The organism is Thermocatellispora tengchongensis, assembly GCF_014202315.1.
Taxonomy (GTDB): Bacteria; Actinomycetota; Actinomycetes; order Streptosporangiales; family Streptosporangiaceae; genus Thermocatellispora; species Thermocatellispora tengchongensis.
Genome location: NZ_JACHGN010000017.1, coordinates 170,639 through 226,325, shown reverse-complemented (window position 1 = coordinate 226,325; position 55,687 = coordinate 170,639). Strand labels below are relative to the sequence as shown.

Below are 55,687 nucleotides of genomic sequence, written 5' to 3'. Positions count from 1 at the left end.
GTCGACACCAATCCGGCCTTGAACGCGGCGATCGAGGCGTACAACGCCAGGTCGGCGAACACCTACCATGTGCGGTCTCCCGAGCAGTTGGCGGGCTTCTTCGACGGGCTGGATCTGGTCGAACCCGGCGTGGTGGTGACGTCGAGGTGGCGGCCGGACCCGGTGAAGGTCGGCAGGGTGCCGGAGGACCAGGAGGCCGCCATGGGCGGGGTCGCCCGCAAGGCGTGATCCATCCTCCCCACGCCAGGCGCGACCTCATCCACGGCTCATCACCTACTCTCCCGCAGGCCGCAGGCGGATCGCGTTCCACGACACGCGGGGCAGCACGACGGTGAGCGTCTCACCGTCGAAGGACACCCGCTCGGTGGGGCGGAGCGTGACCCGGTCGGGGTGCTCGGCGGTGTTGGTCGCGCGCAGGTCGTCGTCGGTCAGTGTCCACGCCTCCGCGAGGCGCGGTTTCTCGACGAACAGGCGGAGGTCCACGGTCAGCTCCACGGGGTCGGTCTGGTCGCGGTTGACGGCGAAGATCACCACGTCGCCGGTCTCGGCGTCGTGGGTGGCGACGGCGTCGACGACGGGCACCTCACCGTGCCGAGCGGTGACGTACGTGGGTGAGGTGAGCCGGGTGCGCAGCACGCTGCCGCGGGCGAGGGCGGCGGTCTTGGCGAACGGGTGGAAGATGGTCTGCCGCCAGGCCGGCCCGCCGGGCTCGGTGCGGATCGGCGCGATCACGTTGACGAGCTGGGCCTGGCAGGCGGCGGTGACGCGATCGCTGTGGCGCAGCAGGGAGATGAGCAGGTTGCCGACCACGACCGCGTCGGCGACGTTGTACTCGTCCTCGATCACTCGCGGTGCGACGTCCCAGCCGGCGGGTGGTTCCTGCCCTTGGAAGCGGGACAGGTACCAGACGTTCCACTCGTCGAAGGAGAGGTTGATCTTCTTCTTGCTGCGCAGGCGGGCGCCCACGCTGTCGGCGGTGGCGACGATGCTGTCGACGAAGTGGTCCATGTCCACCGCGCTGGCCAGAAAGGAGCCGAGGTCGCCGTCCAGCTCCTCGTAGTAGGCGTGGCAGGAGACGTAGTCCACGAGGTCGTAGGCGTGTTCGAGCACGGTGGCCTCCCACGTGCCGAACGTGGGCATGCTGGAGCTGGAGCTGCCGCAGGCCACCAGTTCCAGGCCGGGCTCGGCGGAGCGCAGCGCGCGGGCGGTGGCGGCGGCGAGCAGCCCGTACTCGTGGGCCGTCTTGTGCCCGGTCTGCCAGGGACCGTCGAGTTCGTTGCCGAGGCACCACAGCGTGATGCCGTACGGCTTGGCGGCCCCGTTGGCCCGGCGCAGGTCGGAGAGTGTGGTGCCCTCGGGGTGGTTGACGTACTCGTGCACGTCCAGGGCCTCCTGCACGCCCCGGGTGCCGAGGTTCACCGCGTACATGATCTCGACCTCGGCCTTGCCTGCCCACCGGGCGAACTCGTCGATGCCGACCTCGTTGGTCTCGACGGAGTGCCAGGCCAGGTCGCGGCGGCGGGGCCGCTGCTCGCGCGGGCCGATGCCGTCCTCCCACCGGTATCCGGAGACGAAGTTGCCGCCCGGATAACGCACCAACGTGACGCCCAGCTCGCGGGTGAGCGCGAGGACGTCGGTGCGGAACCCGTCCTCGTCCGCCAGGGGGTGATCCGGCTCGTAGATTCCGGTGTAGACGCACCGTCCCATGTGCTCGACGAAGGAGCCGAACGTGCGGCGGTTGACCGGGGCCACGACCGAGGCCGGGTCGAGGACGACGGATGCGAGGAGCATGGTTTCCCTTCGGGGCCGGCCTGATGCCGTGGATGGATGAACGGCTGTCATTTGAGGGCGCCCATCGTCAGGCCACCGCGCCAGTACCGCTGCAGCATGAGGAACGCGATGATCAGCGGCACGATCGCGACCAGCGCGCCCACGACGATGACGTTGAACAGGGCCGGTCCGCCGTTGCCGATGGTGGCCGACATGTACCACGTGCGCAGGCCGACGGTGAGCGGGAACAGTTCGTGGTCGCTGAGCATCACCAGAGGCAGGAAGAAGTTGTTCCAGGTGGCCACCATGGTGAACAGCAGCACGGTGACCAGCGCCGGCCGCATCGTCGGCAGTGCCACCTTGGTGAAGACCCGGAGTTCGCCGGCGCCGTCGATCCGGGCCGCTTCCAGCATCTCGTCCGGCACGGAGTCGTGCGTGTAGACGCGCAGCAGGTAGACCCCGAAGGGGTTGAGCAGAGAGGGCAGGATGACCGCCCAGACCGTGTCGGCGAGCCCGGCTTCGCTCATCAGCAGGTACGTCGGCAGGACCAGCGCGGTCGCCGGCACCATGATGAGGCCGAGCAGGGTCGCGAACAGGGCGTTGCGGCCGGGGAAGCGCAGTTTGGCGAACGCGTACCCGGCCAGGGCCGCGATCGCCGTCGCGCCGACGCCGCTGACCACCGCGTACAGCGCCGAGTTGCGCAGCCACTTGAGGTACACGCCGCCATCCTGGCTGGACAGCAGCGACAGGTTGTCGAACAGGTTGAAGTCGCCGCTGAACCACAACGGCTGTGAAGCGAACAACCCGTCGTTGTCCTTGGTCGCCGCCACGAGCAGCCACCAGAACGGCAGCAGGAAGTACATTGCCATGACCGCCATCACCGCGTGCGAGGCGATCCGGCCACCGGCGAATCGGCGCGGCCGGTGCGGTGCCGCTGCGGCTGACGTGGCGTGCGTGCCGGCACTGCCGTGTGTCACCGTGCTCACCGCAGTGCGCTCCTTCGTCTCGTGGCGAACAGGAAGATGTAGGACCCGACGAAGACGACCGCGCCGAGCAGGAACGAGATCGCCGCCGAGTAGTTGTACTGCTGGTAGGAGAACGCCTGCTGGTAGGCGTACACGTTGGGTGTGTAGCTGTTGGTGATCGCGCCGGGGTTGAGCGGCTGGAGGATCAGCGGCTCGGTGAAGAACTGCAGCGTGCCGATGATCGTGAAGATCGTGACCAGGACGATCGCCGACGAGATCATCGGGGTCTTGATCCGCAAGGCGATCTGCACCGGTCCGGCGCCGTCGATCCGGGCCGACTCGTACACCTCACGCGGCACGCCTTGGAGGGCCGCGTACAGCACGATCATGTTGTAGCCGGCCCACTGCCAGGTCACGATGTTGCCCAGCGAGTACAGCACCGTGTCACTGGACAGGAAGTCCACATCCGTCAGGGAGCTCAGCGGGCCGGTGTTCGGGCTGTAGAGGAATCCCCACATCAGCGTTCCGATCACCACCGGCACCGCGTACGGCACGAACGCCGCGAGCCTGAAGAACCGCGACAGCCGGGACGTCGCCCCGTCGATGAGGAGGGCGGCGAGCAGAGCAATGCCGATCATCACCGGCGTCTGCACCAGCCCGAAGACGATCACCCGCACCACGCCCCGGCGGAACTCGGGGTCGGCCAGCGCCTGCCCGTAGTTGTCGAGCCAGGCGAAGACCTCCCCCTCCACCAGCGTCGAGCGGTAGAGGCTCAGCTTGGCGGCGTATCCCATCGGCAGCAGCAGGAACGCGACCAGCAGGACGGCGAACGGCGCGACGAACAGCCAGCCGGCCACCGCCTGCCGCCCCGACGTACGGCGACGGCGGCGGCGGGCCCCTTTCCGGCCGTCCGGGCCGGTCGCCCGGGGCCCGCCGGCGGGACCGGGCGACTTCACCCGGGTCGAGGTCGACCCGTTCGCTGCGGTCATGGCGCGACCTTGAAGCCCTGCTGGGAGGCGTACGTGGACAGGTTCTGCTGTACGGTGTCCAACGCCGCGGGCCAGGATGACTTCTTCTCCACCGCTTGGTTCAGCGCCGTGGTCAGCTGACTGAAGTAGTAGCTGTTGAACGGGCTCCATTCGAACTCGCCGATGCCGTTGTACGCCGGCACGAACACCTCGTTGACCTTCTGGCCGCCGAAGAAGTCGTACTTCTTTTCGCGGAAGGCGTCCCACTCCAGGATCGGCGTGGCGGTCGGGAACAGGAACGCCTGATCGATGCCGATCTTCCAGGCGTCCTTGTTCACCCCGAAGATCTCCATGGCGACCTTGGTCGCCTCCCTCGGGTGCTTGGTCTGGTCGGTCACCGCGAACGCCGAGCCGCCCCAGTCCCCTTGCGCGTTCTCGCCGGGATTCCACTGCGGCAGGGGCGCAGCCCGCCACTTGCCCGACGTCTCCTTGGCCACGCTCGACAGATAGCCCGGTCCCCAGCCCGCGGCCAGGTACGTCGCGTACTTGCCCGTGCTCAGCCCGTTGTAGAAGTCGGTGGTGGCGAACGCGGCCGTGTCGGCCAGGCCGCTGTCGACCATGTCCTCCCAGTACGCCATCACCTTCTTGGCCGGCTCGCTGTTGACGTCCACGCCGATGTTGGGCGCCTGGGCGGCCTTGTAGGTGAACGGGCGCGCCCCTGCCTGCCACAGCAGGCCGGTCATGAAGCCGCCGTCGTTGGCCCCGAAGTCGGTCATGAAGCTGGTCGGCGAGGCGGCCTTCAGCTTCTGCGCCTGCTCCTTGAACTCCGCCCAGGTCTTCGGCACGGTGAGCCCATACTTGTCGAAGATGTCCTTGCGGTAGAGCATCGCCATCGGCCCCGCGTCCACCGGGATCGCGTACACCTCGTCGCCGTTGCTGACCTGCTTCCAAGCCCAGTCGACGTAGTTGCCCTTGATGTCGTTGGCACCGTACTTGCCCATGTCGACCAGGTGCTTGGTCAGCTGGAAGGTGGGGATCTCCTGGAACTCCAGCATCACCACGTCCGGCGCGCCCTTGCCCGCCTTGAGCGCGGTCTGCAGCTTGGTGTACTGGTCCTGCCCGGTGCCGGCGTTCGTCCACTCGATCTGCACGTCGGTATGGGTCTTGTTGAACAGGTCGACCACCGGCTGGAACGCGGGATACCACGCCCACACCTTGATCTTGACCGGCCCGTCGGGCTTGCCGCCCGGGTCAGAGCCGCCGCAGCCGGCCAGCACCATGGCGGCAGCGGTGACCAAGGCCATCGCCGCAGCCCGGGCCGCTCGGCGCCGTCTGCGTTCTACACTGAAGTACCTGACACTCATGGGGTCTCTCCGTGGGGATTCCATCGGCTCGAATCACGTGTGAGGTAGGTCGGCCCTCGGTGCTGGCACACCGTGGGCCGGCCGTCACGTCCCCGCCGCACACCCAAGGCCCCCGGGCGGTGTGAGGTGTGGCCGCTGTCACATACCCTGCGGGATGGGCAGGAAGGAGATCCTGTTCTACCATCTTTTGCAGCGCTGCAAGAAGCATGCACGCAGACCCGGTGGACGGCAAGAGGTAACCTGTCGGAAACTTCGCCGAGGGACGTCACGAGGTCTGAGAGCGACAGGCCGGCGGGGGGATCAGGTGCGACGAGGACGAGACGTAACGCTGCGCGACGTGGCGAAGCTCGCCGGCGTGTCCAGCCGTACCGTGTCCAACGTGGTCAACGGGTACGCGAACGTCACCGAGCGGACCAGGGCGCGCGTGCAGCAAGCCGTGGACCAGCTCGGCTACCGCCCCAACGTGCTGGCCAGGAATCTGGCCAGCGGCCGCTCCGGGCAGATCGCCGTCGTGGTGCCGTACCTGGACACGCCGTACTTTTCCGAGCTGCTGCAGGGCATCATCAGGGCCGCCCGCGTGCAGGGCTACAACGTGCTGATCGACCAGACCGACGGCGACCCCGAGCACGAGCGCATGCTCATCAACCACGGCTCCAGCAGGCTGCTCTTCGACGGCGTCATCTTCAGCCCGCTGGGCCTGTCCCAGGAGGCGCTCGCCGACCGCGACCCCGACCTGCCGCTGGTCATCCTCGGCGAACGGGTCAGCGACGGCAGGTTCGACCATGTCGGCATCGACGACGTCACGGCCTCCCGGCAGGCCACCGAACACCTGCTCGACCTCGGCCGCACCCGGCTGGCCGCGATCGGCGACCAGCCGTACGCGACGGGCGAGTGCGCGCAGCTGCGCACCCGCGGCTTCCGCGAGGCGCACGAGCGGCGCGGCCTGCCGGTGCACGAGGACCTCATCGTCCACACCCCCCGCTTCACCCGGCCGGACGGCGCCCAGGCGATGGCCCACCTGCTCGACCGGGACGACCCGCCGGACGCCGTCTTCTGCTACAGCGACCTGGTCGCGCTGGGCGCGATCCACACGCTGATCGCCCGCGGCCTGCGGGTGCCCGAGGACGTGGCGGTGATCGGCTACGACGACATCGAGGACGGCCGCTACTCCAACCCGTCCGTCACCACGATCTCGCCGGACAAGGAGATGATCGCGACCACCGCGGTCGAACGCCTGCTGCTGCGCATCGGCAGCACCACGCCCCCACCCGGCCTGGAGGTGCGCGCCCCGCACCGGCTCATCGTCCGGGAGAGCACCGCCGGGTCCCGCGCGTCGGTGTCGGCTCAGCACGGGTGACCGGAGGCCCCGAAAAGTTTCCGGCTTGTTTCACTTGCATCCTCATGGCGGTCGATGCATGCTGTTTGCAGCGCTGCAAACGGCGAGCGCAAGTCAAGATCCGGCGTCTGGCCGCCGGCGGGCCATGAGGGATCCGCGGGCGTGGGCGACCGGACACCCTGAGGCGGAGCGAACCCGCTTCGCGCCGGATAGTGATGTTAGCGATAACACTATCCACCGCCAGGGAACATCGATCATGAAGCTTGGCGCGCATCTCCCCTGTGCTCGTTAAGCGCTGAACCGCGAAATGTTAGCGATAACAATCAGGAGCCGCGCCACTCGACCCCTCAAGGAGAGACACCACCGTGAACACTCCCGCAAGCCCTCCCCGCCCACGACGCGTCCACCGCCGGATCGTCGTCGCGCTCGCGTCGTCCATCGTGGCGCTGCTCGCCTTATGCCAATCGATCGCGGGCGCCGGCGCGGCCGCCGCGGCCGCCGAAACCAGCGGCTCCGCACTCGCCTACCCCCTTCCCGGCTACGTCACCGGCGACATCGATGTGCACGACCCCGAGGTGACCAAACGGCCCGACGGGACATACCTGCTGGCGTACACCGGGAACAACATCTCGCTGAAGACCTCCACCGACCGCACCACCTGGCGGAACGCCGGCTCGGCGTTCCCCGGCGGAGTACCGTGGGCCCACCCCTACACCAACGGCAGCAACCACGTGTGGGCCCCTGACATCACCTACGTCAACGGCCGGTACTACATGTACTACTCGGCCTCCAGCTTCGGCTCCAACCGCTCGGCGATCTTCCTGGCCACCAGCACCACCGGCGCCTCAGGATCATGGACCCACCAGGGCCTGGTCATCGAGTCACGCACCAGCGACAACTTCAATGCCATCGACCCCAGCCTGACCATCGACGCCCAGGGCCGCTGGTGGCTGACCTTCGGCTCGTTCTGGTCGGGCATCAAGCAGATCCGACTCGACCCGGCGACCGGCAGGCGCAGCGGCACCACCCTCACCAGCGTCGCCGGCCGAGGCGGCGGCGCCATCGAGGCGCCCACCCTCATCCGCCGCGGCGCCTACTACTACCTGTTCGTCTCCTTCGACTACTGCTGCCGGGGCGCCTCCAGCACCTACCGGATCATGGTGGGCCGCTCCACCTCGGTCAACGGCCCCTTCACCGACCGCAACGGGGTGGCGATGAACTCCGGCGGCGGCACCGAGATCCTGGCGGGCCATGGCAATATCCACGGCCCCGGCCACCAGACCTACCTGGACGACAACGACGGATCAGTCCTCTTCTACCACTACTACGCCAACAACGGCGCACCCCTGCTCGGCATCAACAGACTCGGCTGGGACTCGGCAGGCTGGCCCTACGTCTTCTAGATCGCCAGGGGCCCCGGAGAAGGCTCACCTCCGGGGCCCCCACAGGCCCTTCCTCGACGACGCCGACCGGCCATGGCTCACCGCGGCGGTGTCAGCCTGTGCGCTCAGCCGGAGTTCGCCCGGCACGACGGCGCCGGGATGTCTCTGGCCGATCTACAGGACGCGGTGCGCGGAGACGAGGACGGTTCTCTGGTCGAGCACGCGGTCAGCCTGGTGACCGAGGTGGGCCGGGTGTGTGCGCGCGCCCGCGCGAACCATGCCCCCCATCTGGGCGACGGCTTGGCCAAGGTGCTGCTGCTCCTGCTCGCGCGCACCGGCTCTTTGACCACCCAAATCCCGGCCACCGCCGACACCCCCCGGGCCGTACAGCACGGGGTCCTCGCTACGAGGAGTGACGGAGGTGGGAAGAGACAGGGCCCGCCTCGCCCCTTGAAGGGACGAGGCGGGCCCTGGGGGATGTGGTCGGCGGCGGTCGCCCGTCACGGCCGCCGCTCAGGGGCGGGGGATGGCGACGGCGTTGTACGAGATGTGGGGGGTCGGCTCCGTGGTGAAGAACTGGATGTTGGGGAGGTACAGCCGGGAGCCGAAGGCGGCGATGGTCGTCGGCAGGGCGAACCGGCTGTCCTTCACCCGCCGTACGACGCGGCCCTCGGTCCCCGCCGCGTTCAGCCGCAGGACGGCCACGGTGTTGGACCGGTTCTGCACCGCGTACAGTGTCCGGCCGTGCAGCAACAGGCCGTCGCCTTCCGGCAGGGTCTCGCCGTGCAGGTTCACCTGGCGGGTCGTGCCGGTCGCCGGGTCGACGCGGAACAGTCCGCCGGTGTTGGACTGCACGACGATCAGACCCCGGCCGTCCGGGGTCGGCGTGATGCCGTTGGCGTTGAAGGCGGCGCTGCCGGGGCCGTCGTGGTACACGAGGTCACCGGTGAGCGGGACCCGGACCACGGCGTCGGGTAGCCGTTCGCCGCGCAGTGGCAGCTTGTAGAGCACCGGGTTGGTGGAGTCGGTGAACCACGCGGCGCCCTGGGTGAGGATGACGTCGTTGACGAATGCCGGGCCGGTGGCCAGCCGGTAGGAGGCCAGTACCCGGCCGGTGCGGGCGTCGAGGACTCGGGCGTCACCGCCCGTGCCGCCCGCCACGAACAGCCGTCCGTGCGGGTCGGTTTTCATCCCGAGGGCCGGGGTGCCGGGCCCGCGGCTGATGATCGCGCCGCGTCCGGTGCGTAAGTCGGCGCGGTAGATGGAGCCATCGGCCATGGAGCCGAAGTAGGCGTACGGGCCGGGTCCGGTTGCGATGCCCTCGGGTTGGAACCCGTTCGGCAGCCGGATCGTGGTCGGGTACACCGCCGGATCGGGACGGTGGACGGCATGGTGGACGGCATGGTGGACGACATGGTGGCCGGCGGCATGGTGGTGGCCGACGGCCGCCTGGGCCGGCGCGCTCATCGTGGCGGCCAGCCCGAGCACGAGCAGGGCAGACATTGTCCGACGGTGCACGGGTAAACCTCTCAACACTGAAATGTTCAACGCTGGAGACGGTAAGCCGAGTGATACGTTGATGTCAAACAGTTCAACGCTGAGGAGTGCCGTGGAGCGTGATGCCGTCGACCTCATCGTGGAGCAGTGGGCTCGCGCCCGCCCCGACCTCGACGCGTCCCCCATGCGGGTGCTCGGCCGTCTCTCCCGGGTGACCCGGATCGTCGAGCGCGAGCTCAAAGCGCTCTTCAACGAGTTCGGGCTGGAGCGGGGCGAGTTCGACGTCCTGGCCACCCTCCGCCGCGCCGGCTCGCCCGACGGCATGACCGCGGGCATGCTGGCCCGCTCCTCGATGGTGACCTCGGGCGCCGTCACCAACCGGCTCGACCGACTCGTCGCCAAGGGCTACGTCACGCGCGACGTGGACCCCGCCAACCGCCGTACCGTCGTCGTCGCCCTCACGCCCGCCGGCCGCGAGCTCATCGACCGCGCCGTCGCCGCCCACCTCGACAACGAACGACGCATCCTCGCCGCGCTCGACCGGCACCGGCAGGACGACCTCGCCGCGATCCTGCGCACCCTGCTGCTCAGCCTCGGCGACGAGGCGGATGACCCCCGCGCACTTGGCGACCCCTGAGCCTCAGTCCTCCGGGCCCGCGCGCACGCGCGTGTGAGGCGCCGGACGATACCGCAGGGTGCATGGCCTACTCGGTGGCCGGGATCATCCGCCGGTCGCCTGCGGCGTGATCAGACGAGGCCGGCGGCCGGGGATTCACAAGCCGCGGGAACCGGGAACGGCCGCGCGACGACTACTCGGACAGGCCGCAGTGCGGCCGTCGCCGTGGCGTGAATCCGGCGCATGTTGGCCTCGTGGCCGCTTCCCGCCGCGGTGACGCCCGGTGAACATGGGTGCTCCAAGCGGTACCGACGGTGAGGAGAGCTGGATGCGCGTCGACATCGTCGTCTTCGACGGCGTGGACGACCTGGACGTGGTGGGTCCGTACGAGGTGCTGCACATGGCGGGCCGGGCCGGGCTCGGCGTCACGGTGCGGCTGGTCTGCGTCGATGGTGAGCGGTCGGTGACCAGCGGGGGCGGGCTGGTCCTGCCCGCCGAGGGCTGGGCGCCGGGCGACGCCGACGTGCTGATCGTGCCGGGAGGCGGGTTCGCCCAGGTGAAGACCTCCGGGGTGGGCGCGGAGCTGGCGGCCGGACGGATTCCGGCCGCGCTCGCCGCGGCGGCCCGGCCCGGGCTGGTGCTCGCGTCGGTGTGCACCGGCGCCCTGCTGCTGGGCGCGGCGGGGCTGCTGGACGGCCGTCCCTGCGTCACGCACCATCGCGCGGTCGCCGACCTGGTGGCGGCCGGCGGCCGGCACGTGGCGGCCCGGGTGGTGGACGACGGCGACGTGGTGACGGCGGGCGGGATCACCTCCGGCCTGGACCTGGCGCTGTGGCTGGTCGAACGCCACCTCGGGGCCGACGCGTCCGCGCTGCTGGAACGCGTCCTGGAGTACGAGCGCCGCGAACCGCTGTGGCGCACCGGCCAGGAGCTGCCCGCGACGGCGTCCATCTGAGGGGGACGCCGATGGCGAACAGACGGGCGAGGCTGTGCCTGGCCGCCTTGTTGCCGCTGGTCGCGGGCGCCTGCGGCGGTGGCGGCGAGACGCCCACGGCCGCGGCCGGCGCCGGCCCGGTGACGGTCAAGGACTGCGCCGGCAAGGACGTCACCTTCGCGCAGGTGCCCGAACGGGTGGTGACCCTGGACGGGTACGCCGCGCAGACGCTGGTCCGGCTCGGCGTGGCCGACAAGATCATCGGTACCGGCTATCCGGCGCCGTTCGCGGTGGACCGCTCGCCCTACAAGGAGCGCCTGGCCGGAATCCCGGTGCTGGCCGAGCGGGTTCCGGTCACCGAGGTCGTCGCCGCCCAGCGGCCCGACCTGGTGCTGACCGCCTTCTCCGCGTTCGGCGGCCCGCCCGGCAGCCCCAAGGACGCCGACCTGGCCACGATGAGCGCCAAAGGGCTGGCCGCGTGCCTGCCCTCCGGTCCCATGCTGACCGACCTCGCCCCCACCTATGACTACGTGCGCAAGCTCGGCGCCGTCTTCCGGGTGCCCGACAGGGCCGAGAGGCTGATCGGCGAGTTGCGCGCCCGCGAGCGGGCCGTGGCGGCGAAGGCGAGGCCGGGGGACGCGCCGCGGGTGCTGGTGCTGCAGGACGACCCGGTGGCCGGGCAGCCGATCAAGACCTCTGGCAGCGGCACGATCGCGCACGCCCTGATCGTCATGGCGGGCGGGCGGAGCGTGTTCACCGACGTCTCCTCGATGCACGCCGACATCTCCCCCGAACAGGTCGTCCAGCGCGACCCGCAGGTCCTGTGGCTGATCAGCGACTACCCGTTCGCCAAGGCGAAGGGGCAGGAGCTGGCCGACCGGGTCAGGAAGAACCCGCTGCTGGCCGGCACCTCCGCCGTCGAGCACGGCAGGGTCGTCTCGACGTCGCAGTACCTGGTCTCCTTCCCCAGCCCGCTCAACCTCGACGGCCTGGAGCAGCTCGCCACGGACATGCACGCGGGCGGCACATGACCGCCACCGTGCCCAAGCCGCTCGCGCTGCGAGCCGCGGCGGCGCCGTATCCCGCTCTGCTCGCCGCGCTGGCCGGGGTGCTGACCGTGTCGGCGGTGGTCGCCACGGGGATCGGCCCGGTCGGGGTTCCCGCCGGTGAGGTCGCCGGCATCCTCGCCCACCACCTGACCGGTGGCGGCGACACCGCCGCCACCGCCGACCTGATCGTCTGGCGGATCCGCTTTCCCCGCGTCCTGCTGGGCGTGGTGGCCGGGGCGGGCCTCGCCCTCGCCGGCGCGGTCGTCCAGGGCGTGGTGCGCAACCCCGTCGCCGACCCGTACCTGCTCGGGCTGTCCCACGGCGCCTCCGTCGGCGCCGTCCTCGTGCTGACGACCGGCGTCGCCGTGCTCGGGGCGCTGACCCTGCCGGCGGCGGCCTTCTGCGGCGCCGCCACCGCGATGGCGCTCGTGCTGGCGATGGCCCGGCAGGGCGGACGGCTGCTGCCGGTGCGGCTGATCCTGGTCGGCGTCGCCTTCGGGCACCTGTTCGCCGGGATCACCTCGTTCGTGCTGGCCCGCACGGACAGCTCCGCCGCCCAGCAGCAGATCATCTTCTGGCTTCTCGGCGGCCTGTCCGGCACGAACTGGGCCACCCTGCCCGTCCCGGCCGCCGTGGTCGCGGGTGCCACCGTGCTGCTGCTGGCGCGGGCGCGCCGGCTCAACGCGCTCGTCCTGGGCGAGGAGGCGGGGGCGGCCCTCGGCCTCAACGCCAGCCGGCTGCGATGGCAGTTGCTGGTCCTCACCACGCTGCTCACCGGTACGGTCGTCGCGGTCTCGGGCGGCATCGGGTTCGTCGGCCTGATCGTGCCGCACCTGGCCCGGATGCTGGTCGGCGCCGACCACCGGCGCATGCTCCCGGTCGCCGTCCTGCTGGGCGGCGTCTTCCTGCTGTGGGCCGACGTCGCCGCCCGCATGCTCATCTCGCCCGCCGAACTGCCCATCGGGGTGCTCACCGCGTTCCTCGGCGTCCCGTTCTTCCTCCTCGTCATGAGGGCCCGCGGGCTGGCCGGTCAGGAGAGCGCATGAGGCTCGACATCGAGGCGGTGTCGGTGACGCTGGGCGGGCGCGGCGTGCTGGACGAGGTGTCGCTGAGCGTGCCCTCCGGCGGGTTCACCGCGCTGGTGGGCCCGAACGGCAGCGGCAAGTCCACCCTGCTGCGCGCGGTGTACCGGGCCCGCCGCCCGGACGCCGGTGTCGTGCGGATCGACGGCCGTGACCTGTGGGCGATGCCCGCCGCACGGGCCGCGAGGGATGTCGGGGTGCTGATGCAGGAACAGCACACCGGCTTCGAGTTCACCGTCGCGGAGAGCGTGGCGCTGGGCCGTACCGCGCATCTGGGGATGTTCGACCGGTTCACCCGCGCCGATCAGGACGCGGTCGCGGAGGCGCTCGACCGCACCGGGCTGTCGGCCTTCGCCGGCCGCCGCGTCGGGGAGCTGTCCGGCGGCGAACGGCAGCGGGTGCTGCTCGCCCGCGCCCTCGCCGGACGGCCGCGCCTGCTCGTGCTCGACGAGCCCACCAACCACCTGGACATCCGCCACCAGCTCGACATCCTCGAACTCGTCCGCGACCTCGGCGTCACCGTCCTGGCCGCACTGCACGGCCTCGACCTGGCCGCCGCGTACGCCGACGCCGTCGCCGTCCTGCGCGCCGGCCGCCTGGTCGCGCACGGCCCGCCCGCGCGGGTGCTCACCCCGGCCGTGATCGGCGAGGTGTACGGCGTGGACGCCTCCGTGCACGACGACGCCGGGCGGATACGGTTCGGCCTGCGTCCCCGCTGCGTGTGCCCTGACCGGCGCTGCCACTGGAGCTGCCGGCAGCGCCGCGACCGGTCGGTGGCCGATGCCCGCTGAGCCGCGCGTCGTCGCCGTCCTCGCCCTCGACGGCGTGGTCGGCTTCGACCTGGCCATCCCCTGCCAGGTCTTCGGCACCACCCGGCTGCCCGACGGCACCTACCCCTACCAGGTGCGCGTCTGCGGCACCGCGCCGTCGGTCACCGCCACGGCCGGCGGCACCGCCTACTACCGGATCTCCGCCCCGAACGGCTTGGACGCCGCCGCGGACGCCCACACGATCGTGGTGCCCGGCGTCACCACCACCAGGCCCACCCCGGAGCCGGTCCTCGCCCTGCTGCGCGACGCCGCGAGCGGCGGGGCACGGATCGTGTCCATCTGCACCGGCGCGTTCGTCCTGGCCGAGGCGGGCCTGCTGGCCGGCCGCCGCGTCACCACGCACTGGGCCGCCGCGACGGCGCTGGCCCGCCGCCACCCCGACGTCCAGGTCGACGCCGCGTCCCTCTACCTCGGCGACGGCAAGGTGTTCACCTCCGCCGGCGTGGCGGCCGGCCTGGACCTGTGCCTGCACCTGGTACGCCGCGACTTCGGCGCCGCCGCGGCGGCGGGGGTGGCCCGTGCCGTGGTCATGCCACCCACCCGCGACGGCGACCAGGCCCAGTTCATCCCCCAACCGCCTCCCGCCACGGCGGACGGCTCCCTGACGGCCACCCTCTCCTGGATGCGGGACCACGCGGCCGAGCCCATCACCCTCGCCGACATCGCCCGGCATGCCGGCGTCAGCGTCCGCACCCTGTCGCGCCGCTTCCGCGAGCAGACCGGCACCACCCCGCTCGCGTGGCTCGCCCGCCAGCGGCTCATGCTCGCCCGCGAACTCCTGGAAACCACCGATCTGCCCATCCCCACCGTGGCGCACCGCAGCGGGCACGGCTCCGCCACCGCCCTTCGCGCGCACTTCGACCGGGAACTGCGCACCAGCCCGCATCGCTACCGGCAGACCTTCCGCCCGCCGCCCGAACGCGACTGAACCTCACGGCCCTGCCCGTACGCACGCCCGGGAAAGCGCCACGCGGCGCCGAACCGCCCGCCGTGCGGGTGCGTACCTGTCAGCGTGCGCGCGCTCTGAAGACCGGCCGGACGAAACGAAGGGCCGATCTTCTGCGCGGGCCATCGGGCTGGAAGGATGGGACCGTGTCCGCGGTGGAGCAGGCCATGCGCCTGGCACGAGCAGCCGTCTTCGCGACGGTGTGCGTCGTGGCGTCCGCCGGCGGTCACAGCTTCGCCGGTGGCATGCCGGTGGCCATGCCGGCGCTGCTCGCCGGCGCGGCCGTTACCTTCGCCCTGGCCCTCCTGCTCGCCCGGCGCGAACGCGGCCCGGAGGCCGTGCTCGCGGCCACGACGGCCGCCCAGTTCGCGCTGCACGAGTTGTTCACCCGATCCGCCCCGATGCCCGTGGCGGCTACCGGCCACGAGCACGGCGGCACGCCCGGCCTCGGCATGACGATCGCCCACCTGACGGTCGCGCTGGTGACCGGATGGTGGCTGTACCGGGGCGAGAGCACCGTCTGGCTGATGCTCCGCCTGTGGGGCATGCCTCCGCTCGCGGTCGCATGGCTGCTGCTCGCGGCGCCGGTCCGGGTCCGCGTGCCCGCGCGGATCGTCACTCCGGCCGAAGCGCGGCCGTACCGGCCGCCGGTGCTCGCCGCCGCCGTCTACCGGCGAGGCCCTCCCCCGCCCGTGCCCGCCCGCTGAGGCCCGCCGCGACGGGCCGCGGCGGCATGGTGTCCGCACGCCGGCGCGATCCGCCGTCACGCGCACGGAACCTCGGCCGAGGGACGCCGTGCCGTGATGCGGCGCGCCGTGCGTGGACCTGACCTGCGGCCGGAAGAACACCTGGTGATCACCGCCACGAGCGGCGTGATCGAGGCCGCTCGTGGCCGGCGGCGTTGCCCGGCGGGCGGCTCCGGCGTTCGCACCTGCCGCAAGGCCGCTGCCGGCCGATGGGTGCACGGCCGCGCTGGACTTCGCCGGCCGGGAGCGGGTCGTCGCATGCGCGGCCCGGTTCCCGGCCCGTCGCTTGAGGAGTGATCGACTTGAGTACCGGCCCCGGCCATGAGCGGGCCGTCGCCGACCGGCATCTGACCTCGCTCGCCATGGCCGCGCGCACCGGCGCGCCCGAAGAGGTGGAGGCGTTCACCCGTGCCGTGTACGCGGACGTGCACCGCTTCCTGGCCCACCTGACCGACGCGCAGTCGGCGGACGACCTCACGCAGGAGACCTTCGTCCGGGTGTTGAGCAGTCTGCCGAGGTTCGCGAGCAGGTCGTCCGCACGTACCTGGGTGCTGTCCATCGCACGGCGGGTGGTGATCGACCGGTTCCGGGCCGCGTCGGCGCGGCCGGTCGTGGCGGACCTCGCCGACTGGCAGGCGGCCGCCGAGCGCCACCAGCCGCGCGACCTGCCGAGCTGGCAGGACGGCGTGCACCTGGCCGAGCTGCTGACCGGCGTGCCCCCCGAACGACGAGCGGCCTTCGTGCTGACCCAGATGGTCGGCCTGTCCTACGCCGAGGCCGCCGACTCTCTCGGCTGCCCCGTCGGCACCGTCCGGTCGAGGGTCGCACGTGCCCGGCGGCAACTGTCGGCGTCGTTGCTGGAGGCCGAGCGGCCCGCCTGAGCCTCCCCGGCGGGGTCGCGCCGGTCCCCCAGCCTGATCGGCTCAGACTTCCGGGGCGATGCTCGGCCCGTACGGCTCCAGGCCGGCCTGGAGGCGAACCCCGCCGAGGACGATGTGTCGCGTCACCGCCGGACGGGCGGGGGCGGCAGGTATTCGGCGCCGCACGATTCGGCGAGGGTGGGGCCGAAGAGGGCGGCCGGGGTGTACGCGCCAGGCCGGCCCTCACCGGCCAGCAGCCGCCGGGCGATCTCTGCGGGCACTGCTCCGGTGTACTCCTGTGCGTCGCCCAGCCGCGGCCAGCCCTCCCGGGTCTCGCCGTCCGCCCAGGTCACGACGGCGTGCCCCCAGGAGTGATCGCGCGGCCGTTCCTTCGCCCTGACACGTACCCGTGCGAGGTGGCGGGTGGTGAATGATCGCAGCCGCTCCCACCGCATGAGCGTGCTCACGGCCGGCATCATCGCCCGGATCAGGGGAGAGGACGGCGCTTCGCTGGACGCCGAAAGTACATGGCGGGCGCCGCTCGCCCGGTGAGCCGCGAGAAGCTCGCCCAGCGGCATGCTCGCCGTGGTCACCTGGGATGGCACCGTTCGTCCGGCGCGGTGGGCACGACTCGTGCGGCCGGGGTGCCGGTGTCAGGCCGCGGTGCCACCCGTGTGCGGGCCTGGGCGGCGTGCCGGACACGCCGCCGGTTCTCGCTCTACCAGCCCGCATGGTGGGTTCAGCGGATGGCGAAGCCGGCGTCCAGCGGCCACTGGACGCCGGTGATGAACTTCGCCTCGTCGGAGACCAGGAACGCGACCGCGTTGGCGATGTCCTCGGGGTCGAGGATCTCGATCGGCAGGGCGTTCTGCATGCCCGAGATAGCGTTCTGACCTCCGGCGGCCGCCTCCTCCATGAGCCGGCGCATGGCGTCGTTCTGGGTCATTCCGCTGATCACCCCGGTGGGGTGGATCGTGTTGACGCGAATCCATTCCGGGGCCAGTTCGGCGGCCAGATTCTGCATCAGGCCGACGACGCCGCGCTTGGCGGCGGTGTAGGCGCAGCCTCCGGCGTTCAGGCTGGCGCTTCCCTTCAGTCCCGCTGTGGAGCTGGTGATGACGATGGAGCCGCCCCGGCCGCCGGCGCGCAGGGCGGGCAGGGCGGCGCGCACGGTGTGCCATACGCCGGTGAGGTTGGTGTCGATGATGTCGTTCCAGTCGGCCAGGAAGTCGTCGGACTCCTCGCCGAGCCGGATGATGCCGGCGTTGGCGATGATGATGTCCAGCCTGCCGAACTCGGCGTGCCCGTCCTCGACGGCCTTGACCAGCGCGGCGTAGTCGCGCACGTCCGCCTTGCGGGCGAGCATCCGCCGGCCCTCCTTCTCGACCAGGCTCACGGTCTCGGCGAGGTCGGCCTCTGAGGCGTTCGGGTAGGTCATCGTGGGGATGTCGGCGCAGATGTCCACGCCGATGATGTCGCAGCCTTCCCGGGCCAGCCGTACGGCGTGCGCGCGGCCCTGTCCGCGGGCCGCCCCGGTGATGAAGGCCACCCTGCCGTCGAGTCCTTTGGTCATCGCATCCTCATTTCTCCGCGACGCCGCCCGTCACCCGTCGAAGGTGATGCGGGCGTTCTTGACCTGGGTGAATTCGTGCAGTCCCTCGATGCCGCCCAGCCGGCCGTAGCCGCTTCGCTTGTAGCCGCCGTACGGGCCGCTCGGCTGGATGTCGCTGAAGGTGTTGATCCAGACCGATCCGGCCTGGAGCCTGCGCACCATCCGGTGGGCGCGGGCGAAGTCGGAGGTGTGGGCGTAGGCGACGAGGCCGTACTCGGTGTCGTTGGCGATCGCGACCGCTTCGTCCTCGGTGTCGAACGGCATGACCGAGACCACCGGGCCGAACGTCTCGATCCGGGCGAGCGGGCTGTCGTTGGGGACGTCGGCGAAGACGGTGGGCTCGATGAAGTAGCCGTCGGCGAGCGGTCCGCCCACTCGGTTGCCGCCCGTGATCAGCCTCCCGGTGCCCTGCGAGACCGCCTCCTTGATCACCCCGAGGATGCGGTCCGCCGCACTCTGGCTGATCACCGGCCCCATCTGGGTGGACGGGTCGAACGGGTCGCCGATGGAGGCGTTGCGGACGGCGTGGACCAGCCGCTCCTGGAACTCCGGATAGATGCTGCGCTCCACCAGGATGCGACTGCCGCACGCGCAGCTCTGACCGGACTGGGTCAGCGGCCCCATGAAGGCGGCGATGCCGGCCGCCCGGTCCAGGTCGGCGTCGGCGAAGACGATGTTCGCCGACTTTCCGCCGAGCTCGAACGACAGCGGTTTGAGGCCGTCGGCGGCGGCGACGGCGATCTTGCGGGCGGTCGCGCCGCTTCCGGTGAAGTGGATCTTCCCCACCCCGGGGTGCCGGACCAGGGCCTCTCCGGCCGCCGGGCCGCCCGGGACCACGTTCACCAGACCGGCCGGGAGCCCGGCCGTCCGGCACAGCTCGCCGAAGCGCACGGGCGCCAGCGGGGCGAGTTCCGGCGGCTTGATGACGACGGCGTTGCCCGCGGCGAGTGCGGGGGCGACCGCCATCGCGATGCCTACCAGCGGCCCGTTCCAGGGCACGATGACACCGACGACCCCGTAGGGCTCACGCTGGATCATGTTGATGTCGTGGGAGCCTGCGACCGGTGCGATCTCGCCGGTGGCCTTGTCCACCCACCCGGCGTAGTAGTCCAGGAACCGTACGAGCATCGCCCCCTGGCCGGGGCTCATGGCGATGGGTACGGCGTAGTCGTGGACGTTGAGCCGGGCCAGCGTCTCGGCGTCCGCCTCGACGGCGCGGGCCAGGGCCCGCAACAGGTCGTGACGGCGGCCGGGCGACAACGCTGCCCACTCGCGCTGCGCGGCGCTCGCGCTGCGCACCGCCGCGTCGATCTCCTCGGCCCCGGCCAGCGGGATCGTCGCGTTCACCGTTCCCGTGCCGGGGAAGACGTGCTCGTAGGCGCCGCCGGAGGCGTCGGTGATCCGCTCGTCGCCGATCAGGAGGGCGGCCGCGGCGGCGAGCATCGGATCGGGCGTCATGGCTGTCGTGGTCCTTTCTGTGGACGGCCGTGCGCTCACCGGTCCGAGCCCGCCCTGGCCCAGGCATCCTCGACGGCGCCGCGCAGCGCCTCGCCCTTGGCGAATCCGGAGTACGCCGACAGGTGCAGGACGAGCTCGTCCATCTCCTGCTTGGAGATGTCACCGGAGTGCAGGGCGGAGGTGACGTGACTGTTCAGCGGTATGGGCGCGTCACAGACGGCGACGCAGGCGACGGTGACGAAGCGGCGGTCGCGGCGGCTCAGGCCCGGCCGCTGCCACAGGTGGCCGAAGACGTAGCCGAGAATTCCCGCGTGGGTGTACGGCGTGTCGGGCACGGGCGCCGGAACGAGGTTGACCTCGGTGAACACCTCGGCACCCCGGGCTATCCCGGCCCGCCAGTCGTTGATCCCGAGGGTGTCGTCGTCACGCGCCGGCCAGGGCGCCGGGGTGTGACCGCGTTCCTGCTGGACACGGGCGTGCTGCATGCGGATCACGCCTTCGAGGTGGGACGCCTTCGGCCAGCCGCAGTAGACGGCGAAGTGCAGGACGGCCTCAAGCATCTCCTCCAGCGAGAGGTCGCCGCTGCTGAGAGCCGCGTAGACGTGGTCGATGATGGGCTGGGGCGCGTCCGCCGCCGCCACGCAGGTCAGCGTGACAAGACGGCGCTCGCGGCGGCCCAGCTCCGGGCGGGACCAGATCCGCCCGTAGACGAAGTCACGGTGCGCGACCTCGAACGGCGTGGTCGCCTCGGGCGGATCGAAGGTCATGACCTCGCGAAAGATCTGATCGGAGGTGGCCACGGCCATGGGTATCCCCTTGCGTCGGCGTCGGGAGGAGGGAGCGAAACGCGATGCATTGATAGTTTTGAAATTAACGAAGCATGGGGGTGGGTGCAATATGCCGCCCTGGCTTTTCGCGGATCTCCTGGGCGCAGCGGGGGTCTGGCGGCCGGTTGACCCGCCGGGTGCGATCGGCGATCACGCCGGGTGGATCAGGGCGGCCGTGCGGGTGCCGGAGGCGCCGTCACCGGTGTGGACCGCACTCCGGTCTGGCGACTGGAACGCCCGTGTGGCAGTGGGCGGGCGCGATGGCGCTCCCGCCCGGCGGGCCCGCTCCTGCGCCTGTACGGGCCCGCGGGCCGGTCGGCGGTCTCCCGGTCGCGCCGTCTCCCGACGCCGGGAGGCCGGCGCTAACGTAGGAAGGCACCACCACCGCGGAACAAGGCGACAACATGACGATCACGGGTCCGGGCACGCACGTCGCCCGGCCGCTCCCCGCCACCGACCTGGCGGCCGGCCACCCCCTCGGCCTCGACTCCTCCGGCCGCCCGCACCACCCGGTGCTGCTCATCGACCTGGACTCCGCCGCCTCCCTGCCCGAGCCCGCCGTCAGGGCCGCCGCCCGTGCCGCCGCCGACGCGCTGCCCCTCACCGTCGGCCTGGCCCGCACCGCCCCGCCGCCCCGCCTCCGCCCGCTGACCCAGGCCCTCACCTTCACCCTTGTCGCCGGGCACGCCCCGCTGCCGGCCGAGTGCGTGGTCGCGGGCGACCTTGACGCGGCCCGCGACCGCGTGCTGGCCGCCGCCGCGCATGCCCCGCAGGCGTGCCTGACGCTCAACCGGGTCCTGCGCCAGACCCCGCTGCTGGACGTGCGCTCCGGGCTGGCCGCCGAGGCCGCCGCGTACTCCATGCTGCTCGGCGGCGCCGAGTTCCGCCGGTGGCTGGAGGCGCGCGGCCCGGCGCGTCCGGCCGATCCCGCCGCCGGACGCGTCCGCCTGGACCGCCGCGACGCGACCCTCGCCATCACCCTGGCCCGTCCGCACCGCCGCAACGCCATGGACGCCCTCATGCGCGAGGCCCTGATCGAGGCCCTGGAGGTCGCCCTGCTCGACGACACCGTCGAACGCGTGGAACTGACCGGCGCGGGCCCCGGCTTCTGCAGCGGCGGCGACCTGGACGAGTTCGGCTCCGCCCGCGACCACGTCGCCGCCTACCTCGTCCGCCTCGAACGCCATGCGGGCCACCTGATCCACCTGCTGCGCGAGCGGGTGCACGCGCGGCTCCACGGGGCCTGCTACGGCGCCGGCGTGGAGATGCCGCTGTTCGCCCGTCACGTCACCGCGACCCCCGACGCCGTCCTGGCCCTGCCCGAGATCGCCATGGGCCTGATCCCCGGAGCCGGCGGCACCGTCAGCGTCCCCGCCCGCGCGGGCCGCTGGCGCACCGCCTGGATGGCCGTCACCGGCGCCCGTCTGGACGCTGCGACCGCGCTGGAGTGGGGCCTCATCGACGCGATCGAGACGATGCGCCGGTGAGCCTGCTGCTGCGCGGCGCCGAGACCGGCGCCGGTCCCGCCGACTGCCGCGTCCACGACGGCCGCGTCCACGCCCTCGCCCCCGAACTGGCGCCGCGGCGGGGCGAGCGTGTCATCGACGCACGCGGCGGCGCGCTGCTGCCCGGCCTCACCGACCACCACATCCACCTGCTGGCCACGGCCGCCGCCATGGACTCCGTCCGGCTCACCCCCGGCGCCGACCTCGCCACCGCCGTACGCGCCGCCCCCGCTCCCCACGGGTGGGTGCGCGTGCTCGGCTACGACGAGATCCGCCACGGCGACCTGGACCGCGACGTCCTCGACGCGCTGGAACCGGCGCGCCCGGTCCGCGTCCAGCACCGTGGCGGCTCACTGTGGGTGCTCAACTCCGCCGCCCTGCGCCGCCTCGGCCTGGACGCCGGGCCGCTTCCGCCCGGGGTGGAACTCGACGGTGGGGGCCGCCCCACCGGGCGCCTGTGGCGGGCCGACGCCGTGCTGCGCGAACGCCTCCCCCTGCCTCCACCGGACCTGTCGCGGCTCGGCGCGGTACTGGCCGCGTACGGCATCACCTCGGTCACCGACGCCACCCCGGACCTGGACGAGCAGGGGGTCGCCCACATCACGGCCGCCATGGCCCGAGGCGACCTCCCCCAGCGCGTCACCTTCCTCGGCGCCGCCGCGCCCCCGCCCCAGGCCCGCCGCGCCGCCCTGGGGCCGCGCAAGATCGTGGTCCCCGACCACACCCTGCCCTCGCCGGACGACCTCGCCGCCGCGATCCGGGCCGCGCGGGCGGCGCGGCGGGCCGTCGCCCTGCACTGCGTCACCCGGGAGGCACTGGCCCTGATCATCGCCGCGCTGACCGAGACCGGCACCGTGCCCGGCGACCGCCTGGAACACTGCGCCGTCGCCTCCCCCGACGCGCTGGAGTTCCTGGCCCGCCACGACCTGCGCGTGATCACCCAGCCCTCCCTGCCCGCCGCCCGCGGCGACGACTACCTCGCCAGGGTGGACCCTGAGGACCTGCCGGACCTGTGGCGCTACGCCGGGTTCCTCAGGGCCGGCGTACGCGTCGCGCCCAGCAGCGACGCCCCCTACGGCGGCCTCGACCCCTGGGCCGCCATGGCCGCCGCCCGCGACCGCGCCACCCCCTCCGGCCTCGTCCTCGGCCCCGCCGAACGCGTGCCGGCCCGCACCGTCCTGGACGGCGCCCTGTCCCATCCGCTCGACCCCGGCGGCCCGCCCGCCCGCCTGGCCGTGGGCGCGCCCGCCGACCTGGTCCTCCTGCGCGTCCCGCTCGCGCGGGCACTGCGCGAGCCGGACTCCTCGCTGGTCGCGCTCACCGTGATCGAGGGGCGGATCGCCTACGAGGCCGCCCCGTGACTCCCGTCGCCCGCGACTGGGCCGAATCCGGGGTGATGGCCCTCACCGGCCGGCCCGACGGCCCCCCGCTCCTGCCGCCCGGCCACGCCGCCACCCTCGCCCGCGCCCTCGGCCGGCACCTGCGCGATCTCACCGCGGGCGCCGTGCACCTCGACGGAGCCGCCGTGCTCGCCGAACGCGCGGCCCTCACCGGACGCACCCGCCAGGGCGCCACCTCCGTCGGCGGCGCCTGCCGCCTGCTGCCCACCGCCGACGGCTGGGCCGCGCTCTCCTGCGCCCGCCCCGACGACCCGGCCCTCTACGGCGCGCTCATCGGCACCGCCATCGACGAGGGCGACCCGTGGCCCCCGCTCGCGCGCTGGCTGCGCCACCACACCGGCGCCGAGCTCGCCGAACGCGCCGAGCTGCTGGGCCTGGCCGCCGCCCCGCTCCCACCACCCCACGACGATCCCACCCAGCCGGAACCGGAGCATCTGCCGGAACGGGGGCCGGTGGACGTGACCGGCATGCTCGTGGTGGACTTCAGCGCACTGTGGGCAGGCCCGCTGTGCGCGCACATCCTCGGCCTGGCCGGAGCCCGCGTCGTGAAGGTCGAGACCCCCTCCCGCCTCGACGGCGCACGCGCCGGGAACCCCGAGTTCTACCACCTCCTCCACGCCGGACACCGCTCGGTCGTGCTCGACCCCGCCGAAGCGGCCCAGCGCGAGGCCCTGGCCGCGCTGGCCGCACGCGCCGACGTCGTGATCGAGGCGTCCCGCCCCCGCGCGCTGGCCGGATTCGGCCTGGACGCCGGCGCCATCACCGCCGCCGACGCCACCTGGGTGTCCATCACCGCCCACGGCCGCCGCTCCTGCCGCGTCGGGTTCGGCGACGACATCGCCGCCTCCGCCGGTCTCGTCGCCCACGACCCCGCCACCGGCCGCCCCGTCTTCACCGGCGATGCGATCGCCGACCCCCTCACCGGCCTGACCGCCGCCGTTCGCGCCCTGCACGCCATCGCCACCGGCGGCGGGCGGCTCGTGGAGGTCGCCATGCACGACGTCGTCGCCGCCACCCTCACCCCCACCGCACACCCCGCCCCCGCCGCCCGGCCCGACCGGAACGGCGGCTGGATCCTCGACACCGGCGAAGGGCCCGTGCCGGTACTCCCGCCACGACGCAGAACCCCACCCGCCGGCGCGCCTGCGCCTGCGCCCGGCCGGCACACCGGCGAGGTGCTACGCGAACTGGGCATCAGCCCGCCCTGACCCGGGAACCGGGCGGTCCGAAGCCCGGGTCAGGCCGGGGCCGAGTGCCCTGAGCAGGCGTATCTCAGGAGACCTCGATGACGACCGCGCCTCCCTGGCCGCCGCCCGCGCACATGGTGGCGACGCCGATGCCGCCGCCGCGGCGGCGTAGCTCGTGGGTGAGAGTGGTGAGCATTCTGGCCCCGGTCGCGGCGATCGGGTGGCCGAGGCTGCAGCCGCTGCCGTAGACGTTGACGCGGTCCTCGTCCAGCCCAAGGGCCTGGCATGCCGCGACGGGCACCGACGCGAACGCCTCGTTGATCTCCCACAGGTGGACGTCGGCGGCCTTCAGGCCGGCGCGGTGGAGCACCTTCTCGGCGGCGTCGATCGCGCCGAGGCCGGTCAGCCTGGGCTGGACCCCGACGGAGGCCCACGCCCGCACCGTCGCCAGGGCGGTCAGTCCCTCCTCGCGGGCCAGGTCGTCCGCGACCACGGCGAGCGCCGCGGCGGCGTCGTTGGCGCCGCTGGCGTTGCCGGCGGTGATGGAGAAGCCGTCGATCTCGGGGTGCAGGGGCCGGAGCGCGGCGACCTTCTCCAGGGAGGTGGTGGGCCGGGGATGCTCGTCGGCCGCGAACTCCACCACCGCGCCGTCCTTCGTCGTCACCGTGATGGGGGCGATCTCGTCGGCGAAGACGCCGCTCGCCGTCGCCGCCACCGCGCGCTGATGGGAGCGGACGGCCCAGGCGTCCATGCGCTCGCGGCTGATGCCGTACTCCTGGGCGACGTTCCACCCGACGGTGAGCGTGGTGTCGTCCGTGGCGTCCTCGGTGTAGGGGAAGGTGGGCGCGATGCGCTGCTCGGTCTCCTCACCACCCGGCCGCCTCCACGACAGGACGGGCGCGAGAGAGGACGACTGGACGCCGCCGGCGACGATCGCGCGGTCCATCCCGGCCCGTACGCCCGCCGCCGCCGTCGCCACCGCGGTGAGGCTGCTGGCGCAGTGCCGGTTGACCGCCTGGCCGGGGACGTGGGTCATGCCGGCCGCGACGGCGGCATGGCGGGCGAGGTCTCCCCCGCCGTACATCGACTCGCCGAAGATGACGTCGTCGAACCGGTCGGGGGCGAGCCCTGAGCGGCGTACCGCCTCCAGGAGGATGTGCGTCGCCAGTTTCTCGGCCGGCGTCTCGCTCAGGGTCCCCTTTCGGGCGGTACCGACCGGCGTTCGGACCGCGCTGACAATCACCGCTTCTGGCACCGGGCCACCTCTCTACGACGAATCTAAAACTGTCTATATATAGAAACACAGCCCGCGTCAGCTCGTCTGGTATCCCCCGTTGACCGGGATCGTCTGGCCCGTCACCCAACCGGCCTCGTCCGAGGCCGGCCACACCGCCGCGGCGGCGACGTCCGCCGGCGTGCCGAGCCGGCCCGTCGCATAGCGACGGGCCTGGCGGGCGAGCCTGCCGCCGGAGATGCCGGCGCCGACCGGCAGGACCGTGCCGAGCGACAGGGAGTTGCACGTAAACATTTCGAAATAGGCTGACCTGGTCGCCGAGGGGCCGGCGGTCGGCGGCATGCCGCGCCGGGAACGCGCCGAGGTCGCCGAGCGGGTGCTGCGCCAGGTCGCGCTGCCCCCACAGCGGTACGCCGACATGCTGCCCGGGCAGCTCTCCGGCGGCCAGGCCCAACGGGTGGCCATCGCGCGCGCTGGCCCTGCGGCCCCGGCTGCTGGTCTGCGACGAGCCCGTCGCCGGCCTGGACGTCTCGGTGCAGGCGCAGATCCTCAACCTGATCGAAGACCTCAAGGCCCGGTTCGACCTCACCGTCGTCTTCATCGCCCACGACCTCGGCGTGGTGAAGGCGATCAGCGACCGCGTTCTGATCATGTACCTGGGCAAGGTGTGCGAGTTCGGCGACCCGGACGTGGTCTACGCCAGGCCCGCGCACCCCTACACCAGGGCGCTGCTCGACTCGGTGCCCGCGCCCGACCCCGCCCGTCCCTTCCGCGGCCCGGCGCCGGCCGGGGACGTCCCGTCGCCGCTGGCGCCGCCCAGCGGGTGCCGCTTCCGCGGGAGGTGCCCCCGAGCCCAGGCCCGTTGCGCCGAGGAGGAGCCCGTGCTCACCGAGACGAGCCCGGGGCGGGTTCGCCGCCTGCCACTTCCCCCTTGCCGGGGAGGGGCGGGAGGAGAACGAGACGTCCCCGAGCGCCTAGTGGCGTCATGTGACGGGGCCGGCCGCCCGAAGGCGGCCGGCCCCGACGCGCTGTTCGGGCGTGGTCAGCCGTCGAGCCTCGCCCGTGCCTTGCGGACGGTGACCGGCTCGGCGAGCCGCTGCTCGTCGCAGACGCGCTGCAGCTTCTCGATCGTCTCCTCCAGGCCGGCGCCCAGCCGCCTGCCGGGGGTGAAGGTGGCCGGCAGCTTCTTCATGCCGTTGATGACGCCGGTCGTGTCGTAGTGGACGGCGCCCTCCTTGTCGCAGACGTAGTCGGGCATCCGGTCCAGCACCGCGGTGAGCATGATCTTGAAGGTGGCCCGCGCCACGTTCGAGCCGATGCACCGGTGGATGCCCAGCCCGAAGCTGCTGTGCCGGTTGCCGGTCCGGTCCAGGTGGATGTGGTGCGGGTCCTCGAAGACCTTCTCGTCGCGGTTGGCCATCGCCCAGGACAGCCAGAGCCGGTCGCCCTCCTTGAACCGGGTGCCGTTGATCTCGCAGTCCTGGGAGATGGTGCGCCCGTCGCCCTGGGCCGGGGTGAAGAAGCGCAGGAACTCCTCGGTGGCGCTGTTGAGCAGGGTCTCCCGCTCCCGGCTCAGCCGCTCCCGCTCGCCGGGGTGCTCCGACAGCCACTCCAGGGAGTGCGCGGTCAGCGCGGTGGTGGTGTCGAAGCCGCCGCCGATGAGCAGCATGACGACGCCGAGGATCTCCGTGTCGTCGGGCCGGTAGCCGTTGATCTCGGCGTTGAGCAGCTCGTTGATCAGCCCCGGGCGGGGATTTGCCCTGATGTCGTGGATGGTCCGCATCATGTGCATGCCCATGCGCATCGACAGCTCCTGCACCCGGGGATAGTCCGGTGAGTCAGGCGGGGTGTAGACCGACGCGTGGGTGGGCTCGCAGTAGACCTCCCAGTCCTTCAGCGGCATGCCGAGCATCGCCAGGGTGAACACCGCGGGCACAATGTTGGCCAGGTCGTCCACGAAGTCGATCCGGCCCGTCTCGATCACCTCGTCGAGGCAGGCCCGGGTCAGCTCCTCGATCACCGGCTTCCACCGCTCGACCGCGGCCGGCGACAGGTAGGGGTTGAGCGCCTGGCGGTAGTGGCGCTGCTCGGGCGGGTCCATCTCCAGGAACCCGCCCCGGGTCCGGCGCTCCGGATTGGACACGTGGGGGATGCTGATCCCGCGGTAGCCCCGCCTGGTGCCGTTGACGTCGTTGTCGTTGGACAGCACGTCGGCCCGGCGGGCGATGTCGAACAGCTCCTTGTTGCCGCTGGCGAACCAGTAGCCCCCGTGGGTCTCGTTCCACGCGACGGGGCACTTCGCGTGCAGCTCGTCCGACAGGCGCTCGAACTCCAGGCGGTAGCGCGGGGAGTGCCGGTCCAGGCTGATCCGGTGCTTCTTGCGCTCCTCGTCGGACGTTTGCGCTTCGTCGATGCTCATCGCAAACCTCTCCAGGCCGGGCCGGTCAGTGGGCCAGGACGACGGCCTGCTCCGGGCAGGACCGGGCCGCCTCGCGCGCCAGGTCCTCCTTCCCGGCCGGCACCTCTTCGTTCACGGCGTACGCGTGGCCGTCCTCGTCCCGCAGGGCGAAGATGTCGGGCGCGGCCATCGCGCACAGGGTGTGGCCCTGGCAGAGCCCGCCGTCAACGCGAACCTTCATGATCAGCCTCCTAGGGTTGCGGGGAAGGCGATGGTCTTCACTTCGAGGAAGTCCTCCAGGCCCTCGGTCCCCCATTCGCGGCCGAGGCCGCTTTGCTTGTAGCCGCCGAAGGGCGACTCGACGTCGAACCACGGGGCGCCGTTCACGCTGACGGTCCCGCTGCGGAAGCGGCGGGCCATGGCCATCGCCCGGTCCAGGTCGGCGCTGAAGACCGCCGTGGACAGGCCGAAGATGGTGCCGTCGGCGATCCGGAGCGCGTCCTCGTCGTCGTCGTACGGCAGCACCACCAGCGCCGGCCCGAAGATCTCATCCTGGGCGACGGCGGCCTTGGGATCGACGTCCGTGATCAGGGTGGGCTCGACGAAGTAGCCGCGCTCGAACCGGTCGGTCGGCTTGCCGCCGAGCACGATCCGGCCATCTCGGGCGGCGGACTCGTAGTAGCGCAGCACCTTCTCGCGCTGGGCGGCGTTGACGACCGGTCCCATGAGGTTGCCGGGGTCGGTCGGATCGCCCCACGGGACCCGCTCCATGGCCGCCGCGGCGAGGGCCAGTGTCTCGTCCAGGCGGGAGCGCGGCACGAGCACCCGGGTGAGCTGGGTGCAGCCCTGCCCGGCGTGAACGCACACCCCGCCGGCCAGCCCCGGGACGATGGCCTGCAGGTCGGCGTCGTCGAGCAGGACCGCGGCGGACTTGCCGCCCAGTTCGAGGGTGACCCGCTTGACCGTGCCGGCGGCCGCGGCCATGACCTTGCGTCCGGTGAGCGTGGAGCCGGTGAGCGTGACGGCGTCCACGTCGGGGTGCGTGGCGAGCAACTGGGCGACGCCGTTGTCACCGGTGGTGACCACGTTGAGGACGCCGGCCGGGATGTCGGTGTGCTCCGCGGCGATCGCGCCCAGGGCGAGCGCGCTCCACGGGGTGTCGGGCGCCGGCTTCAGCACGACGGTGCAGCCGGCCGCCAGGGCCGCGCTCACCTTGCAGATGTTGAGGTAGAACGGGTAGTTCCACGGGGTGATGGCCGCGACCACCCCGGCCGCCTCGCGCCGGATGATCCGGTCGGCCGGCATGCCCATGATCTCCTTGGTGGGCAGCGTCCGCTCGAAGGCGTAGCTCTCCAGCAGGCCGATGTAGTGGTCGATGTAGGAGATCGGGGCGTCGAGCTGGATGCCGGAGGTCAGCGCGACCGGGCAGCCGGTCTCGGCCACCAGCATGGGCCGCAGCGTCTCGACGTTCGCGCGCAGCGCGTCGCGCAACTGCACCAGGCAGCGGCGGCGCAGGTCGGTGTCGGTCGCCCAGCCGGTGCCGTCGAAGGCCCGCCGCGCCGCGCCGATGGCGCGTTCGAGGTCGGCGGCGTCGGCCTGCGGCACCTCGCCGACGACCTCTTCGGTCGCCGGGTTGACGTTGTCGAAGGTACGGCCGTCGCGGGCGGGGATGAGCTCGCCGTTGACCAGCATGCGTTCGGCGAGAGCGGTCATCGCGGACCTCCAGTCGGTGGGGGGTGTGGGGACGCCGGAACGCTCACGTGACCGCTCCGGCGATCTTGAGGTTCAGCAGCTCGTCGCCGGTGATGCCCAGCTCGCCGAGGATCTCGTCGGTGTGCTCGGCGAACAGCGGGCCGCGCGTGAGCCGCGGCGGCTCGCGGTCGAACTGGACCGGGTTGGCGACGAGCCGGCGGACCACGCCGTCGGCGTCCACCACTTCGGCGATCTGGCCGATGTGGCGCAGGGCCGGGTCGTGGCCCACCTCGAAGGTGTTCTGCACGACCGCCCACTGGCCCTCCATGCCGTCGAAGGCGGCGACCCACTCGTCCTTGGTGCGCCCGGCGACGATCTCCGCGACGATGCCGGCCGCCTCGCGGGCGTTGGCCATCAGTTTCCCGGCCGAGTCGAAGCGTTCGTCGGCGGCCAGCTCGGGCCGGCCGACCCTCTCGCAGAACTCCGGCCAGTAACGGCCGGGCTGGAGCATGACCAGCGACAGCCAGCGCCCGTCGGCCGTCCGGTACGTGCCGGTGAGCGGGTTGCTCACGTTCCCGTCGCGCGGGTCGAACTTCGGCAGGGGCGCGCCGGCCATCAGGGCGAGGTTCACGTTGAGCTGGCTCGCCCAGGCGCCGACGCCGAGCAGGGAGATGTCCACGGTCGCGGCGTGGCCGGTACGTTCCCGCGCGAACAGCGCCGCCGCGATCCCGCCGGCGATGGTCATCCCGCCGATGTTGTCGCCGTACGCGCCGCCGGGCTGCTGGACCAGGTGCTCCGCGCCGGGCGGCGTGGCGGTGTCGGCGCTGCCGCCGCGGGCCCAGAAGGCCGTGCCGTCGTACCCGCCCTTGTCGGCCTCCGGGCCGCTGTGGGCGAAGGCGGTGCCGGCGGCGTAGATGATGCCGGGGTTGACGGCGCGCACGTCGTCGATGTCGATGCCCAGCTTGGCACGGGCCCTGGGCAGGAAGTTGGTCAGGAAGACGTCGCTGGTGCGGATCAGCTCGTGCAGGACCCGCGTGGCCTCCGGCTTCTCCAGGGACAGCCCGATGCTGCGCTTGCCGCGGTTGGGCCCGTCCATGATGGGCGCGAAACTCGACCCCTTGGAGACGACGTCGTGGCCGAGTGCCTTGACCAGGCCGCGCTGCGCGTCGCCCTTCTCCGCATGCTCGACCTTGATGACGTCGGCACCCCAGTCCGCCAGTACGGCGCCGGCGGACGGCACGAACGTGAACTGGGCGACCTCGAGCACCCGGATGCCTTCCATCGGTTTGATCACAGCGTGGGACCTCGGTTCCTGACACGTGGCCGGTCGGAGACCGGCAAATGGTGAAATATCGCGAAATGTCGTGATGATGAGGGCGATGCCGCGGCGCACCGGCGCCGACCCGAAAGGCCGGGCGCCGATGCCCGGCGATCAGGAGGAGTGCGCCAGCTCGTACCGCTCCCGCCACTCGTGCTTGGAGCGGACGGTGGTGTCGACGTCCGGCGACAGGGCGCGCAGCGCGCCGACCGTCGCCTGCGGCTTGGGAATGTGCTTGAAGGGGTCCCACCCGAAGAAACGGCAGGTGTTCTCGTAGGTGATCATGTTGATCTCGTGGTCGGGCACGCCGGCGTTGTTCATCTCGTCGAGCACGAACTCCGGCGCGTCGGGCCAGATCGAGTCGGAGTGCGGGTAGTCGCACTCCCAGGCGATGATCTCCACGCCGATGTCGTGGCGGACCTTGAGCGCCGTGGGGTCGGTGACGTAGCAGGCCAGCGAGTGCTCGCGGAAGATGTCGCTGGGCAGCTTGCCGCCGAAGTCGTGGCCCAGCCAGCGCTGGTTGGTGTAGTGCCGGTCGCACCGGTTGAGGTAGAACGGGATCCACCCGATGCCCGCCTCCGACCAGGCGATCTTCAGGTCGGGGTACCTCAGCATCGCCCCGCCCCACAGCAGGTCCTGGGCCGCGAACGTGGACACCTGGGTCGCCAGGATGATCAGATTGTCGATCGGGGCGTCGGGGGCGCCCTTGATGGCGGCGAAGCCCTGCCCGATGTGCAGGCACATCACCACCTGGGTCTCGGAGGCCGCGCGGAAGAACGGGTCCCAGTAGTCCAGGTCGTGGTAGCTGGGCAGCCCCTGGAGGTGGGGCAGCTCGGGCATGGTCATGGCGCGCACGCCCTTCGCCGCGACGCGCCGCACCTCCTTGGCCAGCTCCTCCGGATGCCAGACGGGGCCGAGCGCGATGGGGATGAACCGGCCGGGATAGGCCGCGGCCCACTCGTCGATGTGCCAGTCGTTGTACGCCTTGAGCATGATCAGCGCGAGGTCCTTGTCCTGCGCCTCCTGGAAGAACCGCGCGCTGAAGCCGGCGAAGGACGGGAAGCACATCGAGGCGAGGATGCCGTTGCGGTTCATGTCGCGGACGCGCTCGTGGATGTCGTAGCTGCCCGGCCGCATCTCGGCGTAGGTGGTGGGGTTCATCCCCCACTCCTCCTTGGGCCAGCCGACGACGGCGTTGAGGCCGGTGGAGACGCTGGGGACGCCCTGGAACCACCACTTCTCGTAGCCGTTCTCGTCCATGATGGACTTCGGCGCCTGGTCCCGGTACTTCTCGGGCACATGCCTGTCGAACATGTCGCGTGGCTCGATCACGTGGTCGTCGATGCTGACCAGGATCATGTCGTCGACGTTCATCCCGGCTCCTTTCTCGTCGGTTCGGTGGGGATGGCGCGCCTGCCGGTCACCATGCGGAGATCTCGGGGATGACCTTCGCGCCGAGCGTCTCCAGCGGCGTGAGCGCGGCGACGCCCGCGACGGCGGTGTAGACGGTGGAGAAGCCCAGCTCGTGCAGCCGCCGCAGGTCCTCCAGGATCCGGCCCGCGTCGCCGGTGCCGTCCACGGCGAGCGGGAGGACGGCGGTCTTCTCGATGGCGTCCGCGTCGCGGCCGATCGCCTCGCAGTGCTCGCGCAGCCGGGTCACCTTCTGCCCGGCGTCCGGGCCGCCGTAGACGTTGAACGCGTCGGCGTACTCGGCGGCCAGCCGCAGGGTCACGCGCTCGCCGCCCCCGCCGATGAGGATGCGCGGGCGGGGCCGGGTCAGCGGCTGCGGCGAGTTGAGGGTGCCGGCGAGCCGGTAGTGCTCGCCGATGAAGGACCCGTCGTTGTCGCTCCACATCTGCAGGCAGATCTGGACGGTCTCCTCCAGCCGCGCGTACCGTTCGGCGGGCGGCCCGAACGGCAGGCCGAGGCCGCTGGCCTCCTGCTCGTTCCAGCCGGCGCCGATGCCGAGCCAGGCGCGGCCCCCGGACAGCACGTCCAGCGTGGTGACGATCTTGGCGAGCAGCCCCGGCGGACGGTAGGTCGCGGCGGTGACCAGGGTCTGCAGCTCGATCGACCGCGTCTGCCCCGCCAGGTAGCCCAGCACCGTGTACGACTCCAGCATCGGCTCGTACTCCTCGCCGATCAGGCTGATCTGCCACAGGTGGTCGGTCAGGCTGAGACGGGCGAACCCGGCGTCCTCGGCCGTCTTGGCGATGGAGGCCAGCGCCGGAGCCATCTCGTGCGGCGCGCCGAGGGCCGCGTAGTCGTTGATGTGCAGTGCGAGTCTCATACAGCGCTCCGAACAGCCCGCCGATAAGGCTTCGATAGTTTTAAATACATCTCACCATTGGGACGGCCCCGGCGCAATGGCCTGCCGGTGAGGTCGTCAGCGCGTCGCCGCCGACCGGAGTTCGCCCGCGACCGCCGACACGGCGGCCGGGCCCGCGCCGGCGGCGACCAGCGACCGGTAGCGGGGCAGGTACCGGGCCGCGCCGAAGGCCGCGACGGCGACCAGCTCGCCGCCGGCGAAGTAGCCCACGACCGTGCCCCGCACCGGGCCTCCGTCGAGCCCGTCGCCGTGCAGCGGGACGACCTCGTCGGCGAGGTCGGTGCGGCCGGCCACCTGGATCTTCAGGCCGAACTGGTCGGACCAGACGTAGGGCACCGCCGGGGGAGGCGGCTCGGCGCCGGTGATGGCGCACGCGACCGCCGCCGCCTGGTCCACCGCGCTGGTCCAGTGCTCGGCGCGATGGCGGCGGCGGCGTACCGGGTCCCACCAGGCCGCCATGTCGCCCAGGGCCCACACGTCGTCCGCGCCCGACGCGCGCCCGCCCGCGTCGCAGGCGACACCGCCGGCTGTGTCCAGCCCGCTGCCGTCCAGCCAGGTGAGGGCGGGCGCCGCGCCGACACCGGCCAGCGCGACGTCCGCCGACACCGTCGTCCCGTCCGCCAGCTCGACGGTACGGGCGTCGGTGAACCTCGCGATGCCGGCACCGCACCGCAGGTCGGCTCCGGCCTCGCGGAACAGCCGTGCGGCGAGCTCGCCCACCAGCGGCCCGAGCGCGCGTTCGCACGGCACCCGCCCGGCCTCCAGCACAATCACCTCCAGGCCCCGGAGCCGGGCGGCGTGCGCGGCCTCCGCGCCGATGAACCCGGCGCCGACGACCAGCAGCGACCGGGCCTCCGCGAGCGCGTCACGCAGCGCCAGGGCGTCGTCCAGGCCGCGCAATGTGGCGACGCCGTCGGGTTGTCCGGGCAGCCTGCGCGCGGCGACCCCGGTCGCGAGCACCACGGCGTCGCCCGTGATCCGGGCGCCGTCCTCCAGCTCGACCGTGGTCCCGTGCAGCGCGACGGCCGCCGCGCCGAGGCGGGCGGACACGCCGATCTCGTCGAGCCCCGGCTTGTCGCGCAGCACCGCCCGGTCCGGCTCCCAGGCGCCGGTCAGGATCTGCTTCGACAGCGGCGGCCGGTCGTAGGGTGGGTGGGGCTCGGCGCCGACCAGGGTGATGCGGCCCAGGTACCCGCGTGAGCGCAGGTTCTCGGCGGTGCGCACACCGCCCAGGCCCGCGCCCACCACGACGACGTGCTCACGTGGCGCCGGCATCGTCGCCCGCCTTCGTCTCGTCGTCGGTCGCTCCGGTGACTTCGGCGGGCGGCCGGTGCCAGAACAGGGCGAGCTGGGCGGCGGCGCCGGCGAGCCCGAGCCCCGCCGCGACGGCGGCGGCGCGGGCGCCGGTCAGCCTGCCGTCCACGCCCAGAACGCGATCGACGCTCCAGCGCCCGGGGCCGAGCGCGGCCAGCGCGACGGTCGCGAGGGCGAGGTTGAGCACGTACTCGTAGCCCTCGGCGTTGACGAAGAACCCGTTCGGCTGGTGCACCGAGCGGGCGGCGACCCCCATCGTCCCGACCACCGCGGCCGCGGCGAGCGGGGTGCCGGCGCCGAGGAGCAGCGCCGCGCCCGCGCCCGTCTCCACCGCCGCGCTGGCCTGTGCCTGCAACCGGGGCCGGTCGAAGCCGATCGAGCCGAACCAGCGCGCGGTGCCCTCGATGGTGCGGCCGTGGCGGACGCCGTGCGCGATCATCGTGCCGCCGATGGCGGCGCGCAGCAGCAGCCGCGCCACGTCCTTGCCGCGATCCCGGGGTCGGGTTCCCACCGGTCGTTCCTCCCGTCTCGGCATCACGCGTCCGCGAGCATGACGCGGGCGGTGCCCGGCGCGAGCCGGCGTCCGCCCTCGTCCTCGGTCCACACGTCGAGGTCCACGAGCACCCGCCCGTCCTCCTCGGACACCTTCACGACCCGTCCGCGCGCGGTGACCCGCATGTCCTTGGTGTTCGGCGCGCGGAACCGGCAGCTCACGCTCACGATGGCGCCGTCGGGTCCCACCCACTGGCGCAGCAGGTTGTGCAGGTAGGCCAGTTGCAGGTTCCCCATCCCGAAAGCGCCGGGCATGCCCGCCGCGCGGCCGGCCTCGTCGTCCATGTGCATCGGCACGAACTCGTCGTTGACCGCGGCGTACCGGTTCCAGTTCGCGAATCCCGTCCGGCGCGCGAACGGCGGGATCTCGTCCCCCTCGCGCGGCACGCCGGCGATCGGTGTCGCGGCCACTGTCATCACCCTCTCAGTACCTGATGAGCGTCATGCGGCTGCGTTTGACCAGCTCGTCGCGCTGGTTGGTCCAGGTGTCCTCGAACACGGTCATGAGCATCGGGCCGAGCCTGCCGCTGCGCTCGGCGTACGAGGCGAGGCGGGTGACCGAGGTGATGACGTCGCCGGGCCGCATGCGGACGCCGTAGTCGACCTCGACGCCGCCGTTGAGCTGGTTGCGCAGGCCGGGCGGGGTGATCCCGAGCTGCTTCTCGGTGCTGCCGGGGTCGTTGCCGGCCTGCCGCGCCCCGGCGCGGGGCCCGTCCGCGGTCATCCAGGCGAAGGGGTTGAACTCCTCGGGGGCGACGATCCCCTTGTGCACGGTGGCCGCGGCCTCCTCGGCGTCCCAGAACATCGCGGGCGGCGGCTCGGGGTAGTACACCGCGATCGCCCATCGCCGGATGTCGGACTCGGCGATGGGGAAGCTGACGCTGCGGCGCAGCTCCCTGCCCACGGCCGCCTTCATCTCCTCGCTGATCAACTCTCCTCCTACCCGTCGTTGCGCAGCAGCAGCACTCCGGCCGGCGTCAGCCCGCCGCTGCTGACCACGGCCACCCGGGCGCCCGGGACCTGCCGCTCGCCGGCCTGGCCGCGAAGCTGCACGATCGCCTCGTGCAGCAGTCCCATGCCGTGGGTGCGGCCGTGCGAGAGCTGGCCGCCGTGGGTGTTGAGCGGCAGCACCCCGTCGCGGGCGATGTTCTTGCCGGTGTCCAGGAAGTCCTTCGCCTCGCCGATCCCGCAGAAGCCGAGCGCCTCGATCCAGGACAGGCAGTTGAAGGTGAATCCGTCGTACAGTTCGGCGACGTCCACGTCGGACGGGCGCAGCGTGGTGCGGGTCCACAGGTGGGCGGCGGGGCCGAGGACCTGTGGCTCGTGCGTGCTGGTGCTCTGGTCCCACTCCAGGCGCTCGACGATCTGGGTGCCGACCGCCTCCACCCGGATCGGCCGGCCCGGCAGGTCGGCGGCCGTGTCGGCGGCGGAGACCACGACCGCCACCGCGCCGTCGCAGGGAACGTCGCAGTCGTACAGCCCGAACGGCGTCGTGATCAGCCGTGCCTGAAGGTAGTCGTCCATGGTCAGCGGGTCGCGGTAGATGGCGGTCGGGTTCAGGGCCGCGTTCGCCCGCTGGTTGAGCGCGATCCAGCCCAGCGTCTCGCGGGTCGCGCCGTAGCGGTGGAAGTACCTCTGGGCGGTCTGGGCCAGGACGTGCGCCGCGGAGGTGGCGCCGAAGGGCGCCCCCCAGCCCATGTCGCCGGTCAGCCGGCCCCCGGCCGGGACGATCCGCCCCTGACGGGCCAGCTCGTCGTGGGTGGCCTGCCACAGGGTGCGGAAGCACAGCACGTGCCGGGCCAGGCCCGCGGACACCGCCAGCATCGCCTCGATGACCGAGCCGCCGGGCCCGAAGGTCTCGCCGCCTCCGCTGTGCCAGGTGGGCCGCACTCGCAGCGCCGCCTCCAGCGCGGTCACCCCGCCCTCGCCGAACCCGCCCTGCAGCCCGCCGCCGGGATAGGTGGCCAGGCCGTCGATGTCGTCCATGGTCAGGCCGGCGTCGGCCACGGCGGCCTCGCACGCCTCCACGGTCAGCGCGAGCGGGTCGGCCATGAGGCGGCGGCCGATGCGGGACATGCCGATGCCGGTGAGCGCGACGTCGTCCTCGAACTTGCGGGCACGCGGCATCGGGCGCACCGAGCGGCGGACCTGCTCGGGGTCCATCTCGTCCGGGGGAAGGGGGGCCGGCGGCGGCTGCTCGGCCGAGGGCCGGAACAGCGGCAGCCAGACGTCCTCGGCCCGCTCGAACACCACCTCCATCCGCATCCCGAGCCTCAGCGCCCCGGCCTCGCACCCGACCGCGGTCGTGGTGAGCCGGACCCGCGGGTCCTCCTCGATCGCGACCTGCGCCACGATGTACGGCGAGGGCAGGCCCGGCAGCCGGAACCGGTGGCTCACGGTGAACCCGATGAGGGTCGCGTATCCGGACACGACCCGCACGCCGAGGTCGTGGCCGCGGCAGTACGGGCACACCGGCTTGGGCGGGTGGACGAGGGCGGCGCAGGAGGCGCACTCCTGCAGCCGCAGCCGCCCGTCGGCCCCGGACGTCCAGTAGAACTCCGTCCACGGCGTGACGAGCGGCAGCGGCCGTCCCTGCTCCCCGCTCACCGCCCGGCCTCGCGATCGGTGCGCATCGCCGGTCCTCCTGTCAGACGTGGAAGTCCTGGAACTTCAGGTACGAGCCCGCGTCCACGCGCATCTGCATGCCGGTGACGTAGCGCGCCTCGTCGGAGGCGAGGTAGACCACGGCGTTGCTGACGTCCACGGGCTCGATGTACGGCACGGGCATGGCCTGCTGGGCCGGGAAGGCGAGCTCGGCGTCCTCGCGCGTCGGGTTCTCCAGGTCGGGGCGGAACGCCTTGTACATCGGCGGGCTCTGCAGCATGTCGGTGTCGCAGTTGGTCGGGTGCACCGCGTTGGCCCGGATGCTGCGGGGCGCGAGGTTGCGGGCCAGCTCGTGGATGAACTCCGACAGCGCGCGCTTGGCGTACTGGTAGGACGCGCCGCCGGGGTCGGCCCCGGGCTGCGCCACGCCGTTGCCCGACATGAACACGGCCGCCGAGCCGACCGCCATCACCGAGGCGCCCTCCTTCAGGTGCGGCAGCGCCGCGTGGATCGCGTTGATCGTGCCGACCAGCATGGTGTCCACGCCGTCGGCCCACGCCTGCAACGCCGGCTCGCCGGTCATCGGGGCGATCCCGGCCTGAGCCACGACCACGTCGAGCCTGCCGAACGCGGAGATGCCCTGCTCCAGCGCGGCGATCAGCGCCGGCCGGTCGCGCACGTCGGCCTCGACGGCCACGATGCGCCGGCCCCGCTCCTCGACGAGCCTGACGGTCTCCTTCAGGTCGTCCGGCGTGGCCATCGGGTACTTGACCGTCTCGAAGTCGCGGCACCTGTCCACCGCGATGATGTCGGCCCCTTCCTCCGCCAGGCGCACGGCGTGGCTGCGCCCCTGCCCGCGCGCGGCGCCGGTGATGAAGGCAACCTTTCCCGCGACTCGCCCCATCTGTGACCTTCCTCTCCTACGGCCGGCCCCGGGACGCCTCCCGGGGCGGCGACGGTGTGTTACTGCGTCTCGAAGGGCGCGCGGTCAGCGCGCGGGGCCGGGCGCCGAGGCGAGCGCGCGTGCCTGCCCGGGCTCGGTGAGCAGACCGGCCAGGACCTGGTGCGCGGCGCCCAGCGGGCCGAGGTCGCCGCCCAGTTCGCATGCGACGTCCCGCACGATGGCGACGTCCTTGCCGACGAACTCGCCCACGGCACGGGCGAAGCCGGCCACGGTGCCGTGCGCGCCGATCCCGGCGAGCGCCCGGCTGGCGCCGCTGCCGTGCTGGAGGGCCTGGATCACGGCCGTCTCCTCCAGGCCGAGGTGCGCCGCGAGCTCGACGGCGTGGGCCAGCAGGCCGATGTTGGCCGCGAAGACCGCGTTGTTGATCAGCTTGACCCGCTGCCCCGCCCCTTCGGGGCCGACGTGCAGCACCGGGTCGCCGTACGCGGTGAGGACCGGCATGGCCCGGGCCATCGCGGCGCCGGCGCCGCCGGCGAACAGGGTCACCCGCCCGGCCTCGACGTCGTGGGGGCCGCCGCTGACGGGCGCGTCCACCACCAGGGCGTCGCGCTCCGCCGCGGCCCGGGCCAGTTCCTCGGCCGTGCGCGGGCTCCCGGTGGTGTGCACGACCAGGACGGCTCCGGCCGGCAGCGCGGCGACGACGCCGCCGTCGAGGCAGACCTGCCGGACCTGCTCGTCGGTGTGCACGCACACGACGACCGCGTCGGCTCCGCCGGCGATCCCGGTCAGGGCGGGCACGACTTCCGCGCCGTCGCCGGCCAGGGCCCGCCGGGCCGCGTCGGTGCGGGCGAAGACGCGCACGGCGTGACCGGCGGCGAGGAGACGCCGCACCATCGGGCGGCCGATGCGGCCGGCGCCGGCGAACCCCACGCGCATGCGCGTTCCTCCTCCTGTCCGGCCGGCCGTCATCGGGGATGCCCCATCGCGGCGAGCGCGGCGTCGGCCGCGTCGATCGCGGCCACGGCCTTGGCCCCCGCCGCGTCGGCCAGGTCGGCGAGCAGGCGCACGTCCTTGCGCAGCAGCGGCCCGGCGTGCTGGGCCATCGCCCCCAGGTCGAACCCCGAGCGGGGAAGGAGCCGCGCCGCCGCGAAGCTGGCGCCCGACCCGTGCGCGACCACCTCGGCGAACTGCGCGGGATCGACGCCGAGCGCGCGGCCCAGCGTGTACGCGCCGTCGGCCGCGGCGAGGTTCGCGGTCAGCAGGAAGTTGTTGAGGATCTTCGCGAGCTGGCCCGCGCCCACGCCGCCGAGATGCAGGACCGGGCTGCCGTAGGTCTCGAAGACCGGCCGGCACGCCTCCACCGCACGCGCGTCGCCGCCCGCCATCACCAGCAGGCGCCCGCGCAGCGCGGCCTCTCCCCCGCCGCTGACGGGCGCGTCCACGAGATCGACTCCCCGGGCCGCCGCCCGCTCGGCGAGGCGGCGGCAGGTGTCGGGGTGCACGGTGCTGTGCACCGCGATGATGCCGCCCTCGGCCATTTCCGGCAGCACGCCGCCGACCACCTCTTCGACGCCGGCGTCGTCCACGACGCAGACGCACACCAGGTCGCAGGCGGCGCCCAGCTCGGCGGGCGAGGCGGCCACGGCCGCGGGGGTGTCCGCGAAGGGCTCCACGGCGGCCGGGCGGCGGGCCCACAGCGTGGTGGGGAAGCCGGACTCGGCGATCCTGCGCGCCATCGGCCCGCCCTGGCTGCCGAGCCCGATGAAGCCGACGCGGCGGACGACACCGCCCGGCGCGCTCACGTGCTCGCTCATGTCTGCGCCCCGCATCGGCTAGATGTTGAAGCGCAGGGCGCCGTCGATCCGGATGACCTCGCCGTTGAGGTAGTCGTTGTCGATGATCTGCATGGCGAGCCTGGCGTACTCGTCCGCGTGGCCCATGCGCTTGGGGTTCGGCACGGCGGGGCCCCACTTGGCCTGGGCCTCCTCCTCGCTCATCCCGTACGCCGGGGTGAAGAACGTCCCCGGCGCGATGCACATGATCCGGACGCCGGCCGGCGCGAGGTCGCGCGCGGCGGTCAGGGTCAGGCCGATCACGCCGCCCTTCGCGGCGGAGTAGTCGGTCTGGCCGACCTGGCCCTCGAACCCGGCGATGGACGCGGTGGTGATGACGACGCCGCGCTGGCCGGAGTCCAGGGGGTCGTTGCGCGTCATGGCCGCCGCGGCCTTGCTCATCACGTTGAAGGTGCCGCTGAGGAAGATGTCGACCGTGCGCCGGAAGGTCTCCAGCGGGTAGGGCTCGCCCTTCCGGTTCACGATGCGCCGCCCCGCGGCGGGCCCGCCGTGCACGACCACCGCCGCGCGCAGCGCGCCCAGCCCGGCCGCGGCGTCCACCGCGGCGAGCACGGAGTCCTCGTCGGTGACGTCGGTCTGCACGAAGCGGACCTTGTCCGCGCCCAGGGCCTCCTCGAACGCCTTGCCCTTGTCCGCGTCGAGGTCGGCTATGACGACCTTGACCCCGGCGGCGACGAGCCGCCGCACCGTGGCCTGGCCGAATCCCCCCGCTCCGCCGGTCACCAGGGCCGACGCCGCGTTCAGTTCCACTGCTCTCTCCTGTCTGCCGGGGTGGGCCGGCCGGTCACACCGCTTCGCCGGCGTCGAGTAGCGCGACGAGCTCGCGTCGCAGGATCTTTCCGGTGGGCGAGGTCGGCAGCTCGTCCACGAACACCAGGTCGTCGGGGGTCTTCGAGCCGCGCAGACGCTCGCGGACCCAGGCGCGCAGGTCGTCCTCGCCGGGGGCGTGGCCGGGCCGTACGACGACGAAGGCGCCGATGCGCTGCCCCCACTCGACGTCGGGGATGCCGGCCACCACGCAGTCGAGGACGGCCGGGTGCCTGACCAGGACGTCCTCGATCTCGGCGGGGGCGATGTTCTCGCCGCCGCGGATGATCGTGTCGTCGGCCCTGCCGCGTACGAACAGGAAGCCGGCCTCGTCCAGGTAGCCGCGGTCGCGGGTGGGGAACCAGCCGTCGGGCCGGACCGCGCGTCCCGCTTCCAGGTACTCGCCGGCGATCTGGGGGCCGCGGGCGACGATGTCGCCCTCCACGCCCGGCGGGCACGGGTTGCCGTCGGGGTCGTGCACCTGGATCTCCACCGACGGCAGGGGGCGCCCCACCGAGCCGAGCCGGGCCCGCACCGCCGGGTCGTCGCCGGCCACGGCCTCCCGGTGGTCCTCCGGGCCGAGCACCGCGATCGACGACGCCGTTTCCGTCAGGCCGTAGGCGTTGACGAACCCGGCTCGCGGGAACAGCCGCAGCGCCTGCTCCACGACCTCACCGGCGATCTTCGCGCCGCCGTACGATATCGTCCGCAGGCTCTCCGGGCCCTGCCGGCCGCGTTCCCGCAGCTCGGCCACGATGCGCACCAGCATGGTCGGCACGACCATCGCGTGGGTGACGCGCTGCTCCTCCACCAGGTCCAGCCAGGCGTCCGGGGTGAACCTGTCCAGGTAGACGATGCGGCGGCCGCTGTAGATGTTGGACAGCGCGTTGGCCACCGCCGCGATGTGGTACGGCGGGACGCTGACCAGCGCCGCGTCCGTCTCGGAGGCCGCGGCGAACTCCACCGAGCCGAAGATGTACGCCGCCAGGTTGCGGTGCCGCAGCACGGCGCTCTTCGGCGCCGCCGTCGTGCCGCTCGTCATGAGCAGGACCGCGACCGAGTCGGGGTGCGGGGTGACCGCCGCGAACGGCATCTCGTCGGGGGCAAGGTCAGCGGGGGCAGTGTCGCCGGGGGGAGTGTCGTCTGGGGCAATGTCGGCGAAGAAGCCGGCCGGGACGGTCTCGCGCCCCGGCACCCGCTCCGGCGTGTCGGTGGCGACCAGGGGCCTGCCCTGCCGGTCGAGCACCTCGGCGAGCTGCCGGTCGCCGAGCCGGTAGTTCAGCGGCAGGAACGGCACGCCCGCGAACACCGCGGCGAACAGCGCGACCGGGAAGCCGGGGCCGTTGGGCCCGAGGTACACCAGCCGGTCGGCGCCGGACGCGACGATGTGCCGCGCCCCGGCGAGCGCCTTGGCGCGCAGGCCGGCGGCGGTCAGGCCGCCGTCGCGGTCGCCGATGAGGACCCGGTCCGGCATCCCCTCGGCGACCATGTCGAGGATCGTCGCCAGGTTCATCCCGCGGCCCCGCGGCTCGGGTCAGGCACGGCCCCTCCTGACCTGGTTGAAGGGCACGCCGCGGTCGGCGGCGTACTCGCGCGGCATGCCGAGCAGCCTTTCGCTGACGATGTTGCGCGACATCTCGACGCTGCCGCCGCCCAGGCTGCTGCCCTGCCGCATCAGGTAGCCGATGCCCGCCTCGCCCAGGACGCCGGGCTCGTCGCCGGCGGCGACCGCCGCGCAGGCGCCGGCGACCCGCATCGCCACGTCCCGTTCCAGGCGCATGGCCTCCGCGCCCATCAGGCGCATCAGCGAGGCCGCGGCCGGAGGGAGGTGGCCGCCCGCGATGGCCCGCGTCACCCGGGCGGCCGTCTGTCCGGAGACCGTGGACGTCGCCAGCCACTCTCCGATCAGTTCCCGCACCTCCGGATCGCCGGCCCGGCCGGCGGCGCGGGCGACGTCGATGGGGGTCGGCAGCTTCCTGCTCGGGGCGAAGCCCCGGCCGCTGACGTAGGGGGACCCGCCGCCCATCGCGGTGCGCTCGTGGTAGAGCTGCCTGGTCGCCACGGCCCACCCGCCGTTGACCTCGCCGACGACGGCCGAGGCCGGGAGCCGTACGTTGTCGAAGAACTCCTCGCAGAACTCCGCCGTGCCGTCCACCATCGCGACCCGGTTCATCGTGATGCCCTCGCCCTTGGTGGGCATCAGGAACATCGTCAGCCCGTGGTGCTTGGGCACGGTGGGATCGGTGCGCGCCAGGCACAACGCGTAGTCGCCGGCGTAGGCCGAGGAGCTCCAGGTCTTGGCCCCGTTGAGGATCCAGGTGTCGCCGTCGAGCTCGGCCCTGGTCAGCAGGCCGGCCAGGTCCGAGCCGCCGCTGGGCTCGGACAGGAACTGCACCAGGACCTCCTCGCCCCGCAGCACGGCCCCGATGTGCTCGCGCTTGTGCTCCTCCGAGCCCATGTCCAGGATGGTCGGCAGGCAGATGCTGAGCGTCGGGATGTTCAGCAGCAGGGGCATCTCGTAGCCGTCGGCCTCCTCGGTGAAGGCCCGCTGGTGGGCGGGGGTGAGCCCGAGGCCGCCGTACTCGGCCGGATAGCAGATGCCGGCGAATCCGCCCTCGTACAGCTTGCGCTGCAGTTCCCGGGCGCGGTGCCATGCCTCCAGCTCATCGCCGGGCGCGGGCGCGCTCTCCTCGGCGCGCGGCATGTTCGCGGCCAGCCAGGCCCGCGCGCGCAGCCGGAACGACTCGACGCTTTCGGTCGTGCCATCGGTCATCGATGTCGGCCTCTCAGAGCGATGCGAGGTCGGCGAGGCGCCGACGGTGGTCCTGCGGGGTCCCGTACAGGGACCGGTTCGACGTGGCCCGGCGCAGGTACAGGTGCAGGTCGTGCTCCCAGGTGAGCCCGATCCCGCCGTGGATCTGCACGCAGTCCTGCAGGATCGCCAGCGACCTGTCGCCGACGTACGACTTGGCGGTGCTCACCGGCTCGGCGGCGCCGGCCGAGCCCTCCTGTACGGCCGACGCCGCCGCCGCGGTCGTCGCGTGGCATGCCTCCAGCCAGGTCCGCATGTCGGCGAAACGGTGTTTGAGCGCCTGGTAGGAGGCGATCGGGCGGCCGAAGGTGTACCTGTCGCGGGCCCACTGGGTGGTCATCTCGAAGACCCGGTCGAGCCCGCCGCACACCTCGGCGCACTGGATCACCAGCGCGACCTGCGTCTGCCGTTCCACCACCTCGCCGGCGCCGGGCCGCCCCACCATGGCCGCCTCATCGACGCGCACGCCGTCGAAGCGCACCGCCCCGTGGTGCCGGGCGAGGTCAAGGCTCCACTGCCGCTCGACGGTCACGCCCGGGGTGGCGGCCGGGACCAGGAACTGCGCCGTGCCCTGCGGCGTCGCGGCGGTGACCAGGAACAGGTCGGCGTCGCCGGCGGCCTCCACGCGGTCCTTGACGCCGTCGAGGCGGAAGCCGCCCTCCGCCGGCCTGGCCGTGAGCCCCGGCTCCAGCGGCGCCCACTGCCGGCCCGGCTCGTAGACCGCCCAGGTCGCCACGGCCTCCCCGGAGACCAGCGACTCGATCGCCGCGCTGTGGTCCGGCCCGGTGCCGTGCGCGGCCACCAGCCCGGCGAGCACGGTGTTCGTCGCGAGCAGCGGCCCGGGGGCGACGCCGGCTCCGAGCACCTCGGCCAGGAGCGCGAGGTCGCGCACTCCCTCGCCGGAGACACTGCCGCCGCCGAGTTCCTCCGGGACGAGCATGGCCGTCCAGCCGAGTTCGGCGCCCCGCCGCCACCAGTCGCGGTCGAAGCCGGCGCCGGCGTCCATCCTGCGGATGCGGTCGAGGGGGTACTCCTTGTCCAGGAAGTCCTTCGCGGCGGCCTCGAAGAGCTTCTGGTCCGGGGAGAGTTCAGGGTCCATCGGGACACTTCCTTGCGTCATCGTGCCGGTGGGCCGACGTGCCAAGCAGATCACATTGATAGAAAGGCGTCAATGTATCGAACTATCTAAACGAAGGGGTCGCCCTCGATCTCCTCCGTGCCGAAGAAGATCGGCGCGCCGAAGGTGTCGCGGACGTCGGTCACGACCAGGCCGTCGCGGATGCGCCGGGTGCGCACACCGTGCTTGGACAGCCAGGACACGGCGGAGTCGATGTCGAGGACCTTGAACCGGAGGCTGTAGATCATGTTGCCCCACTGCTCGACATGCCGGCCGAGGTCGCACTCGCCGTTCAGCGGCTCGGCGAGCTGGAGCAGGCAGTCGCCGAGCTGGAGGGTCTGGTACCTCGCCCCCAGGTCCTGATCCGTCCCGGCCTGGATCGGGACCGCCTGCATGACGTCGACGTACGTCTTCACCGCCGACTCCAGGTCCCTGACCCCGAGCGTCACATAGGAGAAGCGCTCGATGGTCAGCGGATGCGTCCGCCACAGCCGCACCAGCGAGGACCACATGTCCAGATCCCGCGGCTCGCCCGGCATGTCCATGCCGCACAGCTCGACCATGAGCCCGGCGGTGTCGCGAGGGCTCGGGAAGAAGTACATCGTGTCCGGATCGGCCTTCTCCAGCCGCCCGCCACCGGGTTTGCCGATGTAGACGCCCTTTCGGATGAGGCGGTCCGCCAGGCCCGTCAGGTCGTCCACCTTGTACCCCACCGAGTGCAGGTGCCGGCCGAACCTGGAGTAGAACCTGCCGACCGGCTTGGTGACGTCGGGCGGCATCCTCGGCGCCATCGTCTCCACGCACAGATCCCCGACCATGATCAGATTGGCGTAGCGATCCTCGATCGGCAGGTAGTTCGGCTCGTCCACGCCCATGAACACCACCCCGCCCATCACGTCCTCGTAGAACGCGCGCAGCGCCTGGACGTCGTCGGTCATGTGCACGACATGGACCATCTGCCCGATGCCGTGGTCACCGGTGCGTTTGACGACCTTCTTCACGGTGTTCTCCTCAGTCCTCGGGCCCGCGCCGTACGTAGAACTCGATCCGCGGCGGGTTCCCGGTCAGGTCCACACCCTCGGAGGTGACCCGGCCCGCGCCGACGGCTTGCGACAGTTTCGCCGCGGCGTCCCGCACGTCGTCCTCGTCCAGCTCGTAGACGGCCAGGTACCGGTTCGACGGTCCCGCCGCGGCCGGGTCGACGAGTTCGTACCGGGTCACTCTCGTGACCGAGGGGATCGCGGCGCGCACGTCCGGGATGTGGGTGGTGGTGTACCACTCCTCGAACGCCTCGGCGTCCCCGGACGCCGGGCTGGTCCAGGTGAGCATCAATGCCTTGGCCACTGGCCTCTCCTTGTCGCCGTCACCTCGGCCCGGTCGGGGCCTGGGGGCGGGCGCCTCATCCGGCATAGGAGTAGAACCCCCGTCCCGTCTTGCGTCCCAGCCGGCCGAGCCGTACGTACTGCTTGAGCAGCGGCGGCGGGAAGTACCGCGGGTCCTTGTACTCCTCGTACATCGACACCGCCATGTCGTGCACGATGTCCAGGCCGATGAGGTCGCTGAGCCGGAACGGCCCCATCCTGTGGTTGAACCCCAGTGTGATCACCGAGTCGATCGACTCCATGTCGGCCACGCCGCGTTCGAAGGCGCGGATCGCGTCCAGCAGGTACGGCACGATCAGCAGGTTGCCCACGAAGCCGGGCACGTCGTTGACCAGGACCGGGCTCTTGCCGAGCGTCCGAGCGAACCCGGTCACGGCCTCGACGCACTCCGGCTCGGTGATCGGCGTGCGGATCACCTCGACGAGCCGCATCGCCGGCACGGGGTTGAAGAAGTGCAGCCCGACCACCCGCTCGGCCCTGCCGGTGGCCCCGGCCAGGACGACCAGCGGGATCGTCGAGGTGTTGGAGGCGATCAGGGTGCCGGCCCCGACGACCCCGTCGATGCCGCCGAGCAGGGCCCGCTTCAGCTCCAGGTCCTCGTACACGGCCTCGACCACGAGGTCGGCCTGCCCGATCTCGTCCAGGTCGGTGGTGAGGGTGTAACGCTCCCCCGCCTCCTCGGCCTGCTCCTGCGAGATCTTGCCGCGCGCGACGGCGGATTCGAGCCCGGCCCGGATCCGGCCGTCGGCCCGCGCGACACCGCCCTCGTCCTTCTCCACGCCGACCGCCTCGAACCCGGCCTGCGCGGCGACCTGGATGATGCCGGTCCCCATCACCCCGCAGCCGACGACGGCGACCTTCTTGATCTGCATGTTCGTAGAGCCTCCTCCAGCGATGTCCGGCCGGCCCGCTCGCCGCGCCGTCGCTCCCCGGCCGTGCGCGCGAACCGCGGACGCCTCCGCCGTCGCACCGATCAGGGGCTCGCGGCCATGTGCACCATAGCACGATAGTTTTAAAAATTTCTATCTTTCTTTATGGGAAACCCCCTGCGGTTCCGGGGGCGAAGGCACACCAACCGCCGGCGCACAGCGCGCCGGGGCCGGGTGGGATGTGCCCGCGGGGTCAGTCCGAAGCGGGCAGGGGCTTGGCGGCCTTCACGGACACCGGCACACCGTCAACGGCCACAGGATGCGTGCCCGGCTTGACGCAGAGGAGTTCGACGGCGACGCCCTCGACCGTGTAGCGCTTGCCGAGCTGAGCGCCGCCGCCCTCGGCCGTGCCGGTTCCGGGCGCGGCGGCAGGGGCGGCGCCCTGGGGCACCATCTCCCGGCCGCCGCACGTCACGGTCAGTTCCTCCTCCGGGCATCGCACGACGATCATCGCGGTCGTGTCCACGGTGCTCACCAACGTCTGACCCACTGTCAGTTTCATGAACCGTCCTACCTTGTGCGAAACGGGTACCGCCGTCGCGGGCGGCCCAGGTGTCAGGAGACCGCGAGCCCGACCAGCTTGACGTCGAGGTATTCGTCGATGCCTTGGGCGCCGCCCTCGCGTCCCAGGCCGCTGATCCCCACGCCGCCGAACGGTGCGGCGGCGGCCGTCGGGTTGATGTCGTTGACGCCCACGATGCCGAAGCGCAGGGCCTCGGAGACGCGCACGGCGCGGCCGAGGTCCCTGGTGTAGACGTAGGAGGCGAGGCCGTACTCGGTGTCGTTGGCGAGCCCGATGGCCTCGGCCTCGTCGTCGAAGGGGATGAGGGCGGCGACGGGCCCGAAGGTCTCCTCGCGATAGATCCGCATCGTCTCATCGACGCCACCGAGCACGGTCGGGGCGAAGAAGTTGCCGCCGCCCAGCTCCCCTTCGGTCAGCCGCTCGCCGCCGACCAGGATCCGGGCGCCCTTGCGGGCCGCGTCCTCCACGTGCCCGCGCACCTTGTCCAGGGCCGCGCCGTCTACCAGCGGCCCGACGTCCACACCGTCCCGGTTCCCGGGGCCCACCCGGAGCCGCCGCACCCGTTCCACCAGGGCGTCGGAGAACGCGTCCATGATGGACCGCTGTACGTAGATGCGGTTCGGGCAGATGCACGCCTGCCCGCCGTTGAGGAACTTCACCAGCGCAGCGCCCTTGGCGGCGTGCGCCGGGTCGGCGTCGCCGAACACGATGAAGGGCGCGTGCCCGCCGAGTTCCATGGACAGCCGTTTCATGGTCGCGGCGGTGGCGCGGCCCCCCAGCATCTTGCCCACCTCCGTGGAGCCGGTGAAGGTCAGCTTGCGCACCACGGGCGAGCGTACGAACCGGTCGCCCACGGCGCCGGGACGGCTGGTGGTGACGAGGTTGGCCACCCCCGCGGGCAGCCCCGCGTCCGACAGGATCTCGAACACCGCCGCCGCGCACAGCGGCGTCTGCTCCGCCGGCTTGACCACGATCGTGCACCCCGCGGCGAGCGCCGGGGCCACCTTGCGGGTGATCATCGAGATCGGGTAGTTCCACGGCGTGATGCCGGCGACCACGCCGACCGGCTGGCGCATCACGACGAAGCGCTGCTCGGCCCGCGAGGAGGGGATGGTGGTGCCGTAGACCCGCTTGGCCTCCTCGGCGAACCACTCCAGGAAGTCGGCGGCGTACCGGACCTCGTTGCGGGCGGCCTTGAGCGGTTTGCCCTGCTCCAGGGTCATCAGCGCCGCCAGGTCCTCCTGCCGTCCGAGCATCAGGGCGTGGGCGGAGCGCAGCGCCTCGGCCCGCCGGTATGCGGTCTCCCGGCTCCAGGCCGGGAAGGCGGCCTCGGCCGCCGCGATGGCCCGGTCCGTCTCCGCCCCGGCCGCGTCGGCGGCGCGGCCGATGACGGCGCCGGTACTCGGGTCGGTCACCTCGAACGTGCGGCCGTCGTCGGCGCCGGTCCACTTTCCGTCTATGAAGAGCGTGCTTCCGTCCCCGCGCGACATGCAACCCATCCACATTTCTAAAACTGTCAGATCATCTGAGTGTAGGGGGCGGCATGGCGCCACGTCGAGAGTGACCAGCCGCAGTGAGATCACGGGACGGGCCGGACACGCGTCCGCGTCCGATGGCGCACCGGGACGATCGCCGCGTCCCGCCTCTCGCGCCTCGCCGCGCCCCTGGAGCGCCGGAGAGCGTTGCGGCGGGTGCCCGCCCCGGCCACGCGCGCTTCATCCTGGCCGAGCTCACCGACGACGGCCGGCGACCACTCGATGACGCCGATCCCGTGTACCGGGCAGTCCCGCGGCGGTTCGCCTTCGAGCACGGGGTCCGGACGGACGTCTCCGCCGGTGAGGTGCGACCGGCGGCCAATGGAAAGTCCGCGGGGGTCTCCGGCCCGGTGGAATCGTGATCGGGGCGGGCGGGCCTGAAGGGGCGTCAGCGGCCCTGGAAGCGCGGTGCGCGGTGCTGGCGGACGGCCTGGATGCCCTCGTGCAGGTCGGCGGTCGTCATCGTGACGGGCTGGGCCAGGGCCTCCCACTGGATGGCGGCCTCCAGCCCGGCTGCTGACTGTTCGAGCCCGGTCTTCGTCAGCCGCAGCGCGATCGGGCCGGCCTCCGCGATCCGGGTGGCCACGCCCATGGCGTGGTCGAGCACGTTGTCGCTGACCCCCGCCACCAGGCCCCAGCTCAGGGCCTCCTCCCCGGAGACCTCACGGCCGGTGTAGAGCATCTCGCGGGCGCGGGAGACGCCGATCGCCTCCGGCAGCAGCCAGGTCGCGGCCATGCCGCCGTGGGTGCCGAGGTAGATGAACGGGGTGCTGAAGCGCGCGGTCGTGCTGGCGAAGCGGAGATCGCAGGCCAGCGCGAGGCAGACGCCCGCGCCGACGGCGGGGCCGTTCACCGCGGCGATGACCGGGAACGGCAGGGAGCGCGGGCGCAGCCAGCTGCGATAGAACGGCAGCATCCGGTCGCGGAGCCGGTCGGTGGTGATGTCCTCGGCGGCGCCCTGGTCGAGCCAGGAGAGGTCGGCGCCCGAGCAGAACGAGCTGCCCGCACCGGTGACGATCAGCACCCGCGTCTCACGATCCGCGGCCACGGCGTCGATGGCCCGGTTCCAGGCCGTCGTCATGTCCGCCGTCATCGCGTTACGCACGTCCGGTCGGTTGAGAGTCAGCAACCGGACGCCGGGCGCGGGCTCCGTCACCACCACCGCGTCTGCGGAGCCGACCGTCATCCGACCTTCCTTCCTCAGGTCTTCTTCACTGGGACCGGAGGAAGCTTACGCCCTTCGGGCAACGGAGGCAGCACGTCCCCGGCACCGCGGCCGACCGCGTGTTGGGCGTGGCCGCCGAATCGGATGGGCGCGATCGAGCGATCCGGACGCCTGGGGTAGATTGATAGTTGCCTAATAATCGACGTCAGGTCGGGACCAGTAAGGGAGGGGCACTTTGTCCCACGAGCCGGCTGCCGCGGCGGAAATGTTCAAGGCACTGGGCGACCCGATCCGCTGGAGCATCATCCAGCAGATCGCCCAGGCGGACGAACTGGCGTGCAGCGTCCTTGAGGACACGCTCCCCGTGTCCAAGCCCACGATCTCCTACCACACCAAGATCCTGGCGCAGGCCGGCCTGATCGAGGTGCGCAAGCGCGGGCGCAACTACTACTACTGCCTGCAGCGGGAAGCGCTGCGCGAACTGATCGACGAGCTGTGGACGATCGCCCCCTCGCCGCGCGCGGTCGGCGATGCTCCCGCGCGGCCTCGGCACCGGCGGGGCAGGCAGGCGGGGTCGCGCCGTGCCGCCGCCGAGCCCGCCGCCGCGGCGGAGGTGGCACTGCTGACCTGGTAGCCGGAGCCGGGCCCCATCTCTCCGCGGTGCCGGGCTGCGCCATGCCGTCACCCGGAGTCTTCCGTCGTGCCGTGAAGGCGGGCATGCGAGGGCGCGAGTGGAACACTTCGCCGATCGCCGCCATTTTCACCTCTGCGTGAGAGCACCGTGCGCACCTGGGTGCGCGGTGTTTACTAGCGCCCGCTAGTGCAGGACTATAAGTTGCCTGAGCAGAGCCCGCAAGGTGCCGTTCACTGCGATGCGAAGGAGCCTGTGACAGTCTTGGAACCCAGGCGTCAGGTGACGGCCGCCGATGTGGCACAGGCGGTGGGGGTCTCGCGAGCGACCGTCGGGTTCGTTCTGAACGACACCCCGGGCCAGACCATCTCCGAGGCCACCCGCCAGCGAGTGCTCGACGCGGCGATCGCCCTCGGATACCGCCCGAACAGCGCGGCGCGCGCGCTGGCCCGAGGGCGCAGCGAGATCGTGCTGCTCGTGCTGCCGGACTGGCCGATGGACTACGCCCACGGCCGACTGGTGGAGGAGTTCGCCAAGGCCCTGGACGAGGCGGGCTACTCGCTGGTGACGTGGAGCCCGCGCGAGGACAGCCACGCCCGGCCGCTCTGGGAGCGCCTGCACGCCGACCTGGTGATGGGCTTCGCCCCCTTCGACGACGACCAGCAGGCCGGGATACGCGCGAACGGGGTCTCCAAGCTCTTCCCCACGCCCGACCAGTACATACGGCACAGCGCCCACTGGCTCGCCATCACCCTGCATCTGCAGGTCGATCATCTGCGCGAACGGGGGCACCGGCGGATCGCGTACGCCGGCTCGCCCGATCCCCGGCTGGCCGCGGTGAGCCGGGACAAGGCCCGGAAAGTGGCGGCGCGGGCCGCGTTCCATGGCATGGAGTTCGCCGGCGAACGCGTCGTGGACGTCGCCGACGGATCGGCGGACCGCGCCGTCCGGGCGTGGGTGGAGGCGGGCTGCACCGCGGTCGTCGCCTGCAACGACTACGTCGCCGCCATGGTCGCCGGGGCCGCGCTCCGGGCCGGCATCGCGATCCCCGAGCGACTCGCCGTGATCGGGCACGACGACAGCCCCCTGGCCCGCGTGGTCGTGCCGACCCTCACCAGCGTGCGCATCGACGCCGCGGCCGCCGGCCGCGAAGCCGCCGCGTCCGCGCTGCACGAGCTGGGAGTCCGGCCGCTGCCGGCCGAGCCGGACCCCTGCGCCGCCGTCCTGGTGATACGCGAATCCACGGGCGGCACCGCCACGGGGACCGAGGTGCCCTGCCGTCTGATCCCCCACGACACCGGCCACGGTCATGCGCCGGAGATTCGCCAGATGAGTCCGTCTGGTGACGGCCATGGCGCCTCCGGGTCCGGCAGCGGTGGAGATCCGGTCATCGGAGAGTGAGCGAGCCCGGCTGATCGGCACGTCAGCGGAGCACCGCGTTCGTCCTCACCGCGGCCAGGGCGGTCTACCCGCCGCCCGCCGCGGGGTGACGGCCGTCGTGATCCTCGCACAGGTACAGGCGCAGGCCCGACAGCGCGGAGTCCAGCAGTTCGGACAGCGACAGGTCCTCGCTGTCGAGCCACTGCTCGTACGCCGACAGCGCCATGCCCAGGCTGACGTGCCCGACCGTGCGCGGCAGCAGGTCGTCGGGCGACAGGCCGCGACGGACCGCGACGTACTCGGCGATGACCCGGCGCCAGGCGGCGTACTTCAGGGCGGAGTGGGCCTGGAGCGCGGGGGTCGTGAGCAGCAGCCGCATGCGCTCGCGGTGCTGCGGGACCGCCGCCTCGTCGAGCCGGTTGAAGTCGAGCACGGCCCGGTGCACCGCCCGCCAGACCGGGATGTCGTGGGGCATGGCGCGCAGGAACTCGCGCAGGTGCGCCAGCCCGGCCTCGAACCGGCCCCAGGGGATGTCGTTCTTGGAGGGGTAGTAGCGGAACAGCGTGCGCCGCGCGATCCCGGCCGCTTCGGCGATGGCGTCCACCGTGGTCTCCTCGAAGCCCCGCTCGGCGAAGAGCCGGAAGGCGGCCCGCTCGATCGCGGCGTGGTCGGTGGTGGGGCGGCGGCCCCGGGTCTGCCCCGCGTTCACAAGCACCAGAAGGTAGCAGTTCCGGCACGAGGGCTTCCTTTTCTGCCCTCGGTGTCATTTAATCCTTATTGCACTCGATGCCGCAATTCGCGGCTCCCCTCACCCCCCGAGGAGTTGCAATGGACGACCGGATCACCGCCGCCGACCAGACCGCGCCCGAGGAGCTCACCGAGGAGACCCTGCTCGAAGAGGTGTCCATCGACGGCATGTGCGGCGTCTACTGAGCGGCCACCCGACATGACCGCGAACCCGCTGGACGTCGCCTGGGAGCTGTCCCCCGGCGTGGCGCTGCGCCCCGAGCCGTTCGGGGCGCTGGCCTACCACTTCGGCAACCGGCGGCTGACCTTCCTCAAGCGGGGCGAGCTGGCCGCGGTGGTGCGCGCGCTCGCCGCCCACCCCGACGCCCGCGGCGCGCTGGCCGAGGCGGGGGTGCCCGCCGAGCAGTGGCCCGCGTACGCCGGCGCGCTGCGCGGGCTGGCGTCGGCCGACATGATCCGGCCCCGTACCGCCCCGGCCCCGGTCGCCCCCGGAACGCCCGCGAAGACGGCGGCCGCCCGGGGGGCGAGCGCGTCGCTCGCCCGCCGCTTCGAGGAGGGGCTGGCCGCGCCCATCTGCCTGACCTGGGAGCTTACCTACGCCTGCAACCTGTCCTGCGTGCACTGCCTGTCCTCCTCCGGGAGGCGCGACTCGCGCGAGCTGACCACCGCGCAGTGCGAGGCGGTCATCGACGAGCTGCAGGCCATGCAGGTCTTCTACGTCAACATCGGCGGCGGCGAGCCGACCGTGCGGCCGGACTTCTGGCACCTGCTGGAGTACGCCGTCGCCCACCGGGTGGGGGTGAAGTTCTCCACCAACGGCGTGCGCATCACCCCCGAGCGCGCGCGGGCTCTGGCGGGCATGGACTACGTGGACGTGCAGGTCTCGCTGGACGGCGCCACCGCCGAGGTCAACGACCGGGTGCGCGGGGCGGGCTCGTACGCGACCGCGATCCGCGCGCTGGACAACCTGGCCGAGGCCGGGTTCGCCGACGCCAAGCTGTCGGTGGTGATGACCCGCGAGAACGTCTCCCAGCTCGACGCGTTCAAGGCCATCGCCGACGCCCGCGGCGCGACGCTCCGGCTCACCCGGCTGCGCCCGTCCGGCCGCGGCGCCGACGTGTGGGACGAGCTGCACCCCACGGCCGGGCAGCAGCGCGAGCTGTACGAGTGGCTGCTGCGGGCCGGCGAGGACGTGCTGACCGGCGACTCCTTCTTCCACCTGGCCGGGTACGGCGAGTCGCTGCCCGGGCTGAACCTGTGCGGCGCGGGCCGGGTGGTGTGCCTGATCGACCCGGTCGGCGACGTCTACGCCTGCCCGTTCGCGATCCACGACACCTTCCGCGCCGGCAACGTGCTCACCGACGGCGGGTTCGCCGGGGTGTGGCGCGGGTCGGAGCTGTTCCGCGAGCTGCGCGAGCCGCAGACCTCCGGCGCCTGCACCGGCTGCCGGTTCTTCGACTCCTGCCGGGGCGGCTGCATGGCGGCCAAGTTCTTCACCGGCCTGCCGCTGGACGGGCCCGACCCCGAGTGCGTTCAGGGGCACGCCCGCGACGCGCTCGCGGCGGCCGGCCGCACCCCGCCCCGGCCCAGCCAGGACCACTCCCGCCGGCCCCGGAGCCGCCCGGTCCCGGTGCGCATCGGCCGCCGCCCGTCCCCCGACGTCCCGCCGGCGCGGGCGTGCGCGGAGAGCCCGCTGGCCGGATTCGTCCCTTCCCCCGACGCCTGACCACGAGAAAGAGGGTTCCATGGCCCGCAACGCATGGTTCGAGACGGTGGCCGAGGCACAGCGCAGGGCCCGCCGTCACCTGCCGCCGTCGGTGTACAAGGCGCTGCTGGCCGGCTCGGAGCGCGGCCGGACGTACCGCGACAACATGGAGGCGTTCGCGGCGCTCGGCTTCGCTCCGCACGTGGCCGACCTGCCGGCCAAGCGCGACCTCGCCACCACGGTGATGGGGCAGCAGATCTCGCTGCCGGTGATCATCTCGCCCACCGGGGTGCAGGCCGTGCACCCCGACGGCGAGGTGGCCGTCGCCCGCGCGGCGGCGGCGCGCGGGACCGCCATGGGGCTGAGCAACTTCGCGAGCAAGCCGGTGGAGGAGGTCGTGGCGGCCAACCCGCAGACCTTCT

The 55,687-nt window shown here is 72.5% G+C and carries 55 protein-coding genes and 1 pseudogene (2 of these 56 cut by a window edge); 20 read left to right on the top strand and 36 right to left on the bottom strand.

All coding sequences use genetic code 11. The features are described 5' to 3' along the window. Positions 1 to 228, top strand: partial view of an SAM-dependent methyltransferase gene (locus tag HNP84_RS34885; protein WP_185054310.1) — the end only. Its footprint begins 576 nt before the window's first position; only the last 228 of its 804 coding nucleotides appear in the window; the start codon falls outside the window, past its left edge; it ends in the stop codon at positions 226 to 228. 45 nt (positions 229 to 273) lie between these two features. On the opposite strand, the gene arfA is transcribed toward HNP84_RS34885, so the two are convergent. The 4 genes from arfA to HNP84_RS34865 all read right to left on the bottom strand — a co-directional run bounded on the left by arfA (position 274) and on the right by HNP84_RS34865 (position 5,007). Further along, entirely contained in the window at positions 274 to 1,791 is a 1,518-nt protein-coding gene (arfA, locus tag HNP84_RS34880) for an arabinosylfuranosidase ArfA (protein ID WP_185054309.1), read from the bottom strand. A 47-nt stretch (positions 1,792 to 1,838) separates the two neighbouring features. Continuing rightward, positions 1,839 to 2,639, bottom strand: coding sequence for a carbohydrate ABC transporter permease (locus tag HNP84_RS34875; RefSeq protein WP_221337150.1), 801 nt, complete (start codon positions 2,637 to 2,639; stop codon positions 1,839 to 1,841). 113 nt (positions 2,640 to 2,752) lie between these two features. Continuing rightward, complete coding sequence (locus HNP84_RS34870; protein ID WP_185054307.1) at positions 2,753 to 3,724, bottom strand: carbohydrate ABC transporter permease; 972 nt, start codon at positions 3,722 to 3,724, stop codon at positions 2,753 to 2,755. Further along, positions 3,721 to 5,007: an ABC transporter substrate-binding protein gene (locus HNP84_RS34865; protein WP_185054306.1), complete on the bottom strand. Its 1,287-nt coding sequence runs from the start codon at positions 5,005 to 5,007 to the stop codon at positions 3,721 to 3,723. Before HNP84_RS34865 ends, HNP84_RS34870 begins: the two co-directional genes overlap by 4 nt. A gap of 397 nt (positions 5,008 to 5,404) precedes the next feature. Here HNP84_RS34865 and HNP84_RS34860 point away from each other — a divergent pair, with 397 nt between their 5' ends. Continuing rightward, entirely contained in the window at positions 5,405 to 6,424 is a 1,020-nt protein-coding gene (locus tag HNP84_RS34860; RefSeq protein WP_312926457.1) for a LacI family DNA-binding transcriptional regulator, read from the top strand. A gap of 344 nt (positions 6,425 to 6,768) precedes the next feature. Continuing rightward, positions 6,769 to 7,806 (top strand): arabinan endo-1,5-alpha-L-arabinosidase, encoded by a 1,038-nt coding sequence (locus HNP84_RS34855; RefSeq protein WP_312926455.1) that lies wholly within the window; start codon positions 6,769 to 6,771, stop codon positions 7,804 to 7,806. A 492-nt stretch (positions 7,807 to 8,298) separates the two neighbouring features. Here HNP84_RS34855 and HNP84_RS34850 read toward each other — a convergent pair whose 3' ends face one another. Further along, positions 8,299 to 9,288, bottom strand: a complete 990-nt coding sequence (locus HNP84_RS34850; RefSeq protein ID WP_221337149.1) for an NHL repeat-containing protein — start codon at positions 9,286 to 9,288, stop codon at positions 8,299 to 8,301. Positions 9,289 to 9,394: 106 nt separating this feature from the next. Between HNP84_RS34850 and HNP84_RS34845 the strand changes: the two genes are divergently transcribed. From HNP84_RS34845 to HNP84_RS34810, 8 genes are all read left to right on the top strand, one after another. Beyond that, positions 9,395 to 9,919, top strand: coding sequence for a MarR family winged helix-turn-helix transcriptional regulator (locus tag HNP84_RS34845; RefSeq protein ID WP_312926453.1), 525 nt, complete (start codon positions 9,395 to 9,397; stop codon positions 9,917 to 9,919). A gap of 307 nt (positions 9,920 to 10,226) precedes the next feature. Then, positions 10,227 to 10,853, top strand: a complete 627-nt coding sequence (locus tag HNP84_RS34840) for a DJ-1/PfpI family protein (protein ID WP_185054303.1) — start codon at positions 10,227 to 10,229, stop codon at positions 10,851 to 10,853. 11 nt (positions 10,854 to 10,864) lie between these two features. After that, positions 10,865 to 11,863, top strand: coding sequence for an ABC transporter substrate-binding protein (locus tag HNP84_RS34835; RefSeq protein WP_185054302.1), 999 nt, complete (start codon positions 10,865 to 10,867; stop codon positions 11,861 to 11,863). Next, entirely contained in the window at positions 11,860 to 12,927 is a 1,068-nt protein-coding gene (locus HNP84_RS34830; RefSeq protein WP_185054301.1) for a FecCD family ABC transporter permease, read from the top strand. Before HNP84_RS34835 ends, HNP84_RS34830 begins: the two co-directional genes overlap by 4 nt. Continuing rightward, positions 12,924 to 13,754, top strand: coding sequence for an ABC transporter ATP-binding protein (locus HNP84_RS34825; RefSeq protein WP_185054300.1), 831 nt, complete (start codon positions 12,924 to 12,926; stop codon positions 13,752 to 13,754). Before HNP84_RS34830 ends, HNP84_RS34825 begins: the two co-directional genes overlap by 4 nt. Beyond that, on the top strand, positions 13,744 to 14,721 hold the full coding sequence (locus HNP84_RS34820; protein ID WP_185054299.1) for a GlxA family transcriptional regulator: 978 nt from the start codon (positions 13,744 to 13,746) through the stop codon (positions 14,719 to 14,721). The genes HNP84_RS34825 and HNP84_RS34820 overlap by 11 nt, the downstream gene beginning before the upstream one ends. A gap of 164 nt (positions 14,722 to 14,885) precedes the next feature. Further along, entirely contained in the window at positions 14,886 to 15,446 is a 561-nt protein-coding gene (locus HNP84_RS34815) for an MFS transporter (protein ID WP_185054298.1), read from the top strand. Between the two features lie 341 nt (positions 15,447 to 15,787). Further along, complete coding sequence (locus tag HNP84_RS34810; protein WP_246519095.1) at positions 15,788 to 16,366, top strand: sigma-70 family RNA polymerase sigma factor; 579 nt, start codon at positions 15,788 to 15,790, stop codon at positions 16,364 to 16,366. A 122-nt stretch (positions 16,367 to 16,488) separates the two neighbouring features. Here the strand turns inward: HNP84_RS34810 and HNP84_RS34805 are convergent, their stop codons facing one another. The 4 genes from HNP84_RS34805 to HNP84_RS34790 form a co-directional block, all read right to left on the bottom strand. Beyond that, positions 16,489 to 16,812, bottom strand: coding sequence for a hypothetical protein (locus tag HNP84_RS34805; RefSeq protein WP_185054297.1), 324 nt, complete (start codon positions 16,810 to 16,812; stop codon positions 16,489 to 16,491). Positions 16,813 to 17,084: 272 nt separating this feature from the next. Next, positions 17,085 to 17,918 carry a mycofactocin-coupled SDR family oxidoreductase gene (locus tag HNP84_RS34800; RefSeq protein WP_185054296.1) on the bottom strand — a complete coding sequence of 278 codons (834 nt, stop codon included), beginning with the start codon at positions 17,916 to 17,918 and terminating at the stop codon, positions 17,085 to 17,087. Between the two features lie 30 nt (positions 17,919 to 17,948). Further along, positions 17,949 to 19,415 carry an aldehyde dehydrogenase family protein gene (locus HNP84_RS34795; protein WP_185054295.1) on the bottom strand — a complete coding sequence of 489 codons (1,467 nt, stop codon included), beginning with the start codon at positions 19,413 to 19,415 and terminating at the stop codon, positions 17,949 to 17,951. Positions 19,416 to 19,450: 35 nt separating this feature from the next. Continuing rightward, complete coding sequence (locus tag HNP84_RS34790) at positions 19,451 to 20,221, bottom strand: carboxymuconolactone decarboxylase family protein (protein ID WP_185054294.1); 771 nt, start codon at positions 20,219 to 20,221, stop codon at positions 19,451 to 19,453. A gap of 425 nt (positions 20,222 to 20,646) precedes the next feature. On the opposite strand from HNP84_RS34790, the gene HNP84_RS34785 reads away from it, so the two are divergent. Genes HNP84_RS34785 through HNP84_RS56375 form a run of 3 tightly spaced genes read left to right on the top strand, consistent with a single transcriptional unit; the run spans position 20,647 to position 24,355 of the window. Further along, positions 20,647 to 21,729, top strand: a complete 1,083-nt coding sequence (locus tag HNP84_RS34785; RefSeq protein ID WP_185054293.1) for an enoyl-CoA hydratase/isomerase family protein — start codon at positions 20,647 to 20,649, stop codon at positions 21,727 to 21,729. After that, positions 21,726 to 23,108, top strand: coding sequence for an amidohydrolase family protein (locus tag HNP84_RS34780; protein ID WP_185054292.1), 1,383 nt, complete (start codon positions 21,726 to 21,728; stop codon positions 23,106 to 23,108). The genes HNP84_RS34785 and HNP84_RS34780 overlap by 4 nt, the downstream gene beginning before the upstream one ends. Next, positions 23,105 to 24,355: a CoA transferase gene (locus HNP84_RS56375; RefSeq protein ID WP_221337148.1), complete on the top strand. Its 1,251-nt coding sequence runs from the start codon at positions 23,105 to 23,107 to the stop codon at positions 24,353 to 24,355. Before HNP84_RS34780 ends, HNP84_RS56375 begins: the two co-directional genes overlap by 4 nt. A gap of 64 nt (positions 24,356 to 24,419) precedes the next feature. On the opposite strand, the gene HNP84_RS34770 is transcribed toward HNP84_RS56375, so the two are convergent. Next, a complete protein-coding gene (locus HNP84_RS34770; RefSeq protein ID WP_185054291.1) occupies positions 24,420 to 25,589 on the bottom strand; it encodes a thiolase family protein in 1,170 nt (389 codons plus the stop codon). Between the two features lie 57 nt (positions 25,590 to 25,646). Further along, complete coding sequence (locus HNP84_RS34765; protein WP_246519094.1) at positions 25,647 to 25,862, bottom strand: SDR family oxidoreductase; 216 nt, start codon at positions 25,860 to 25,862, stop codon at positions 25,647 to 25,649. Between the two features lie 356 nt (positions 25,863 to 26,218). Here HNP84_RS34765 and HNP84_RS53895 point away from each other — a divergent pair. Continuing rightward, a pseudogene (locus tag HNP84_RS53895) lies at positions 26,219 to 26,416 on the top strand (oligopeptide/dipeptide ABC transporter ATP-binding protein); the annotation flags it as partial. A gap of 194 nt (positions 26,417 to 26,610) precedes the next feature. Here the strand turns inward: HNP84_RS53895 and HNP84_RS53890 are convergent. The 24 genes from HNP84_RS53890 to HNP84_RS34640 all read right to left on the bottom strand — a co-directional run bounded on the left by HNP84_RS53890 (position 26,611) and on the right by HNP84_RS34640 (position 50,823). Next, positions 26,611 to 27,987 carry a cytochrome P450 gene (locus HNP84_RS53890; protein ID WP_185054289.1) on the bottom strand — a complete coding sequence of 459 codons (1,377 nt, stop codon included), beginning with the start codon at positions 27,985 to 27,987 and terminating at the stop codon, positions 26,611 to 26,613. A 25-nt stretch (positions 27,988 to 28,012) separates the two neighbouring features. Next, positions 28,013 to 28,207, bottom strand: coding sequence for a ferredoxin (locus tag HNP84_RS34750; protein ID WP_185054288.1), 195 nt, complete (start codon positions 28,205 to 28,207; stop codon positions 28,013 to 28,015). A 2-nt stretch (positions 28,208 to 28,209) separates the two neighbouring features. Further along, positions 28,210 to 29,679, bottom strand: a complete 1,470-nt coding sequence (locus tag HNP84_RS34745; RefSeq protein ID WP_185054287.1) for an aldehyde dehydrogenase family protein — start codon at positions 29,677 to 29,679, stop codon at positions 28,210 to 28,212. A 43-nt stretch (positions 29,680 to 29,722) separates the two neighbouring features. After that, entirely contained in the window at positions 29,723 to 30,940 is a 1,218-nt protein-coding gene (locus HNP84_RS34740) for a CaiB/BaiF CoA transferase family protein (RefSeq protein WP_185054286.1), read from the bottom strand. Between the two features lie 150 nt (positions 30,941 to 31,090). Next, positions 31,091 to 32,350: an amidohydrolase family protein gene (locus tag HNP84_RS34735; RefSeq protein ID WP_185054285.1), complete on the bottom strand. Its 1,260-nt coding sequence runs from the start codon at positions 32,348 to 32,350 to the stop codon at positions 31,091 to 31,093. A 46-nt stretch (positions 32,351 to 32,396) separates the two neighbouring features. After that, the gene (locus tag HNP84_RS34730; protein WP_185054284.1) at positions 32,397 to 33,266 is read right to left on the bottom strand and encodes an LLM class F420-dependent oxidoreductase; all 870 of its coding nucleotides are present in this window, start codon (positions 33,264 to 33,266) and stop codon (positions 32,397 to 32,399) included. Between the two features lie 96 nt (positions 33,267 to 33,362). Next, positions 33,363 to 34,580 carry an NAD(P)/FAD-dependent oxidoreductase gene (locus HNP84_RS34725; RefSeq protein WP_185054283.1) on the bottom strand — a complete coding sequence of 406 codons (1,218 nt, stop codon included), beginning with the start codon at positions 34,578 to 34,580 and terminating at the stop codon, positions 33,363 to 33,365. Beyond that, positions 34,564 to 35,130: a DoxX family protein gene (locus HNP84_RS34720; RefSeq protein WP_312926448.1), complete on the bottom strand. Its 567-nt coding sequence runs from the start codon at positions 35,128 to 35,130 to the stop codon at positions 34,564 to 34,566. The genes HNP84_RS34725 and HNP84_RS34720 overlap by 17 nt, the downstream gene beginning before the upstream one ends. A gap of 23 nt (positions 35,131 to 35,153) precedes the next feature. Beyond that, a complete protein-coding gene (locus HNP84_RS34715) occupies positions 35,154 to 35,582 on the bottom strand; it encodes a MaoC/PaaZ C-terminal domain-containing protein (protein ID WP_221337146.1) in 429 nt (142 codons plus the stop codon). 13 nt (positions 35,583 to 35,595) lie between these two features. Then, complete coding sequence (locus tag HNP84_RS34710; RefSeq protein WP_221337145.1) at positions 35,596 to 36,102, bottom strand: FAS1-like dehydratase domain-containing protein; 507 nt, start codon at positions 36,100 to 36,102, stop codon at positions 35,596 to 35,598. 8 nt (positions 36,103 to 36,110) lie between these two features. Further along, positions 36,111 to 37,778, bottom strand: a complete 1,668-nt coding sequence (locus HNP84_RS34705) for a thiolase C-terminal domain-containing protein (protein ID WP_185054280.1) — start codon at positions 37,776 to 37,778, stop codon at positions 36,111 to 36,113. A gap of 40 nt (positions 37,779 to 37,818) precedes the next feature. Next, complete coding sequence (locus tag HNP84_RS34700; RefSeq protein ID WP_185054279.1) at positions 37,819 to 38,679, bottom strand: mycofactocin-coupled SDR family oxidoreductase; 861 nt, start codon at positions 38,677 to 38,679, stop codon at positions 37,819 to 37,821. A gap of 84 nt (positions 38,680 to 38,763) precedes the next feature. Next, the gene (locus tag HNP84_RS34695) at positions 38,764 to 39,615 is read right to left on the bottom strand and encodes an NAD(P)-dependent oxidoreductase (RefSeq protein ID WP_185054278.1); all 852 of its coding nucleotides are present in this window, start codon (positions 39,613 to 39,615) and stop codon (positions 38,764 to 38,766) included. A 29-nt stretch (positions 39,616 to 39,644) separates the two neighbouring features. After that, positions 39,645 to 40,508, bottom strand: coding sequence for an NAD(P)-dependent oxidoreductase (locus HNP84_RS34690; RefSeq protein ID WP_221337144.1), 864 nt, complete (start codon positions 40,506 to 40,508; stop codon positions 39,645 to 39,647). 3 nt (positions 40,509 to 40,511) lie between these two features. Further along, positions 40,512 to 41,282 (bottom strand): SDR family NAD(P)-dependent oxidoreductase, encoded by a 771-nt coding sequence (locus HNP84_RS34685; RefSeq protein ID WP_185054277.1) that lies wholly within the window; start codon positions 41,280 to 41,282, stop codon positions 40,512 to 40,514. A gap of 34 nt (positions 41,283 to 41,316) precedes the next feature. Then, positions 41,317 to 42,852, bottom strand: a complete 1,536-nt coding sequence (locus tag HNP84_RS34680; protein WP_185054276.1) for a class I adenylate-forming enzyme family protein — start codon at positions 42,850 to 42,852, stop codon at positions 41,317 to 41,319. A 21-nt stretch (positions 42,853 to 42,873) separates the two neighbouring features. Next, positions 42,874 to 44,112 carry an acyl-CoA dehydrogenase family protein gene (locus HNP84_RS34675; RefSeq protein WP_185054275.1) on the bottom strand — a complete coding sequence of 413 codons (1,239 nt, stop codon included), beginning with the start codon at positions 44,110 to 44,112 and terminating at the stop codon, positions 42,874 to 42,876. A gap of 13 nt (positions 44,113 to 44,125) precedes the next feature. Next, positions 44,126 to 45,250: an acyl-CoA dehydrogenase family protein gene (locus tag HNP84_RS34670; protein WP_185054274.1), complete on the bottom strand. Its 1,125-nt coding sequence runs from the start codon at positions 45,248 to 45,250 to the stop codon at positions 44,126 to 44,128. An 86-nt stretch (positions 45,251 to 45,336) separates the two neighbouring features. Then, positions 45,337 to 46,269, bottom strand: a complete 933-nt coding sequence (locus HNP84_RS34665) for a VOC family protein (protein WP_185054273.1) — start codon at positions 46,267 to 46,269, stop codon at positions 45,337 to 45,339. Positions 46,270 to 46,279: 10 nt separating this feature from the next. Next, a complete protein-coding gene (locus HNP84_RS34660; protein WP_185054272.1) occupies positions 46,280 to 46,612 on the bottom strand; it encodes a DUF4286 family protein in 333 nt (110 codons plus the stop codon). Positions 46,613 to 46,667: 55 nt separating this feature from the next. Beyond that, a complete protein-coding gene (locus tag HNP84_RS34655; RefSeq protein WP_185054271.1) occupies positions 46,668 to 47,522 on the bottom strand; it encodes a 3-hydroxyacyl-CoA dehydrogenase family protein in 855 nt (284 codons plus the stop codon). Positions 47,523 to 47,772: 250 nt separating this feature from the next. Beyond that, a complete protein-coding gene (locus HNP84_RS34650) occupies positions 47,773 to 48,081 on the bottom strand; it encodes a hypothetical protein (protein WP_185054270.1) in 309 nt (102 codons plus the stop codon). A gap of 53 nt (positions 48,082 to 48,134) precedes the next feature. Continuing rightward, a complete protein-coding gene (locus tag HNP84_RS34645) occupies positions 48,135 to 49,592 on the bottom strand; it encodes an NAD-dependent succinate-semialdehyde dehydrogenase (RefSeq protein WP_185054269.1) in 1,458 nt (485 codons plus the stop codon). 433 nt (positions 49,593 to 50,025) lie between these two features. Beyond that, on the bottom strand, positions 50,026 to 50,823 hold the full coding sequence (locus tag HNP84_RS34640; protein ID WP_185054268.1) for an enoyl-CoA hydratase/isomerase family protein: 798 nt from the start codon (positions 50,821 to 50,823) through the stop codon (positions 50,026 to 50,028). A 244-nt stretch (positions 50,824 to 51,067) separates the two neighbouring features. Between HNP84_RS34640 and HNP84_RS34635 the strand changes: the two genes are divergently transcribed. After that, complete coding sequence (locus HNP84_RS34635) at positions 51,068 to 51,436, top strand: ArsR/SmtB family transcription factor (protein WP_185054267.1); 369 nt, start codon at positions 51,068 to 51,070, stop codon at positions 51,434 to 51,436. 261 nt (positions 51,437 to 51,697) lie between these two features. Then, entirely contained in the window at positions 51,698 to 52,834 is a 1,137-nt protein-coding gene (locus HNP84_RS34630; protein WP_221337143.1) for a LacI family DNA-binding transcriptional regulator, read from the top strand. 64 nt (positions 52,835 to 52,898) lie between these two features. Here the strand turns inward: HNP84_RS34630 and mftR are convergent, their stop codons facing one another. Continuing rightward, the gene (mftR, locus tag HNP84_RS34625) at positions 52,899 to 53,522 is read right to left on the bottom strand and encodes a mycofactocin system transcriptional regulator MftR (RefSeq protein ID WP_185054368.1); all 624 of its coding nucleotides are present in this window, start codon (positions 53,520 to 53,522) and stop codon (positions 52,899 to 52,901) included. 119 nt (positions 53,523 to 53,641) lie between these two features. On the opposite strand from mftR, the gene mftA reads away from it, so the two are divergent. The 3 genes in view from mftA to mftD are tightly spaced (at most 19 nt apart) and all read left to right on the top strand, a layout consistent with a single transcriptional unit that may run on beyond the window. Further along, positions 53,642 to 53,746, top strand: coding sequence for a mycofactocin precursor MftA (gene mftA / locus HNP84_RS34620; protein ID WP_185054265.1), 105 nt, complete (start codon positions 53,642 to 53,644; stop codon positions 53,744 to 53,746). Positions 53,747 to 53,759: 13 nt separating this feature from the next. Then, positions 53,760 to 55,286: a mycofactocin radical SAM maturase gene (mftC, locus tag HNP84_RS34615; protein WP_185054264.1), complete on the top strand. Its 1,527-nt coding sequence runs from the start codon at positions 53,760 to 53,762 to the stop codon at positions 55,284 to 55,286. Between the two features lie 19 nt (positions 55,287 to 55,305). Continuing rightward, positions 55,306 to 55,687 carry the 5' portion of a pre-mycofactocin synthase MftD gene (gene mftD, locus HNP84_RS34610; RefSeq protein ID WP_185054263.1) on the top strand. It continues 794 nt past the right edge of the window, so 382 of the gene's 1,176 nt are visible here — the first part of the coding sequence; its start codon is at positions 55,306 to 55,308; its stop codon lies beyond the right edge, outside the window.

Bases quoted from the DNA above. Each gene is read 5' to 3' on its own strand.
- arfA (WP_185054309.1), bottom strand. From the start codon at position 1,791: ATGCTCCTCGCATCCGTCGTCCTCGACCCGGCCTCGGTCGTGGCCCCG.
- HNP84_RS34875 (WP_221337150.1), bottom strand. From the start codon at position 2,639: ATGGCAATGTACTTCCTGCTGCCGTTCTGGTGGCTGCTCGTGGCGGCG.
- HNP84_RS34870 (WP_185054307.1), bottom strand. From the start codon at position 3,724: ATGACCGCAGCGAACGGGTCGACCTCGACCCGGGTGAAGTCGCCCGGT.
- HNP84_RS34865 (WP_185054306.1), bottom strand. From the start codon at position 5,007: ATGGCCTTGGTCACCGCTGCCGCCATGGTGCTGGCCGGCTGCGGCGGC.
- HNP84_RS34850 (WP_221337149.1), bottom strand. From the start codon at position 9,288: ATGTCTGCCCTGCTCGTGCTCGGGCTGGCCGCCACGATGAGCGCGCCG.
- HNP84_RS34840 (WP_185054303.1), top strand. From the start codon at position 10,227: ATGCGCGTCGACATCGTCGTCTTCGACGGCGTGGACGACCTGGACGTG.
- HNP84_RS34835 (WP_185054302.1), top strand. From the start codon at position 10,865: ATGGCGAACAGACGGGCGAGGCTGTGCCTGGCCGCCTTGTTGCCGCTG.
- HNP84_RS34830 (WP_185054301.1), top strand. From the start codon at position 11,860: ATGACCGCCACCGTGCCCAAGCCGCTCGCGCTGCGAGCCGCGGCGGCG.
- HNP84_RS34825 (WP_185054300.1), top strand. From the start codon at position 12,924: ATGAGGCTCGACATCGAGGCGGTGTCGGTGACGCTGGGCGGGCGCGGC.
- HNP84_RS34820 (WP_185054299.1), top strand. From the start codon at position 13,744: ATGCCCGCTGAGCCGCGCGTCGTCGCCGTCCTCGCCCTCGACGGCGTG.
- HNP84_RS34800 (WP_185054296.1), bottom strand. From the start codon at position 17,918: ATGACCAAAGGACTCGACGGCAGGGTGGCCTTCATCACCGGGGCGGCC.
- HNP84_RS34795 (WP_185054295.1), bottom strand. From the start codon at position 19,415: ATGACGCCCGATCCGATGCTCGCCGCCGCGGCCGCCCTCCTGATCGGC.
- HNP84_RS34790 (WP_185054294.1), bottom strand. From the start codon at position 20,221: ATGGCCGTGGCCACCTCCGATCAGATCTTTCGCGAGGTCATGACCTTC.
- HNP84_RS34785 (WP_185054293.1), top strand. From the start codon at position 20,647: ATGACGATCACGGGTCCGGGCACGCACGTCGCCCGGCCGCTCCCCGCC.
- HNP84_RS34765 (WP_246519094.1), bottom strand. From the start codon at position 25,862: ATGTTTACGTGCAACTCCCTGTCGCTCGGCACGGTCCTGCCGGTCGGC.
- HNP84_RS53890 (WP_185054289.1), bottom strand. From the start codon at position 27,987: ATGAGCATCGACGAAGCGCAAACGTCCGACGAGGAGCGCAAGAAGCAC.
- HNP84_RS34750 (WP_185054288.1), bottom strand. From the start codon at position 28,207: ATGAAGGTTCGCGTTGACGGCGGGCTCTGCCAGGGCCACACCCTGTGC.
- HNP84_RS34745 (WP_185054287.1), bottom strand. From the start codon at position 29,679: ATGACCGCTCTCGCCGAACGCATGCTGGTCAACGGCGAGCTCATCCCC.
- HNP84_RS34740 (WP_185054286.1), bottom strand. From the start codon at position 30,940: ATGGAAGGCATCCGGGTGCTCGAGGTCGCCCAGTTCACGTTCGTGCCG.
- HNP84_RS34735 (WP_185054285.1), bottom strand. From the start codon at position 32,350: ATGAACGTCGACGACATGATCCTGGTCAGCATCGACGACCACGTGATC.
- HNP84_RS34730 (WP_185054284.1), bottom strand. From the start codon at position 33,266: ATGAGACTCGCACTGCACATCAACGACTACGCGGCCCTCGGCGCGCCG.
- HNP84_RS34725 (WP_185054283.1), bottom strand. From the start codon at position 34,580: ATGCCGGCGCCACGTGAGCACGTCGTCGTGGTGGGCGCGGGCCTGGGC.
- HNP84_RS34700 (WP_185054279.1), bottom strand. From the start codon at position 38,679: ATGGGGCGAGTCGCGGGAAAGGTTGCCTTCATCACCGGCGCCGCGCGC.
- HNP84_RS34695 (WP_185054278.1), bottom strand. From the start codon at position 39,615: ATGCGCGTGGGGTTCGCCGGCGCCGGCCGCATCGGCCGCCCGATGGTG.
- HNP84_RS34690 (WP_221337144.1), bottom strand. From the start codon at position 40,508: ATGCGGGGCGCAGACATGAGCGAGCACGTGAGCGCGCCGGGCGGTGTC.
- HNP84_RS34680 (WP_185054276.1), bottom strand. From the start codon at position 42,852: ATGAACCTGGCGACGATCCTCGACATGGTCGCCGAGGGGATGCCGGAC.
- HNP84_RS34675 (WP_185054275.1), bottom strand. From the start codon at position 44,112: ATGACCGATGGCACGACCGAAAGCGTCGAGTCGTTCCGGCTGCGCGCG.
- HNP84_RS34670 (WP_185054274.1), bottom strand. From the start codon at position 45,250: ATGGACCCTGAACTCTCCCCGGACCAGAAGCTCTTCGAGGCCGCCGCG.
- HNP84_RS34655 (WP_185054271.1), bottom strand. From the start codon at position 47,522: ATGCAGATCAAGAAGGTCGCCGTCGTCGGCTGCGGGGTGATGGGGACC.
- HNP84_RS34650 (WP_185054270.1), bottom strand. From the start codon at position 48,081: ATGAAACTGACAGTGGGTCAGACGTTGGTGAGCACCGTGGACACGACC.
- HNP84_RS34645 (WP_185054269.1), bottom strand. From the start codon at position 49,592: ATGTCGCGCGGGGACGGAAGCACGCTCTTCATAGACGGAAAGTGGACC.
- HNP84_RS34640 (WP_185054268.1), bottom strand. From the start codon at position 50,823: ATGACGGTCGGCTCCGCAGACGCGGTGGTGGTGACGGAGCCCGCGCCC.
- HNP84_RS34635 (WP_185054267.1), top strand. From the start codon at position 51,068: ATGTTCAAGGCACTGGGCGACCCGATCCGCTGGAGCATCATCCAGCAG.
- mftA (WP_185054265.1), top strand. From the start codon at position 53,642: ATGGACGACCGGATCACCGCCGCCGACCAGACCGCGCCCGAGGAGCTC.
- mftC (WP_185054264.1), top strand. From the start codon at position 53,760: ATGACCGCGAACCCGCTGGACGTCGCCTGGGAGCTGTCCCCCGGCGTG.